At 70.4% G+C, this 57,023-nt stretch carries 54 protein-coding genes and 2 tRNA genes (1 of these 56 running past the window's edge); 18 read left to right on the forward strand and 38 right to left on the reverse strand.

Translation table 11 applies throughout. The features are described from left to right. Positions 1–372: 372 nt before the first annotated feature. Positions 373–445, reverse strand: a tRNA-Ala gene (locus JAP66_RS00005). A 34-nt stretch (positions 446–479) separates the two neighbouring features. Continuing rightward, positions 480–662 carry a DLW-39 family protein gene (locus tag JAP66_RS31885; protein WP_199428808.1) on the reverse strand — a complete coding sequence of 61 codons (183 nt, stop codon included), beginning with the start codon at positions 660–662 and terminating at the stop codon, positions 480–482. Positions 663–795: 133 nt separating this feature from the next. Between JAP66_RS31885 and mbp1 the strand changes: the two genes are divergently transcribed. Further along, positions 796–1,029, forward strand: coding sequence for a microaggregate-binding protein 1 (gene mbp1, locus JAP66_RS00015; RefSeq protein WP_199428809.1), 234 nt, complete (start codon positions 796–798; stop codon positions 1,027–1,029). A 78-nt stretch (positions 1,030–1,107) separates the two neighbouring features. On the opposite strand, the gene JAP66_RS00020 is transcribed toward mbp1, so the two are convergent. From JAP66_RS00020 to JAP66_RS00085, 14 genes are all read right to left on the reverse strand, one after another. Next, positions 1,108–1,506: a GvpU-like protein gene (locus tag JAP66_RS00020; protein ID WP_199428810.1), complete on the reverse strand. Its 399-nt coding sequence runs from the start codon at positions 1,504–1,506 to the stop codon at positions 1,108–1,110. Positions 1,507–1,575: 69 nt separating this feature from the next. Further along, positions 1,576–2,118 carry an NUDIX hydrolase gene (locus JAP66_RS00025; RefSeq protein WP_199428811.1) on the reverse strand — a complete coding sequence of 181 codons (543 nt, stop codon included), beginning with the start codon at positions 2,116–2,118 and terminating at the stop codon, positions 1,576–1,578. After that, positions 2,106–3,269: a putative hexosyltransferase gene (locus JAP66_RS00030; protein ID WP_199428812.1), complete on the reverse strand. Its 1,164-nt coding sequence runs from the start codon at positions 3,267–3,269 to the stop codon at positions 2,106–2,108. Before JAP66_RS00030 ends, JAP66_RS00025 begins: the two co-directional genes overlap by 13 nt. Positions 3,270–3,397: 128 nt before the next feature. After that, positions 3,398–3,697 carry a YrhK family protein gene (locus JAP66_RS00035; protein WP_199428813.1) on the reverse strand — a complete coding sequence of 100 codons (300 nt, stop codon included), beginning with the start codon at positions 3,695–3,697 and terminating at the stop codon, positions 3,398–3,400. A gap of 45 nt (positions 3,698–3,742) precedes the next feature. Continuing rightward, a complete protein-coding gene (locus JAP66_RS00040; RefSeq protein WP_199428814.1) occupies positions 3,743–3,901 on the reverse strand; it encodes a hypothetical protein in 159 nt (52 codons plus the stop codon). Positions 3,902–4,265: 364 nt separating this feature from the next. Then, positions 4,266–4,339: transfer RNA gene (locus JAP66_RS00045), tRNA-Ile, on the reverse strand. Between the two features lie 54 nt (positions 4,340–4,393). Then, on the reverse strand, positions 4,394–5,149 hold the full coding sequence (locus tag JAP66_RS00050) for a DUF3566 domain-containing protein (protein WP_199428815.1): 756 nt from the start codon (positions 5,147–5,149) through the stop codon (positions 4,394–4,396). 6 nt (positions 5,150–5,155) lie between these two features. Continuing rightward, positions 5,156–7,696 (reverse strand): DNA gyrase subunit A, encoded by a 2,541-nt coding sequence (gyrA, locus tag JAP66_RS00055; protein WP_199428816.1) that lies wholly within the window; start codon positions 7,694–7,696, stop codon positions 5,156–5,158. Between the two features lie 45 nt (positions 7,697–7,741). Next, entirely contained in the window at positions 7,742–9,706 is a 1,965-nt protein-coding gene (gene gyrB / locus JAP66_RS00060) for a DNA topoisomerase (ATP-hydrolyzing) subunit B (protein ID WP_199428817.1), read from the reverse strand. A gap of 182 nt (positions 9,707–9,888) precedes the next feature. Then, positions 9,889–10,575, reverse strand: a complete 687-nt coding sequence (locus JAP66_RS00065) for a DciA family protein (protein ID WP_372448920.1) — start codon at positions 10,573–10,575, stop codon at positions 9,889–9,891. Between the two features lie 100 nt (positions 10,576–10,675). Then, positions 10,676–11,836, reverse strand: a complete 1,161-nt coding sequence (gene recF / locus JAP66_RS00070; protein ID WP_199428818.1) for a DNA replication/repair protein RecF — start codon at positions 11,834–11,836, stop codon at positions 10,676–10,678. Positions 11,837–11,848: 12 nt separating this feature from the next. Continuing rightward, positions 11,849–12,739, reverse strand: coding sequence for a phosphogluconate dehydrogenase (NAD(+)-dependent, decarboxylating) (gene gnd, locus JAP66_RS00075; RefSeq protein ID WP_199428819.1), 891 nt, complete (start codon positions 12,737–12,739; stop codon positions 11,849–11,851). A gap of 46 nt (positions 12,740–12,785) precedes the next feature. Next, complete coding sequence (gene dnaN, locus JAP66_RS00080; protein ID WP_199428820.1) at positions 12,786–13,919, reverse strand: DNA polymerase III subunit beta; 1,134 nt, start codon at positions 13,917–13,919, stop codon at positions 12,786–12,788. A 464-nt stretch (positions 13,920–14,383) separates the two neighbouring features. Continuing rightward, positions 14,384–15,223 (reverse strand): EamA family transporter, encoded by an 840-nt coding sequence (locus JAP66_RS00085; protein WP_199428821.1) that lies wholly within the window; start codon positions 15,221–15,223, stop codon positions 14,384–14,386. Positions 15,224–15,296: 73 nt separating this feature from the next. Here JAP66_RS00085 and JAP66_RS00090 point away from each other — a divergent pair, with 73 nt between their 5' ends. Then, on the forward strand, positions 15,297–16,214 hold the full coding sequence (locus JAP66_RS00090; protein ID WP_199428822.1) for a LysR substrate-binding domain-containing protein: 918 nt from the start codon (positions 15,297–15,299) through the stop codon (positions 16,212–16,214). A 74-nt stretch (positions 16,215–16,288) separates the two neighbouring features. On the opposite strand, the gene dnaA is transcribed toward JAP66_RS00090, so the two are convergent. After that, positions 16,289–17,926, reverse strand: coding sequence for a chromosomal replication initiator protein DnaA (gene dnaA, locus JAP66_RS00095; protein WP_199428823.1), 1,638 nt, complete (start codon positions 17,924–17,926; stop codon positions 16,289–16,291). Positions 17,927–18,505: 579 nt separating this feature from the next. Between dnaA and rpmH the strand changes: the two genes are divergently transcribed. The 8 genes from rpmH (at position 18,506) to JAP66_RS00135 (ending at position 24,077) form a co-directional block, all read left to right on the forward strand. Further along, entirely contained in the window at positions 18,506–18,649 is a 144-nt protein-coding gene (gene rpmH / locus JAP66_RS00100) for a 50S ribosomal protein L34 (protein WP_112279700.1), read from the forward strand. Between the two features lie 22 nt (positions 18,650–18,671). Continuing rightward, positions 18,672–19,097: a ribonuclease P protein component gene (gene rnpA, locus JAP66_RS00105; RefSeq protein WP_199428824.1), complete on the forward strand. Its 426-nt coding sequence runs from the start codon at positions 18,672–18,674 to the stop codon at positions 19,095–19,097. 11 nt (positions 19,098–19,108) lie between these two features. Further along, positions 19,109–19,432: a membrane protein insertion efficiency factor YidD gene (gene yidD, locus JAP66_RS00110; RefSeq protein ID WP_199429985.1), complete on the forward strand. Its 324-nt coding sequence runs from the start codon at positions 19,109–19,111 to the stop codon at positions 19,430–19,432. 4 nt (positions 19,433–19,436) lie between these two features. Then, positions 19,437–20,558, forward strand: a complete 1,122-nt coding sequence (gene yidC, locus JAP66_RS00115) for a membrane protein insertase YidC (RefSeq protein WP_199428825.1) — start codon at positions 19,437–19,439, stop codon at positions 20,556–20,558. Positions 20,559–20,587: 29 nt separating this feature from the next. Further along, a complete protein-coding gene (locus JAP66_RS00120) occupies positions 20,588–21,145 on the forward strand; it encodes a Jag family protein (RefSeq protein ID WP_199428826.1) in 558 nt (185 codons plus the stop codon). 217 nt (positions 21,146–21,362) lie between these two features. Continuing rightward, entirely contained in the window at positions 21,363–22,082 is a 720-nt protein-coding gene (gene rsmG, locus JAP66_RS00125) for a 16S rRNA (guanine(527)-N(7))-methyltransferase RsmG (RefSeq protein WP_199428827.1), read from the forward strand. A gap of 79 nt (positions 22,083–22,161) precedes the next feature. Then, on the forward strand, positions 22,162–23,076 hold the full coding sequence (locus JAP66_RS00130) for a ParA family protein (RefSeq protein ID WP_199428828.1): 915 nt from the start codon (positions 22,162–22,164) through the stop codon (positions 23,074–23,076). Beyond that, entirely contained in the window at positions 23,073–24,077 is a 1,005-nt protein-coding gene (locus tag JAP66_RS00135; protein WP_199428829.1) for a ParB/RepB/Spo0J family partition protein, read from the forward strand. The genes JAP66_RS00130 and JAP66_RS00135 overlap by 4 nt, the downstream gene beginning before the upstream one ends. Before the next feature lie 72 nt (positions 24,078–24,149). On the opposite strand, the gene JAP66_RS00140 is transcribed toward JAP66_RS00135, so the two are convergent. Together JAP66_RS00140 and JAP66_RS00145 are read right to left on the reverse strand one after the other, a co-directional pair. Continuing rightward, the gene (locus JAP66_RS00140) at positions 24,150–25,100 is read right to left on the reverse strand and encodes a D-alanine--D-alanine ligase family protein (protein ID WP_199428830.1); all 951 of its coding nucleotides are present in this window, start codon (positions 25,098–25,100) and stop codon (positions 24,150–24,152) included. Positions 25,101–25,163: 63 nt separating this feature from the next. Continuing rightward, the gene (locus tag JAP66_RS00145; protein WP_199428831.1) at positions 25,164–26,495 is read right to left on the reverse strand and encodes an aminotransferase-like domain-containing protein; all 1,332 of its coding nucleotides are present in this window, start codon (positions 26,493–26,495) and stop codon (positions 25,164–25,166) included. 212 nt (positions 26,496–26,707) lie between these two features. Here JAP66_RS00145 and JAP66_RS00150 point away from each other — a divergent pair, with 212 nt between their 5' ends. Together JAP66_RS00150 and JAP66_RS00155 are read left to right on the forward strand one after the other, a co-directional pair. Then, positions 26,708–27,346 carry a GNAT family N-acetyltransferase gene (locus JAP66_RS00150; RefSeq protein ID WP_199428832.1) on the forward strand — a complete coding sequence of 213 codons (639 nt, stop codon included), beginning with the start codon at positions 26,708–26,710 and terminating at the stop codon, positions 27,344–27,346. A 148-nt stretch (positions 27,347–27,494) separates the two neighbouring features. Beyond that, a complete protein-coding gene (locus tag JAP66_RS00155) occupies positions 27,495–27,893 on the forward strand; it encodes a hypothetical protein (protein ID WP_199428833.1) in 399 nt (132 codons plus the stop codon). Positions 27,894–27,898: 5 nt separating this feature from the next. Here the strand turns inward: JAP66_RS00155 and JAP66_RS00160 are convergent, their stop codons facing one another. The 9 genes from JAP66_RS00160 to JAP66_RS00200 form a co-directional block, all read right to left on the reverse strand. After that, entirely contained in the window at positions 27,899–29,044 is a 1,146-nt protein-coding gene (locus JAP66_RS00160; protein ID WP_199428834.1) for an N-acetylmuramoyl-L-alanine amidase, read from the reverse strand. 219 nt (positions 29,045–29,263) lie between these two features. Beyond that, entirely contained in the window at positions 29,264–29,587 is a 324-nt protein-coding gene (trxA, locus tag JAP66_RS00165; protein WP_199428835.1) for a thioredoxin, read from the reverse strand. Positions 29,588–29,613: 26 nt separating this feature from the next. Next, positions 29,614–30,609: a thioredoxin-disulfide reductase gene (gene trxB, locus JAP66_RS00170; RefSeq protein WP_199428836.1), complete on the reverse strand. Its 996-nt coding sequence runs from the start codon at positions 30,607–30,609 to the stop codon at positions 29,614–29,616. Positions 30,610–30,713: 104 nt separating this feature from the next. After that, positions 30,714–31,463, reverse strand: coding sequence for an RsmA family anti-sigma factor (locus JAP66_RS00175; RefSeq protein ID WP_199428837.1), 750 nt, complete (start codon positions 31,461–31,463; stop codon positions 30,714–30,716). Continuing rightward, a complete protein-coding gene (gene sigM / locus JAP66_RS00180) occupies positions 31,460–32,062 on the reverse strand; it encodes an RNA polymerase sigma factor SigM (RefSeq protein WP_199428838.1) in 603 nt (200 codons plus the stop codon). Before sigM ends, JAP66_RS00175 begins: the two co-directional genes overlap by 4 nt. Before the next feature lie 31 nt (positions 32,063–32,093). Next, complete coding sequence (locus JAP66_RS00185; protein ID WP_199428839.1) at positions 32,094–33,647, reverse strand: protein kinase family protein; 1,554 nt, start codon at positions 33,645–33,647, stop codon at positions 32,094–32,096. Between the two features lie 103 nt (positions 33,648–33,750). Beyond that, on the reverse strand, positions 33,751–35,526 hold the full coding sequence (murJ, locus tag JAP66_RS00190; RefSeq protein ID WP_199429986.1) for a murein biosynthesis integral membrane protein MurJ: 1,776 nt from the start codon (positions 35,524–35,526) through the stop codon (positions 33,751–33,753). A gap of 540 nt (positions 35,527–36,066) precedes the next feature. Beyond that, the gene (locus JAP66_RS00195; protein WP_199428840.1) at positions 36,067–38,205 is read right to left on the reverse strand and encodes a DUF6049 family protein; all 2,139 of its coding nucleotides are present in this window, start codon (positions 38,203–38,205) and stop codon (positions 36,067–36,069) included. Then, the gene (locus JAP66_RS00200) at positions 38,202–38,705 is read right to left on the reverse strand and encodes an NUDIX hydrolase (RefSeq protein ID WP_199428841.1); all 504 of its coding nucleotides are present in this window, start codon (positions 38,703–38,705) and stop codon (positions 38,202–38,204) included. The genes JAP66_RS00195 and JAP66_RS00200 overlap by 4 nt, the downstream gene beginning before the upstream one ends. Positions 38,706–38,806: 101 nt before the next feature. On the opposite strand from JAP66_RS00200, the gene JAP66_RS00205 reads away from it, so the two are divergent. Both JAP66_RS00205 and JAP66_RS00210 read left to right on the forward strand, forming a co-directional pair. Further along, on the forward strand, positions 38,807–40,252 hold the full coding sequence (locus tag JAP66_RS00205; protein WP_199428843.1) for a CCA tRNA nucleotidyltransferase: 1,446 nt from the start codon (positions 38,807–38,809) through the stop codon (positions 40,250–40,252). Positions 40,253–40,301: 49 nt separating this feature from the next. Next, positions 40,302–41,579: a sensor histidine kinase gene (locus tag JAP66_RS00210; protein WP_199428844.1), complete on the forward strand. Its 1,278-nt coding sequence runs from the start codon at positions 40,302–40,304 to the stop codon at positions 41,577–41,579. 15 nt (positions 41,580–41,594) lie between these two features. Here JAP66_RS00210 and JAP66_RS00215 read toward each other — a convergent pair whose 3' ends face one another. Genes JAP66_RS00215 through JAP66_RS00225 form a run of 3 tightly spaced genes read right to left on the reverse strand, consistent with a single transcriptional unit; the run spans position 41,595 to position 45,126 of the window. Then, positions 41,595–43,520 carry a TNT domain-containing protein gene (locus JAP66_RS00215; protein ID WP_199428845.1) on the reverse strand — a complete coding sequence of 642 codons (1,926 nt, stop codon included), beginning with the start codon at positions 43,518–43,520 and terminating at the stop codon, positions 41,595–41,597. 45 nt (positions 43,521–43,565) lie between these two features. Further along, positions 43,566–43,835 (reverse strand): YbaB/EbfC family nucleoid-associated protein, encoded by a 270-nt coding sequence (locus tag JAP66_RS00220; RefSeq protein WP_199428846.1) that lies wholly within the window; start codon positions 43,833–43,835, stop codon positions 43,566–43,568. Positions 43,836–43,845: 10 nt separating this feature from the next. Continuing rightward, positions 43,846–45,126 (reverse strand): MFS transporter, encoded by a 1,281-nt coding sequence (locus tag JAP66_RS00225; protein WP_199428847.1) that lies wholly within the window; start codon positions 45,124–45,126, stop codon positions 43,846–43,848. Between the two features lie 238 nt (positions 45,127–45,364). On the opposite strand from JAP66_RS00225, the gene JAP66_RS00230 reads away from it, so the two are divergent. Then, on the forward strand, positions 45,365–45,937 hold the full coding sequence (locus JAP66_RS00230) for a YqgE/AlgH family protein (RefSeq protein WP_199428848.1): 573 nt from the start codon (positions 45,365–45,367) through the stop codon (positions 45,935–45,937). On the opposite strand, the gene JAP66_RS00235 is transcribed toward JAP66_RS00230, so the two are convergent. Next, complete coding sequence (locus tag JAP66_RS00235) at positions 45,906–46,331, reverse strand: SdpI family protein (protein WP_199428849.1); 426 nt, start codon at positions 46,329–46,331, stop codon at positions 45,906–45,908. The two genes, JAP66_RS00230 and JAP66_RS00235, sit on opposite strands and share 32 nt — an antisense overlap. Positions 46,332–46,579: 248 nt before the next feature. Between JAP66_RS00235 and JAP66_RS00240 the strand changes: the two genes are divergently transcribed. Beyond that, entirely contained in the window at positions 46,580–49,456 is a 2,877-nt protein-coding gene (locus JAP66_RS00240; RefSeq protein WP_199428860.1) for a leucine--tRNA ligase, read from the forward strand. Positions 49,457–49,492: 36 nt separating this feature from the next. On the opposite strand, the gene JAP66_RS00245 is transcribed toward JAP66_RS00240, so the two are convergent. Together JAP66_RS00245 and JAP66_RS00250 are read right to left on the reverse strand one after the other, a co-directional pair. Then, the gene (locus JAP66_RS00245) at positions 49,493–49,990 is read right to left on the reverse strand and encodes a DinB family protein (RefSeq protein ID WP_199428863.1); all 498 of its coding nucleotides are present in this window, start codon (positions 49,988–49,990) and stop codon (positions 49,493–49,495) included. A 48-nt stretch (positions 49,991–50,038) separates the two neighbouring features. Beyond that, positions 50,039–50,788: a TetR/AcrR family transcriptional regulator gene (locus JAP66_RS00250; protein WP_199428876.1), complete on the reverse strand. Its 750-nt coding sequence runs from the start codon at positions 50,786–50,788 to the stop codon at positions 50,039–50,041. 360 nt (positions 50,789–51,148) lie between these two features. Between JAP66_RS00250 and JAP66_RS00255 the strand changes: the two genes are divergently transcribed. Then, positions 51,149–52,024 (forward strand): ribokinase, encoded by an 876-nt coding sequence (locus JAP66_RS00255; RefSeq protein WP_199428878.1) that lies wholly within the window; start codon positions 51,149–51,151, stop codon positions 52,022–52,024. 72 nt (positions 52,025–52,096) lie between these two features. After that, positions 52,097–53,731 carry a phosphoenolpyruvate--protein phosphotransferase gene (gene ptsP, locus JAP66_RS00260; protein ID WP_199428886.1) on the forward strand — a complete coding sequence of 545 codons (1,635 nt, stop codon included), beginning with the start codon at positions 52,097–52,099 and terminating at the stop codon, positions 53,729–53,731. A 16-nt stretch (positions 53,732–53,747) separates the two neighbouring features. Here the strand turns inward: ptsP and JAP66_RS00265 are convergent, their stop codons facing one another. The 4 genes from JAP66_RS00265 to JAP66_RS00280 form a co-directional block, all read right to left on the reverse strand. Continuing rightward, complete coding sequence (locus JAP66_RS00265) at positions 53,748–54,410, reverse strand: DUF1707 SHOCT-like domain-containing protein (RefSeq protein ID WP_199428888.1); 663 nt, start codon at positions 54,408–54,410, stop codon at positions 53,748–53,750. A 64-nt stretch (positions 54,411–54,474) separates the two neighbouring features. Further along, positions 54,475–55,128: a response regulator gene (locus JAP66_RS00270; RefSeq protein WP_199428890.1), complete on the reverse strand. Its 654-nt coding sequence runs from the start codon at positions 55,126–55,128 to the stop codon at positions 54,475–54,477. Continuing rightward, positions 55,125–56,273: a MacS family sensor histidine kinase gene (macS, locus tag JAP66_RS00275; RefSeq protein WP_199428892.1), complete on the reverse strand. Its 1,149-nt coding sequence runs from the start codon at positions 56,271–56,273 to the stop codon at positions 55,125–55,127. The genes JAP66_RS00270 and macS overlap by 4 nt, the downstream gene beginning before the upstream one ends. Beyond that, positions 56,270–57,023, reverse strand: the 3' portion of a protein-coding gene (locus tag JAP66_RS00280) for an AI-2E family transporter (protein ID WP_307849376.1). The gene runs 395 nt beyond the window's last position; only the last 754 of its 1,149 coding nucleotides appear in the window; its start codon lies beyond the right edge, outside the window — the gene reads right to left on this strand; the stop codon is at positions 56,270–56,272. Before JAP66_RS00280 ends, macS begins: the two co-directional genes overlap by 4 nt.

A 57,023-nucleotide genomic window follows, 5' to 3' on the forward strand; every position in this document is an offset into this window, starting at 1 on the left:
TCGGATGCCACGCCGTGGTCAGTTTTCACGTGCCGCCGACAGGCGCAGCGCGTGCCAGTGGTTGTCGATGCCGAGGCTCGTGCACATGTGGCCGTAGCGGTGCCTGACCCCGCTCGGGTCAGCATGGTGAAGATGCGCTCGGCTTCTCTCGTCGGTCGTCGACTCGCGCAGGTGCATGCGCTGCCAGCGAGAGGGTCAAGCCTGGCGTAGACATCGACGCGCAGCGAGCTACCGCGCCGCTCGATGGTGCCCTCGGCGCGGCCCTGGCGTTCGGGACGCCTGGCCACGCGTGACAGACGCCCGCACCCATCGTGGGTCCCAGCGCGCTCACAACCAAACGTGGGATTCAGGGAAGTCCCTGATCGGACTATGTGGAGCTGAGGGGAATCGAACCCCTGACCTCCGCCTTGCAAAAGCGGCGCTCTACCAATTGAGCTACAGCCCCGGGCGTGGACACGGATGCGCGTCCACGACAGGTCTCAGTTGTTGCGAGCCGCGTCCGAGCTCGCCTTGGCCGGAGTGCTGCCGTTCGGGGACACCGCGGTCTCTGCCGGCGCGGTGGCCTCACGCCACAGGTCGGCCTCGGCCTTGGCGTCCTTGTTCCGCTTGATCACGAAGAACACGCCGCCCGCGACGGCCGCGAGTGCCAACAGCTTCTTCACGGTGAAGCCCTCCCTCAGAACTGCTAAGTCTGCTGCAGCGATGCTACTGCACCGAGCCGCTGCCGCGTTTACGCGGTGCCGCTCACGGGTATCTGCTGCGTAGGCGGACTCGACGAAATCAGGAGGGACCGCTATGGCGAATCGGGATGAACAGCAGGAAGGCATCAAGGGCGCGGTCGAGGACATGAAGGGCCGCGTAAAGGAGACCGCCGGCACGCTGTTCGGAAACGACTCGATGGAGCGCGAGGGCGAGGCGCAGCAGGAGAAGGCCGACGCCCAGCAGCGTGTTGCCGAGAAGGAAGACGAAGCCAAGCGCGCCGAGCAGGAGGCTGCGAACGCGGAGAACCGCGAGCGCACCCAGCAGTAAGCGTGCTCCCGCGAGGGCGTCGGCGGCCTGGTCCGCCCCCACCGGCGTCCTCGCGGTTCCACGTGGAACAGGGCCCGATCAAGCCGAGGCGCCCAGCAGCCCGAGTGACCAGCCCGCCACCTCGTTCAGCAGTCCCCGCCAGTAAAGGCCGGGCCCCACGCCTCCGTTACCGGTCACCCACCTGGCATCACGCAGGTGGATGTAGGAGACATCGCCGCGCAGCGGGTTCTGTTGGGCTCGTTGCGAGCCGTACAACGTCGCCTGCTCCCGGTACACGTCGGCCACCAGGGCGGCCGCGGCCGAATCGCCCGTGTCGACCGAGTTCGCGACCTCGTTCATCCACCGGCGCGCGGTGATCAGCTCTCCGGTGACGACGCCACCCGGCACGCTCAGCGTGACCGCGATCGTGAAGTCGTCCGCCTGGTTGACGGCGTCGACGAAAGCCTGCAGCAAGAAGTCGGCCTGATCGGATTCCATGTGCACTGGCTACCCCGACCTGAAACGGCCGAACCAGTTCGCCGGTATGCCCCCTCGGCCGGTGCCGTGCTATCCGAGCAGCCCACCGACGCGAGTCAGCGTCTCGCGGAGGTTCTCCTCCGCTGTGACCCCTTTCGCCTCCTCGACGGACAGCCACCGCAGCCGGGCCTCCGGGCTTTCCGGCTCGATCGCCTCGGGAGTTTCTGTGGCCAGCACGAACCGCACGTCCGCGTGCTCGTGTGCCGGTTCGCCCTTCGCGGCGGCGACGTCCACGATCACGACGTGCGCGATCGAGGCATCCGGCCAGGCAACGAGGTCGGTGAGCCCCGTCTCCTCCGCTCCCTCGCGTAGCGCGGTGGTCAGCGGATGCACTTCGCCCGGGTCGACATGGCCACCGATCTGCAGCCATGCCTGCTGGCGGGCGTGCCAGCGCAGCAGGACCCGCCGGGACGAGGGGTGCACGACCAGCGCCGACCCGGTGACGTGCAGCGGAGTAGACCGGCTCCAGGGGTCGGCAGCCGAGCGCAGCAGCGAACGGACACGTCCGACATCGGCGGCCTCCTCGCTGGTCCGGGGCTCGTACCGGCCGAGTTCCCGGATCAGGGCGACCATTGCCAGACCAGGAGCAGGTAGCCGCCGAAGTAGGCGGAGATCAGCGCGAGGGTGCTGATGGTGACGACGGCCCCGGCGGTACGGGTCCTGGCCAGCGCCGTCGCGACCGGCAGCAGAAGCGGGATGGCCACGAGGAGGAATCGGGCCTTGGCGTTGTACATGCCGGACCCGCCGATGGTCGTGACCAGGAGCAGGGCGGAGTAGAGCAGTAGCGGCCACGGCTGGCGTTGGAGGATGCTGTGCACCCACAGCGCCAGGGCCAGCACCAGGATGAAGGTGACGACGTAGAAGTCCAGGTGCGACTCCGTCGTCAGGACCCTGCGGGCGAAGTCCAGCGTGTACTGGCCACCGTCCCAGCCGGTGTTCCATCCCTCGTGCTCGATGTAGAACCAACCGTCGACACGGTCCATCCGATAGCCGACCCAGGCGATGTATCCGACCCAGCCGGCCGGCGCTATGGCGAGAGCCACCCAGGGACGCCAACCGGACGGCCGGCGAACAACGGCGACCAGAGCGGCGAGGCAGACGACCGCGATCAGTGCTGTGGCGGTCGGACGGCTCAAACCGCCGAGCAGGGCCAGAACACCCGCGACCAGCCAGCGCTCGGTGAGCACCGCGTACAGGGCCCAGACGGCCAGCGCGGTGAACAGGCTCTCGGTGTAGGCCATCGATTCGACGATCGCGTGCGGGAGCGCGCCCCACAGGATGGCCAGCACGATTCCGGTACGGCGGTCGTGCAGATGGGTGCCGAGGACGTACAAACCCCATGCGGCGGCAATACCGGCGGTCCAGGCGAGCACCAGCGCCGCGCCCATGGAACCGAGCGGAGTGACCACGGCCAGTGCGCGAGCCAGCATCGGGTACAGCGGGAAGAAGGCCATGTTGCTCTGCGCCGACTCGCCTTGGTCGTACCCGTGATCGATGATCTGCAGGTACCAGACGGAGTCGTACTTGCCGCCCAGAAGACCGAGCAGGCTCTGCTGCTCGGCATCCGCCCAGATCCAGAGGATGCCGATACCGATCAACCGGACCACGAGGTATCCGGCCACCGCGGGAGCCGCGGACCGCACGACCCGGTCCCACATGTTCCCCGGGCCGGCGGTGGGATTCGAACCGCGCAACGGTCGAGTCAGCCGCTCGACGATCGCCACAGGTCGCGCTCCTTCCCGGATGAGACCCGGCCGATCCAGGCGAGGTCCTCGCACGGCGTACAGCATTTCACAGCGGTGCACGGCCGAAAGGACCGTGCCGACACGGCAGCGAGCGATCGCGTCAGCCCTCAGAAGTCGCGCGCCGTCTCCGCAGGCGCACCGGGGCGCAGCCTACGCAGGTGGATTCGCCTGCGCAGGCGAATAGCGGGGCGGATGAGCAGCTGGATACTGCCCAGGAGGAAGAGCCACGTGCCCGCAGTGGCGGTTGACTCGGAGAAGAACAGCACGCTTCCCACCACGAACCACACCGCGATCAGCAGATCGTTGACGATGCTGATGACCTCGTAACGCTGCCGGACGACCAGCTCTTCGTGCCCGAACCTGAGGAGGACTGCTCCGGTCTCGTCGTGCGGATCTCCAGTCGGCATCGCCCTACATTGCCACCAGCCACGGAGATCCGCAGCCGAACCGGCCTACCACCACAGTGCGACCGCCATCGCCACCAGGACAGCGCTCAGGGCCGCCAAGGAAAGCCGGGCACACCACGGGCACGCGAACCGCCCGGCGCGCTGCCCGAACAGCCCGGCGAGCAGCAACCCGCTCGACACCACCAGGCCACAAACGATCATCATCGCCGGATTCGGCCCGGAACACGCGGTGGAACTGGGCAGACAACTGGCAAACGGGCCGCCGACGCCGCTGGAATCGTACCGTCCGGCACTGAACACGAAGGTGAGAGCGCCACCAAATGCACGGGCAGGTACAAGGCCGTCGTCAGCGCGGCCATCGCGACACCGCGTGCTGGGCGTGTCCCTGTCTCGATCGCATCGGTTCCGGCCTGGTCACCGTCCGGGCGCAATGGCCGACTCCCCGCCTCGTCGTACACGGTCCCCGTCACGACAAGCTACAAGCGCGTGACATCGCAGAGTGGCGCAGTCGCTCACCTGGACGCACAAAGGCCGGTTGACTCAGATGTCAACCGGCCTTTGTCTTGGGTGGGCCCAGGAGGACTTGAACCTCCGACCTCTTCGTTATCAGCGAAGCGCTCTAACCGCCTGAGCTATGGGCCCGGGAACGCATAAAAGGCTACAGGACGGCGGCCCGGCCGCCCGAAAGGGGGCGGGTCACTCCCGCTCGGACAGCGTCACCTCGAGACCACCGGCCAGGTCGGCCGAAACGTTGTAGATGAACGCACCGACCGTGGTGAGTGCCGAGATCAGCACGATGTTGATCGCTCCCACGATGGCCGCCACACCGAACACGCGGCCGGCGCTGATCAGCGGCTCGTCGGCGGTCTCGGCGGCATCACCCTGGACCAGCGAGGTGTAGGTGCCGTTGAGCTTGTCCCACACGCCCATGCCGTCGAGCACCGTGTAGAGCACCCCGACCGCGACCAACCACACGAAGAACATGGCGACGCCGAGCACGAGCGAGAGCTTCAGCACCGACCACGGATCGAAGCGTTTGACCTGCAGACTCGCCCGGCGCGGCCCGCGGCCGGGGCGGCGCAGGGCACTCACCGGCGCGCCACGTCCCTTCGCGCCACCGCCCTGACGGGCACCGGCCTGCGCGGCGTCGTAGGGCGGTCGCATCTGCGCGGTCTCGGCCTCCTGCCCGAACAGCCGGTTCGCCGCACTCCCCGAGACGATCTGGGTGTCCTCGGTTCCGTTCGGCGGGCGCTGCTCCTGCTGCGGCGAGCCGGTGGTCGGCAGCTGACCGGCCGACCACCGATCACCGAATCCCTCACCGTCCTGATCAGCCACTCCGTTACCGGCACCGCCGGCGTCCTTGGCCACGCGCTGCCATGGCGGTGGAGCCACGCCCTCCGCATCCTGATCCGTGGTCGAGCCGCGCCGTTCGGTGTTGTCAGGTGGAGTCACAAACGGTCAGTCCTTATCCACATCATCCGCACCGGCACTCTCCGGCGCTGCCGTGTCGTCTGCCTCGACGTTAGCCTCAGGGACGTCCGAAGGCCTGTCCGCGTTGCGTGCGACCGCGAGCAGAGTGGTTCCCTCATCGAGGTTGATCAAACGCACTCCCTTCGTCTGCCTGCCGGCCTTGCGGACCTGCGCGGCCTCCGTGCGGATGACCCCACCGCTCGAGGTGATGGCGTACAACTCGTCGTCGGCGTCCACGATGAGCGCCCCCACCAGCGTGCCACGTTTGCGGTCGTGCTGGATGGTGAGCACACCCTTGCCGCCGCGGCCCTGAACCGGATAGTCCTCGATAGGCGTGCGCTTGGCATAGCCGCCATCAGTGGCCACCAGCAGGTACTTGTCCTCCTTGACCACGCTGATGCTGAGCAGCTCGTCGCCCTCGTTGAACCGCATGCCGAGCACCCCGGAGGTGGCACGGCCCATCGGCCGCAGCGCCTCGTCGGTGGCGTGGAAGCGGATGGACTGCCCGTCGGAGGACACCAGCAGCAGGTCGTCCTCGGACGAGGCCAGCACCGCGCCGATCAGCTCGTCGCCCTCGCGCAGGTTGATGCCGATCAGGCCGCCCGAGCGCGGGGAGTCGAAGTCGGTCAGCTTCGACTTCTTGACCAGGCCCTTCTTGGTGGCGAGCACCAGGTAGGGGGCGACCTCGTAGTTCGGGATCTGGATGACACCCGCGATCTGCTCGTCGGGCTGGAACGCCAGCAGGTTCGCCACGTGCTGTCCGCGCGCGTTGCGGTTGGCCTCCGGCAGCTCGTAGGCCTTGGCCCGGTACACCCTGCCCTTGTTCGTGAAGAACAGGATCCAGTCGTGCGTGGAGCACACGAAGAAGTGCTGCACGATGTCGTCCTGCTTGAGCGTCGCACCCTGGACACCCTTGCCGCCGCGCTTCTGCGTGCGGTAGAGGTCGGTTTTGGTGCGCTTGGCATAACCCGTGCGGGTGATGGTGACGACAACGTCCTCGACGGCGATGAGGTCCTCGACCGACACGTCGCCGTCGAACGGGATGATCTGGGTCCGCCGCTCGTCGCCGTACTTGTCGACGATCTCGGTGAGCTCGTCGCGCACGATCGTGCGCTGCCGCTCCGGCCGGTCCAGGATGTCCTTGAGGTCGGCGATCTTGGCCTCGATCTCGGCCAGCTCGTCGACGATCTTCTGCCGTTCCAGGGCCGCCAGCCTGCGCAGCTGCATGTCGAGGATCGCGGTCGCCTGGATCTCGTCGATCTCCAGCAGCTCGATCAGGCCGGTACGCGCCTCGTCGACGGTCGGCGAGCGCCGGATCAGCGCGATCACGTCGTCGAGCATGTCCAGCGCCTTGACCAGGCCCCGCAGGATGTGCGCCCGCTCCTCGGCCTTGCGCAGGCGGTACCGCGTGCGCCGGACGATGACCTCGATCTGGTGCTTGACGTAGTGCCGCACGATCTGGTCGAGCCGCAGCGTGCGCGGCACGCCGTCGACCAGCGCGAGCATGTTGACGCCGAAGTTGTACTGCAGCTGGGTGTGCTTGTAGAGGTTGTTCAGCACCACCTTCGCCACCGCGTCCCGCTTGAGCGTGACCACGATGCGCATACCGCTGCGGCTGTTCGACTCGTCGGCGATGTCGGCGATCCCGGTGAGCTTGCCGTCCCGCACGAGCGTGGCGATGTTCTCCACCAGGTTGTCCGGGTTGACCTGGTACGGCAGCTCGGTGACGACGAGGATCGTGCGGCCCTTCGCGTCCTCCTCGGCCTCGACGACCGCCCGCATCCGTACCGAGCCACGGCCGGTGCGGTAGGCCTCCTCGATGCCCTGGGTGCCGAGGATCAGGCCGTTGGTCGGGAAGTCCGGCCCCTTGATCCGCTGCATCAGCGCGGCGAGCAGCTCGTCGTCGGTGGCCTCCCAGTTCTCGAGTGCCCACACGACGCCGCTGGCGACCTCCCGCAGGTTGTGCGGCGGGATGTTGGTCGCCATGCCGACCGCGATGCCCGAACCACCGTTGACCAGGAGGTTCGGGATGCGACTCGGCAGGACGTCCGGCTCCTGCGTACGCCCGTCGTAGTTGTCGGAGAAGTCGACGGTCTCCTCTTCGATGTCCCGCAGCATCTCCATCGCGAGCGGGGCGAGCCGCGACTCGGTGTACCGCATGGCGGCGGCGGGATCGTTGCCCGGCGAGCCGAAGTTGCCCTGCCCGTCGATCAGCGGGTACCGCATCGACCAGCGCTGGGCGAGCCGGACCAGCGCGTCGTAGATCGCCGAGTCACCGTGCGGGTGGTAGTTGCCCATCACGTCGCCGACGACACGCGAGCACTTGTTGTACCCACGGTCGGGCCGGAACCCGGAGTCGAACATCGAGTACAGAACCCGGCGGTGCACCGGCTTGAGCCCGTCGCGCACGTCCGGAAGTGCCCGCGACACGATGACGCTCATCGCGTAGTCGATGTAGGAGCGCTGCATCTCGTGCTGGATGTCGACCGGTTCGACGCGGTCGTGATCCGGCGGCAAGGTTTCCGTCATAGGGTCCTTCTCAGGTGGACAGTCCTCGATGGACAGAACTGGGGACTACACGTCCAGGAAACGAACGTCCTTGGCATTGCGGGTGATGAACGAGCGGCGGGCCTCGACGTCCTCGCCCATGAGCACGGAGAACAGCTCATCGGCGGTGGCTGCGTCGTCGAGGGTCACCTGCAGCAGCACGCGGTTGGCGGGGTCCATGGTGGTCTCCCACAGCTCCTCGGCGTTCATCTCGCCGAGCCCCTTGTACCGCTGGATCGCGTCGTCCTTCGGCAGCTTCTTCCCCGCCGCCGCGCCTGCCTCGAGCAGGCCGTCGCGCTCCTTGTCGGAGTAGGCGTACTCCGGCTCGGCCCGCGGCCACTTGATCTTGTAGAGCGGTGGCTGCGCGAGGTAGACATGCCCCTGCTCGACGAGCGGCCGCATGAACCGGAACAGCAGCGTCAGCAGAAGCGTCCGGATGTGCTGGCCGTCCACGTCCGCGTCGGCCATCAGCACGATCTTGTGGTAGCGCAGCTTGCTCACGTCGAAGTCGTCGTGGATGCCGGTGCCGAGCGCGGTGATCAGCGACTGGACCTCGTTGTTCTTCAGGACCCGGTCTATCCGCGCCTTCTCGACGTTGATGATCTTGCCGCGGATCGGCAGGATCGCCTGGAACATCGAGTCCCGGCCCTCCTTGGCCGAACCACCGGCCGAGTCACCCTCGACGATGTAGAGCTCGCACTCCTCGGGGTTGGTGGAGCGGCAGTCCTTGAGCTTGCCCGGCAGCCCGCCGATGTCCAGCGCGCCCTTGCGGCGTACCAGGTCCCGCGCCTTGCGGGCGGCCATCCGCGCGTGCGCACTCGAGACGGCCTTGTTGATGATAGTCCTGGCCTCGGTGGGGTTGCGCTCGAACCAGTCGGCCAGCCACTCGTTGCAGGTGGACTGCACGAACGTCTTGGCCTCGCTGTTGCCCAGCTTCGTCTTGGTCTGGCCCTCGAACTGCGGCTCGGCCAGCTTGATCGACACGATCGCGGCGAGTCCCTCGCGGACGTCGTCGCCGGTGAGGTTGCTGTCCTTCTCCTTGAGCAGCTTCTTCTCGCGCGCGTAGCTGTTGACCACCCGGGTCAGCGCGGCGCGGAAGCCCTCCTCATGGGTGCCGCCCTCGTGCGTGTTGATCGTGTTGGCGAAGGTGTAGACCGACGGCGTGAACCCGTTGTTCCACTGCATCGCGACCTCGACCTCGAGGCCCTCGCCCTTGGCCTCGAACGAGACCACCGTCGGGTGGATCGGGTCCTTGCTGCCGTTGATGTGCTTGACGAAGTCCTCGAGTCCGCCCGGGTAGTGGAAGGTGCGCTCCTTGATCTGCGCCCGCTCCCCCGAGGCGTCCTCACCGTTCTCGTCGGTGATCCGCTCGTCGCGCAGCACGATGGTCAGCCCCTTGTTGAGGAAGGCCATCTCCTGTAGCCGCCGCGCGACGGTCTCGGCGCTGTAGTGGGTGGTCTCGAAGATGTCGGGATCCGCCCAGAACGTCACGGTGGTGCCGGACCGGTCGGTGGAGCCGTGCTCGACCAGCTCCTGCGGCACCGACCGCTCGTAGTGCTGCGTCCAGATCTTGCCGCCGACGTGGATCTCCACGTCCAGCGCCCTGGACAGCGCGTTCACGACGGAGACACCGACACCGTGCAGGCCGCCGGACACCGCGTAGGACTCGCTGTCGAACTTGCCGCCCGCGTGCAGCTGGGTCAGGACGATCTCCAGCGTCGGCTTCTTGTGCACCGGGTGCATGTCGACCGGGATGCCGCGGCCGTCGTCCACCACGCGGACGCCGCCGTCGGCGAGCAGGGTCACGTCGACCGTGGTCGCGTAACCCGCCATCGCCTCGTCGACCGAGTTGTCCACGACCTCCCAGATGAGGTGGTGCAGGCCACGCTCGCCGGTGGAGCCGATGTACATGCCGGGGCGCTTACGGACCGCCTCGAGGCCCTCGAGCACGGTGATGGACGACGCGCTGTATTCGTTCTTGTTCGCTGCCACCGGCTTGTTTTCTCCTCGTCTCGCCCAGGGGGACGCTCGCTGCGCACAAGTCTACTTGGCCACTCGCGCTCACACGCACCAAGGACACCCCTGATTTCGTCACAGAGCGACGAACTCGAACGTGGCCGGGTCCGCGTGTACCTGGTGGAGCCAACGGGCATGTCGTGCCGTATCGAGCCGGTCTACCCGTAAGTGTCACGCGGCCCCCGGCCCGGCACATGCCGGGGACCCTTGCGCCAGCTGGGAGCCGTCGGCCCCTGGATCCGCATCCGCTTGACGACGCCGTGCCCGACACCGGCGGCGATCTTCTTGAGCAGCTGCCGCTGGAGCAGGCGCAACTGCGTCGCCCATGCGGTCGAGCTCGCCCGGACGGTCAGCTCGCCATCCTTCAGGGTGACGGGCTGGGCGTGTTCGGCCACCTCCTCGCCGACCAGCTCGTTCCACCGGCCGAACACCTGACCGTGCGCCAGCCGATCGCCCCACCCGAGCTGTCCGGCCATCCGCGACACGAGCCTGCCGAGCGGCTGCGGGTCCCGCTCGTCGACGCCGGCTCCGGACCAGCGGCGGCGGCGCTGGTCCTGGCCGGACCGGCCGGCCTGCCTGCCTGGCCTGCGCACGCCGGGCTCGGTACCCCTGGCGCCGGCGCGCGCCCTGGCCGCGTTCAGCGCGGCCCTGGCGAGGTCGCGTCCTGACGGCTGTCCGGATGATTCGGGTGGGGTCGCGTCCTCGCCGGACTCCAGCCCGATCGGCCCATCGCCGGTGTTACGCTCGGTGTCACGTTCGGGGGAACCACCGGTTGTGCCGCCCACCTGAGGGGTATTGACGTCCTCGTTCGGCTCGCTGGTTACCCGCGGCGATAACGCGTTCACGGTGTTATCCACACTATCCACAGACTTATCCCCAGATCGGTGCGTAAGTTCCGTGGTGCCGGTCACCCGCCGTCGCCGCCCCGGGTTCGCACCCTTCTGATCAGGCACGTTTCACCTCACCCTCCGACACCAAGAACCGGACACCGGTCAGCTCACCGGGGACGTCCTCATCCACAGCCGCGGTGACAAGCACCTGTTCGGCACTCGCGGCGACCTCCGCGAGCCGGGCGCGCCGCCTGCGGTCCAGCTCGGCGAACACGTCGTCGAGCAGCAGCACCGGCTCGCCGCCCGCCTCCCCCCGCAGCAGCTCGTACGAGCCGAGCCGCAGCGCCAGCGCGAACGACCACGACTCGCCGTGGCTGGCGTAGCCCTTCGCCGGCAGGTCGCCGAGCACGAGGTCGAGCTCGTCCCGATGCGGTCCGACCAGGCTTACCCCACGTTCGAGCTCGGCCGCGCGCGACTCGCCGAGCGCCTCGAAGAGGATGCCGGCGAGCTTTTCCTCGTCGGCCCGTTCGCCCCCGGGCAGCCCGTACTCCCCGGGCAGCGCCTCGCCCAGACTCGACCGGTAGGTGATCCGGGTCGGCCGGGAGTCCGGCGCGACACCCGCGTAGGCCGCCGCCGTGTGCGGAGCGAGGTCGGCCACCAGGTTGAGCCGGGCCGCGAGCAGCTGGGCACCGGCCGTGGCAAGGTGGTTGTCCCATACGTCCAGCGTGGACAGCGCGTACGGGTCGTCGCGGCTCCCCGACCGCCGCTTGCCCGCGGTCTTGAGCAGGGCGTTGCGCTGCCGCAGCACCTTGTCGTAGTCGCTGCGCACGCCGGCGAACCGGGGTGCCCGCAGCACCAGCAGCTCGTCCAGGAACCGCCTGCGCTCGCCGGGGTCACCGCGCACGAGCGTGAGATCCTCGGGGGAGAACAGCACGGTGCGCAGGATCCCGAGCACGTCGCGGGGCCTGCCGACGGCACCTCGGTTGACGCGCGCCCGGTTGGCCTTACCCGGCGTGATCTCCAGTTCGACGGTGAGTTCCCGGTCCTCGTTGACCACCGCCGTGCGCACAAGTGCGCGCTCGCAGCCGTGCCGGACCAGCGGTGTGTCCGTGGCGACCCGGTGTGAGCTCAGCGTGGCGACGTAGCCGATCGCTTCGAGCAGGTTCGTCTTGCCACGGCCGTTCGGCCCGACCAGCACGGTCGGGCCAGGCCCCAGTGGCAGGTCGACGTGCTCCCACGAGCGGAAGTCGGTCACCTGAAGGTGACGGAGGTACACGCGGACCCGGGCCTACTCGGCGACCTTCTTGACAGCGTGCCCACCGAACTGGTTGCGCAGCGCGGCCACGGCACGCATCGCCGCGGAGTCCTCCTGCCGCGAGGCGAACCGCGCGAACAGCGCCGCCGAGATCACCGGCGCGGGCACCGCGTTGTTGATCGCCTCTTCGAGCGTCCAGCGGCCCTCGCCGGAGTCCTCGACATATCCTTCGAGGTCGTCCAGCTCGGGGTCCTCCTGCAACGCCCGGACCAGGAGTTCGAGCAGCCAGGACCGCACCACCGTGCCCCGCTGCCATGCGGTGATCACCGCGGGCACGTCCTCGACGACCTTCGCCGCCTCCAGCAGCTCGAAGCCCTCGGCGTAGGCCTGCATCAACCCGTACTCGATGCCGTTGTGCACCATCTTCGCGTAGTGCCCGGCACCGACCGAGCCCGCGTGCGCGAAGCCCTCCTCGCGCGGACCGTCCGGACGCAGCGCGTCGAACACCGGCATCGCCCTATCGACGTCGGCCTTCGTGCCGCCGACCATCAGGCCGTAGCCGTTGTCCTTGCCCCACACGCCGCCGGAGACACCCGCGTCGATGAAACCGATCCCCTTCGTCGCCAGCTGGTCGGCGTGCAGCTTGTCGTCGGTGAACTTGGAGTTGCCCCCGTCGATCAGGACGTCGCCCTCGTCGAGCAGTTCGGCAAGCTCGTCGATCGTCTGCCGCGTGGGTTCACCGGCGGGCACCATGACCCAGACGAGGCGCGGGGCTTCGAGCGCGGCGACCAGCTTCTGGAGGGAGCCGGTGTCGCTGATCTCGGGGTCGCGGTCGTAACCGACCACCTCGTGACCGGCCGCGCGCACCCGCTCGCGCATGTTGAAACCCATCCTGCCCAGGCCGACGAGTCCGAGCTGAACCATGAAGTCCCCTTAGTGCTTGTCTTGCTCCACCGGTCGTGCTGGATGCTCAACCGGGCAGCCGCACCGGCATGAGCAGGTAGAGGTAGCCGGGCACGACCTCGCCGTTCTCGTCGGCCGGCTTGACCAGCGCGGGCCGGTTGGGCGTGGTGAACGTCAACTCGGCCCGGTCCGCGTGCAGCGCACCGAGCCCGTCGACGAGATAACCGGGGTTGAAGGCAATGGTCACCGGCTCACCCTCGTAGTCGACCGGCAGCTCTTCCTCGGCGCTGCCCTCGTCGTCCCCGCCCGCGGAAAGCCGCAGGGAGCCTTCCGCGAACTCCAGCCGGACCTGGGTACCCCGCTCGGCGACCAGCGACACACGCTTGATGGCCTCCGCGAGCGCCGACACGCCGAGGACGGCCCGGGAGGTGTGCTGCGCGGGCAGCAGCTGCCGGTAGGGCGGGAACTCCGCGTCGAGCAGGCGGGTGGTGGTGAAGCGGCCCGAACCGGCGAGCCCGAGCAGGCCGTCCCCGCCGGCGAGGCCGACCTGGACCGTTCCGCCGCTCGCGCCGAGCGACTTCGCGGCATCGGCGAGTGTGCGGGCAGGGACCAGCACCGACGCGTCGGTCAGCCCTTCTGCCGGCTGCCAGCTGAACTCGCGCATGGCGAGGCGGAAGCGGTCGGTGGCGACGAGCGTCAGCGTGCTGCCGGTGATCTCCAGGCGCATGCCGGTGAGCATCGGCAGCGTGTCGTCCTTGCCCGCGGCGACCGCGACCTGGCCGACCGCCTGCGCGAACGCGTCACCCGCGACCTCACCGGCGAGCGTGGGCTGAGCGGGGAGCTGGGGGTAGTCCTCGACCGGCATGGTCGGGAGGCTGAACCGCGCGTTACCGCAGGTGATGGAGGCGCGGGCACCGTCGACGGCGATCTCCACGGGCTGTGCCGGCAGTGCCTTGGTGATGTCGGCGAGCAGCCTGCCGGAGACGAGGGTCCGGCCGCCGTCGGCGATCGTCGCTGGGACCCCGACCGTCGCGGAGACCTCATAGTCGAACCCGGACACGGTCAGCGCGTCGGACCCACCGTCGCCACCGGCGTCGAGCAGGACCCCACCGAGCACGGGGACCGGCGGCCTGGAGGGCAGGCTGCGAGCCACCCAGGCGACGGCGTCGGCAAGCCCGTCGCGCTCGACGCGGATTTTCATGCGCCCATCCTTTCGACAGCCGAGCCGCTTCGGCTCGAAAGACCCGGCAGACCACCCGGTCGCGTTTCCCGTGAGCTTGGGGCGATCGAGGGCTGCCGGACGAACCAGGTGTGGTCACCCACGTTAGAGCGTGACGGGCGCCGGCGTCACCTCGGCCCGGCGGTCGATTTGTCGACCCGGAGCGAGGTGTCCCCAACTCGGAGCTTCGCTTGTTTTTGTTTTGTTCTCTCCAAGAGAAGCTCTTGTTCAGTGACAGTAGTAAGGGCTGTGGGTTGTGTGGACAGCGCTCGTCGTCGCTGGTCTTACGGCGCGGCGTGGTGTGGACAGCCGGGGTGCTCTTCCGGTGGACAGTTCGGGCGATCGGTGGAGGGATTCGGGCCGTCCGCAACCGGTCCACATCCATCCACAGTTGTCCACACCGCTGTCCCCAGTTGTGGGTCGGTCTGTGCCCAGGTTCTGCACTGTCAGCACACACCGAAACGTGGCCCGGATCGCCCCGAGTGAGTGATGACGGCGCCGGCGCTCGCGGCGCAGACACACGCGATCGCGATCCATTCCACGGGGCGGAGAAGCTCGGCGAGCACCACCGTCCCGGCGAGCCCGGCGGCCGCGGGCTCCAGACTCTCCAGCACGCCGACGACGCGCGGTGGCAGACGGCGCAATGCGGCGAGGTCGAGCGAGTACGGGATCACCGCGGACAGGACGGCGACCGCCGCGCCGGCGAGCAGTACCCCGGGATCGAGCAACGCCGCACCGCCTTCGGCGATGCCGAACGGCAGGTACAGCGCGGCAGCCCAGCAGACCGCGAACGTGAGTGGCGCGCTCGTTTCGCTGAGCCGCCCGGCTCGCTCGCTCAGCAACAGATAGATCGCCATCGCGGCCCCCGAGGCGAGGGCGAGCAGCACGCCCAAGGGTGTCCCGGCGCCCGTACCGTGGAACAGCCACACGCCAGAACCGGCCAGCGCCGCGAGCGCGGCATCCACCGGTCGCCGGGAACTCAGTAGTGCCAACGTGATCGGGCCGAGGAGTTGCAGGGTCGCCGCCATCCCGAGCGGGAGGTGCGCGAGCGCCGGGTAGATGAGGTTCATCCCGGCGATCGCCGTGCCGAGGCCGAGTATCGACCCGAGGCCGGATCGCGGCCGCGGCAACGCGGGCCGGTGCACGGCGAGGAGTACGAGCGCCGCGACGGTCAACCGGAGCGCGGCCACACCGAGCGGGCCCGCTTCACCGGAGAGCTGCTTGCCGAACGACTGTCCGAACTGGACGCTGATGACGCTGCCGAGCACGAAGGTCCACGGGGGCATGCGGCGAGTCTGCGGCGAAACGGCGGCAACCTGAAGCTGAAGTTTCCGCACGGAATCCTTTAGCGTGGACTACATGATCGACCTACGGCGGCTGCATGTGCTGCGTGTCCTCGCCGAGCAGGGCACGATCACGGCGACCGCCGCGACACTGCACCTGACGCCGTCCGCGGTCTCGCAGCAGTTGCGGTTGCTGAGCCGGGACGTGGGCGTGCGGCTGCTGCGCCGGGACGGCAGGCGGGTGCGGCTGACCCCCGCCGCGCTGGCGTTGCTCGAACACACCGAGACGCTTTACGCCCAGTGGGAGCGCGCGAGGGCGGAACTCGCCGAGCACGGCACGGCGCCTGCCGGACGGCTGGTGTTCTGTGGGGTGTCGTCGGCGATCGCGGCGCTGCTGGCGCCCGCCGCTACCCGGCTGCACCGCGAGTACCCACGGCTGACCGTGCACATCCGCGAGGACGAGAGCGGCGACTGCTACGGGTTGCTACACGGCGAGGACGCCGACATCGCCGTCGTCCTGCCCACGTCCGACGCGCCCCCGGAGGGCGACCCACGCTTCGATCGGCAGCCGCTGCTGGATGATCCGCAGGACCTGCTCGTGCCGGTCGGGCACCCGCTCGCCGACGCGGGCAGCGTGGCACTCGCCGACGCCGCCGGTGAACCGTGGATCGTGAAACCGCCGCACAACGACACCTATCCGTTGCTCGTCACCGCGTGCGCGGCGGCGGGTTTCACGCCGCGGATCTCGCACCACGTCAAGGAGTGGTTCGCCGTGTCGGCGCTCGTCGCGGAGGGGGCCGGGGTATGCCTGCTGCCGCGACTGGTCCCCGTTCCGGAGCGGCATGCCGTGCTCCGGATTCCGTTGCACGGCAAGCCGTGGCCGTCCCGCCGGTTCATCACCTGCGTGCGCCGGGGCAGCGCGAGCTCACCGGCGATTGCGGCGGGGCTGACCGCGGTGCGCGAGGTCGCCACCACTGCCTTGCGTGGTGTTTGATTTGCGACGCGTCGCAGGCTCCGCGTTGCGTGGTGGCGCGCGCGGCAGGCGGCCTTCGTTCGGTGCGGGTCTTGCTACTGCCGCGCGCGCTGTTTGATTCGCGACGTCAGCTCTTGCACCTGGTCGTAGATCCGCCGCCGTTCGGCCATCTCCTTGCGGATCTTCTTGTCGGCGTGCATCACCGTGGTGTGGTCGCGGCCGCCGAACGTCTGGCCGATGCGCGGCAGGGACATGTCGGTGAGCTCCCGGCACAGGTACATCGCGATCTGCCGTGCCGTCGCGAGCGCCTTCGTCTTCCCCGGCCCGCAGAGATCGTCCATCGTGACGTCGAAGAAGTCCGCCGTGACCCCCATGATGGTGGATGCGCTGATCTCCGGTGCCTGCGAGTCGGGGATCAGGTCCCGGAGCACGATCTCGGCGAGACCGACATCCACCGGCTGCTGGTTGAGCGAGGCGAACGCGGTCACGCGGATGAGCGCGCCCTCCAGCTCGCGGATGTTGGCCTCGATGCGGGCGGCGATGAACTCGAGGACGTCACCGGGCACGGCCAGCCGGTCCTGCGCCGCCTTCTTCCGCAGGATCGCGATGCGGGTCTCCAGCTCGGGCGGCTGGATATCGGTGATGAGACCCCACTCGAACCGGGTACGCAGCCGGTCCTCCAGCGTTTCCAGCCGCTTCGGTGGCCGGTCGGAGGAGACCACGATCTGCTTGTTGGCGTTGTGCAGGGTGTTGAAGGTGTGGAAGAACTCCTCCTGAGTTCCTTCCTTCCCCTCGAGGAACTGGATGTCGTCGACGAGCAGAATGTCGATGTCGCGGTAGCGCCGCTGGAACGCGACCTTGCGGTCGTCGCGCAGCGAGTTGATGAAGTCGTTGGTGAACTCTTCGGTCGATACGTAACGCACGCGCATACCGGGAAACAGCCGCTGCGCGTAGTGCCCGACTGCGTGCAGCAGGTGAGTCTTGCCCAGCCCCGACTCGCCCCAGATGAACAGCGGGTTGTAGGCCCGCGACGGCGCCTCGGCGACCGCGACGGCCGCCGCGTGGGCGAACCGGTTGGACGCGCCGATCACGAAGGTGTCGAACGTGTACTTCTCGTTCAGGCGCGTCTTGGAGGTCTGCGGCTGTGCCGGCGCGGTGTACGGCTGCCCGGCGATCGGCTGCCCGGAGAAGGTCGGCCAGATCTCGTGGACCGCGGCGAGCGCGTCGCCTTCCTCGTCGACCTCCTCGTCACCGTCGTCTCCCGGTTCCGCCTGCCTGGTCGGCGCGGACGCCGACTGCTGTGGAACGGGCAACTCGGTCGAGTCGGCCCTGGAGTGCCGGACGGCCGGGACGGTGACGGTGTCGTCCGTGGGCGGCATCGGCGGGGCTTCCGTGCGCGGACCGTTGCCGTTGTCCGCCCGTCCGGGTGAGCTCGTGTATCGACTGTGTGCCGTGGGGGTGGGCGGGGCATCGGCGGTGTCGACCTTCACCGCGAGCGAGACGTCGCGGCCCAGCCTGCGCGACAGCGCGTCGGTTATCGGCTCCCGCAGCGCACGCTCGATGGCCTCCTTGGCGAAGTCGCTCGGCGCCGCAAGGAGGGCGGTGCCGTCGAGCAGGCCGATGGGCCTGGTAACGCGCATCCAGGCACGCTGCTGGGGGGACAGGGTTCCGTCGGCGAGTTCTCTGACGACCTGCTCCCAGACGACTGTCAGGTTCAGCTGGTGTTCAGACACCCTGCTCCGCTCCCCTCCCCTCGTCGACCGCACCTGTCCGACCGCTCACCGGAGCCGTCACAGCAGGTTCACGTGGGTACCGCGCAGCAGGTATCCACATAGTTGTCCACAACTGTGCATTAACGTACGGCGACCCGCAGACACTCCACCCGCGGGGATCAAGGTACGCCCGGCCGGAGCCTCCCACACCTCCGGCAGTGGCACCGAGCCCCTCACTCGGTCAACCGAGAAGAGGCACGCTAACAAGCCCCGCGAGTTGCCACAAGACATCGTTAGGGGCAAGCATTTCATGGTGTACGGCGTGTTGCCATCCGGCGGCGCGCCGTGCTCATCGGGTAGCGTGCCGGGTGGTTGCTCTGCGCTACACAAGGGGCCGGTTTCGGTGTCACCGGAGCGAGTGCGTACCCTCGTAAGGTCTACCGCTGACAGCGGGCCCGTTTCGCGTGCCCACGTTCGACTCGCCCCGGCGAGGCGGAGCGCCCAGGTCGGTAGGAGACACCACAAGAAGACGTGTTGTACGCACGACACGCCCGAGTCAGCGGAAGTCGTGCGTGGAATCGAGACCAGGAGAACTGAGCCGTGAGCAAGGGCAAGCGCACCTTTCAGCCGAACAACCGCCGACGCGCGCGGACCCACGGGTTCCGGCTGCGGATGCGCACGCGGGCAGGCAGGGCCATCCTGGCGGACCGTCGGCGCAAGGGTCGGCAGCGGCTCTCCGCCTGATTCCGCCACTGCGAGGCGCGGCGTGCTTCCGGCCAACGCTCGCCTGCGGCGGAGTGAGGAATTCCGTGCGGTCATGCGCGGCGGCGCCCGAGCGGGGCGCCGCCGCCTCGTGCTGCACGCGCTCGCTTCTCCGGACGGCCCGGAGAGGGGGCGGAAGGCGGGTTTCGTGGTGAGCAAGGCCGTGGGCAACTCGGTGGTGCGCCACCGGGTCACCAGGCGCCTGCGGCACCTCGTCGCCGATCGTTTAGGAACCTTGCCGGATGGTTGCGCGTTGGTCGTACGGGCGCTACCTGCCTCGGCCGGCGCGAGCAGTGCCGAGCTCGGCTCCGACCTCGACGCCGCCCTGCGGCGACTGAACCTCCTGCCGGCCGGCCGGGTCGGCAAGCCGGACGGCTCCGGGCGGCGTGCTGCGCCGGGAGCCGGCCACGACAATGGACCAGCGGTGTGAGCGAAGCGCAGATGGCCGGCAACGCCTCCTCGGAGTCGGCCGAGTCCCAGGAATCCAGCGGTCCGGCGCGTCCGACGCCGGCGGCCTGGGTGCTGCTGCTCCCCATCCGCCTGTATCGCAGTATCTCGCAGTATCTCCCCCCGATGTGCCGGTTCTATCCGAGCTGCAGTGCGTACGCGGCCGAGGCGCTGACCCGCCACGGCGCCGCGCGCGGCTCGTACCTGGCGATGCGCCGGTTGTTGCGGTGCGGTCCCTGGACCCCGCCCGGCCGAGACCCTGTGCCGGAGAAGTTCACCTTCCGACGCCAAAGTCCTGGTATGTCTACCGAGGAGTAGCTCAGTGCTCGACTTCATCTACTACCCCGTGTCGTTCATCCTTTGGTGCTGGCACAAGGTATTCGGGTTCGTCTTCAGCGAGGACAACGCGATCTCCTGGGTCCTCGCGATCATCTTCCTGACCTTCACGGTCCGCGGCATCATGTTCAAGCCGTTCGTGAAGCAGGTCCGGTCGATGAAGAAGATGCAGGACTTCGCGCCGGAGATCAAGAAGGTCCAGAAGAAGTACGCGAACGACCGGCAGCGCCAGGCGCAGGAGATGCAGAAGCTCCAGCGCGAGCACGGGGTCAACCCGCTCGGCAGCTGCCTGCCGATGCTGCTGCAGATCCCGGTCTTCATCGGTCTGAACTGGGTGCTCCGCAACTTCCAGGCCGGCCGGGAGGGCAACTACTTCTTCGACGAGGCGGGCGTCAACTCCTACGTCAACGCGAAGATCTTCGGCGTCAACCTCGGCGACGCGATCAACCACGTTTCGATGATGGGTGGCGCGCCCGGTGGCGAGAGCGGTTGGAGCTGGGAGGTGGCTCCGGTCGCGGTGCCGCTGATGATCATCGCCAGCGTCGCGACCCACTTCACGGCGCGGCACTCGGTGGCCCGGCAGAACCCGGCCTCGGCGACTCAGCAGACCGCGATGATGAACAAGCTGACGCTGTGGATCTTCCCCGCCGGTGTGCTCATCTTCGGTGCGTTCTTCCCCATCGGTCTGCTGCTGTACTGGCTCGCCAACAACGGCTGGACGCTCATGCAGCAGCGGCTCGTCTACACGAAGATCGACAAGGAAGAAGAGGCGAAGAAGGCCGAGGTCGTCGAGAAGCGCACCAACCTCGCACCGAAGCCGGGCCAGAAGCCGCAGGTCGGACAGAAGCCGAAGCCGGCCCAGAAGCCGGCCCAGCAGGCGAAGTCCTCGGAGTCCGGCGAGGCCGCCGACTCCGAGCCGAAGGAGAGCACCGACTCGGGTCCGGCGAAGAACGGCACGGCCCCCAAGAACGGCAAGTCCCCGAGAAGCGGCAAGTCCCCGAAGAGCGGTAGCAGCGCCAAGGGCGGTGGCGCCTGGGCGAAGAACGGCGGGAACCAGCAACGCCCCGCCACTCAGGGCAAGAAGGCGCAAGGGCGTAAGCGACGTTGACGCTGTCGGGGCTGGAGAGGAGAAACCACATGTCGGAGACGGTCGAGGTGATCGGCGCCGATCAGGATGAGGCGGTTCCGGAGGAAACGGATACCGGCACCGAGGAGTCGTCACCGGATGCGGATGACGATCTCCTCGTGCAGGAGGGCGACATCGCGGGCGACTACCTGGAGCGGTTGCTGGACGTCCTGGACTACGACGGCGACATCGACCTCGATGTGGAGGCCAGCAGGGCGGTCGTCAGCATCGACGGCGGTGAGGACCTGGAGAAGCTGGTCGGTCCGCGGGGCACTGTCCTCGAGGCACTGCAGGAGCTGACCCGGCTGGCCGTGCAGCAGCAGACGGGTACGCGGAGTCGGCTGATGCTGGACGTCGCGGGTTGGCGCGCGGGACGCCGGGAAGAGTTGCGCGAGCTCGGCCGGACGACCGCGGAGTCGGTGTTGTCGTCGGGTGAGCGGGTGCGGCTGCAGCCGATGAGCCCGTTCGAGCGGAAGGTCGTACACGATGCGGTCGCCGCGGTGGACGGGGTGCGGAGTGAGAGCGAAGGCGAGGAGCCGAAGCGGCGCGTGGTCGTGCTCCCGGAGTGACACTCAGCGCAGAGCGCAGAAAGCGGCCTACCGGAACCCCGGTGGGCCGCTTTTCTTTGCGCGGTCCGTTTCACGTGAAACGGACCGCGCGGACGGTACGAAGCCGCAGTGGAGTTCTCCACACTTACGGACTGTCGCGCCGATCCGACGGCGGCATCGGGGACAATCGACCTACGCCCAGTTTCACGTGAAACGGCGACCAACCGAGGAGTGATCAGTGGGTCCGGACGACCTGACACCGGCTACCCCGGCCACCGCGACGGCCGTCTTCGGCGAGTTTCTGGACCGGGCCGAGCGGTTCGTCGAGATGCTGCGGCGACACGGTGTCGAGCGAGGGCTGATCGGGCCTCGCGAGCTGGACCGGTTGTGGGAGCGGCACATACTCAACTCCGCGATTCTCGGGGAACGTGTCCCTGTGGGTGCTCGGGTGATCGATGTGGGCTCCGGCGCGGGGTTGCCCGGTGTGCCGCTCGCGATATGCCGACCGGACCTCGATATCGTTCTCCTGGAGCCGATGGCGCGTCGGGTGGACTGGCTGACCGAGGTGGTCCAGAACCTGGAGCTTCCCGTGACGGTGGTTCGTGGCCGGGCGGAAGACAAGCAGATCAGAGAGCGGCTCGAACCGGCCGATGTCGTGACGGCCCGCGCGCTTGCTCCGCTGGCTCGGCTCGCGTCGTGGTGCCTACCGCTGGTGCGGCCTGCCGGGGTGCTACTTGCCCTGAAGGGCGCCAGCGCGACGGAAGAGGTGGCGCGTGACCGAGTCGCGGTCCGGAAAGCGGGCGGTGGCGAGCCGGTGGTGGAAGCGTGTGGTGCCGCCGTACTCGAGACGCCGAGCACGGTAGTGGTGATTGAACGTGTGGAGCCACGGAAGCCGGAGCGAATGCGGCGACAAGGAACTCGCACCCGGTCGCGGGTGAAAGGATCGACCAGCGAATGACGACCAGTACGGAGCGGCCCATGTTCCACGTGAAACCGGGTACCTACGAGCGCGCTGCGGCCGGGGGGTGCGACGACCGGTGAACCCGCCACAGGAAACAGGCACCCACCACGACATCGGCTGGACGCCGATCGCGGAGGAGGCCGAGCGTGCCGCCCGGGTCCTGCACCCGGAGGAGCATCAACTTCCACGTCCGACACATCGCCGCGTGCTGACTGTCGCCAATCAGAAGGGTGGCGTCGGCAAGACGACCAGTGCGGTGAACCTGGCCGCGGGGCTGGCCCTGCACGGGTTGCGGACACTCGTCATCGATCTCGACCCGCAGGGCAACGCGAGCACGGCGCTCAACGTGGATCATCACTCCGGGACGCCGTCCGTCTACGAGATCCTGCTCGGCGAGGTGTCGCTCGTGGAGGCGGCGCAAGTCAGCGAACAGTCCCCCAACCTTCTCTGCGTGCCGGCGACCATAGATCTGGCCGGCTCCGAGATCGAGCTTGTGTCGATGGCGTCGCGCGAGTCGCGTCTGAAGGAGTCGCTCTCGCAGGAGGCGCTACAGGAACTCGACGTCGACTACGTCTTCATCGACTGCCCTCCGTCGCTCGGGCTGCTGACGGTGAACGCGATGGTCGCCGCGCACGAGGTACTGATTCCGATCCAGTGTGAGTACTACGCACTCGAAGGACTCGGGCAACTCCTCAACAACATCGATCTCGTCCAGAAGCACCTGAACCGGACGCTGGTGGTCTCCACGATCCTGCTGACGATGTACGACGGCCGGACCAAGCTGGCTGATCAGGTGACGCAGGAGGTGCGCAACCACTTCGGAGACGTGGTGCTGAAGACGGTCATCCCCCGCAGCGTGAAGGTCTCCGAGGCACCCGGTTACGGACAGACCGTGCTGGCGTACGACCCCGGTTCACGTGGATCGATGAGTTATCTGGATGCCGCCCGGGAGGTCGCCGAGCGGGGAGCAGCGAGTAGGGAGCAACAATGACCGAGCGGAGAGGCGGCCTCGGCCGTGGTCTGGCGGCGCTGATCCCCACCGGACCGGTGGGTGAGGAGGGCACCGCTACCGGCGAGGTGAGCGCGGAGCAACTCAACGGCGACGGTGACAAGGGTTGGTTCGCCGCCAACGGCTCAATGCAGTCGCACGGTGGCGAGGTCGCGGGCGCTGTCTACCGCGAGGTTCCGGTCAGCGCGATCAAGCCCAACCCCAAGCAGCCGCGCCAGGTGTTCGACGAGGACGCGCTGGCCGAGCTGGAGCACTCGATCCGCGAGTTCGGGCTCATGCAGCCCATCGTCGTCCGGCAACTGCCCGATGACGAGTACGAGCTCGTCATGGGTGAGCGGCGGCTGCGGGCGGCCCAGCAGGCTGAGCTGGAACTCATCCCGGCGATCGTCCGGCAGACGGCCGACGAGGCGATGCTGCGGGACGCGCTCCTGGAGAACATCCATCGCGTCCAGCTCAACCCGCTGGAGGAGGCGGCGGCCTATCAGCAACTGCTCGACGAGTTCGAGGTGACGCACGAGGAACTCGCCGCGCGCATCGGCCGCAGTAGGCCCGTCATCACCAACACGATCCGGCTGCTGCGGCTGCCCCTCCCCGTGCAGCGGCGGGTGGCGGCCGGAGTGCTGTCAGCCGGGCACGCCCGCGCCCTGCTTTCCCTCGAAGAGGCCGACCGTCAGGAAGAGCTCGCCGCGCGCATCGTGTCCGAGGGACTCTCGGTCCGCGCGACCGAGGAGGCGGTGACTCTCTCCAAGAGCGAGTCCAAGCCGAAGCCGAAGCCGCCGGCACGCAAGCCGATGCAGGCGCCGGGTTTGCAGGACCTCGCGGAGCGGCTCTCCGACACCTTCGACACCCGGGTGAAGGTCGATCTCGGCCGGCGCAAGGGTCGCATCGTGGTCGAGTTCGGCTCGGTCGACGATCTTGAGCGGATCGTCGCTCTCATGGACCCGAACAAGACAAATCAGACAGCTAAAACCGATGAGCCATGACACCGGCCCGTTTCGTCACGGTGATGATTGCGTTCCGGTGACTCGATGTCACGACGGGTTACCGGGACCGTACTAGTCTCCGCGCTGGATCGCCCGGGTGACGAGCTCGGCGAACACCTCGCCGAGTGACGTCCCGGCGGCCTCCATCGCCATCGGGACGGTCGAGGTCTCGGTCAGTCCGGCGGACAGGTTCACTTCGAGGAACTGCACGGTGCCGTCCTTCGCCACCACCGCGTCGGTCCGGGAGATGTCGCGGAGCCCGAGCAGCCGGTGGGCGCCGACCGCCAATTCACCGACCGCCTTGGCTGCGGCGTCGGAGAGGCGGGCGGGTGCGAAGAAATCGGTGAGCCCGGCCGTGTAGCGCGCGGTGTAGTCGTAGACACCGCTCTCCGGCACGATCTCGACCGCGGGCAGTGCCTCCGGCCCGCCGTCGCGCTCGACAACGGTCACGGCCACCTCGATGCCGTCGACGAACTGCTCCGCCAGCACGGTGTCGCCGTAGGCGAAGCACCCGACCATCGCGGTGGGCAGTTCCGCGGCGTCCCGGACGACCTGGGTGCCGAGCGCCGAGCCGCCCTGGTCCGGCTTGAGGATCAACGGCAGGCCGAGCCGATCGACCATCGCGTCGAGCACGCCCTGCGCGCCCAGCTCGCGGAAGGTGCTGTGCGGCAGCACGACCCAGCCCGGTGTCGCGAAGTCGGCCTCGCGGACGAGTGCCTTCGCGGTCGGCTTGTCCCACGCACGGCGGCAGCCCTGCGAACTGGTACCGACGAAAGGCACGCCGAGCATCTCCAGCACGGTCTGCACCGAGCCGTTCTCGCCCTCTCCCCCGTGCAGTGCGACCACCGCCGCGTCCGGGCGCTCGTCGCGCAGCCTGCCCAGCAGGCCCGCGTCGGTGTCCCACTCCACGACCGTCAGGCCCGCGCCGCGCAGCGCGGCCGACAGCCGGCGACCGGACCGCAACGACACGTCACGTTCGTGCGAAAGGCCACCGGCGAGCACGGCGACAGTGCGATCGGCCACGCGAGAACTCCTCAATGCTCAGGTTCGTCCGGTGCGGACGGTTGCCACCCCAGAATGGTTGCCCTAGGCGGTGTCCGGGCCCGGGAACTGCGGCCCGGACACGGCACGCGTCGTGACGCTACCGAAGGTGCGCACGAGGTCCATTTCGGACTCCAGCACGCCGGCGAGCCTGCGCACGCCCTCGCGGATCCGTTCCGTTGTCGGGTAACAGTAGGAAAGGCGCATCTGCCTGCTGCCGAAGCCGTCGGCGTAGAACCCGGTGCCCGAGGCATAGGCCACCCGCGCGGTGACCGCACGGGGCAGCATGGCCTTGGTGTCGACGCCCTCCGGAACCGTTACCCACACGTAGAAACCGCCGTCCGGGTGAGTCCAGGTACAGCCGGGCGGCATGTGCTGCTCCAGCGCGGAGACGATCGCGTCCCGGCGTTCGCGGTAGTTCTCCCGGAACTTCTTGACCTGGCCCTTCCAGTCGTGCGTCGACAAGTAGCGCGACACGACCAGCTGGTTCAGCGTCGGCGGGCACAGCGTGGCCGACTCCGCGGCGAGCACCAGCTTCTCCCGCACGGCGTGCGGCGCCAGTACCCAGCCGACCCGCAGCCCGGAGGCGAAGGTCTTGGAGAAAGAGCCGAGGTACACGACGTTGTCCGGATCGTTCGACCGCAGTGCCGGGTAGGTCTGGCCGTCGAAGCCGAGCAGCCCGTACGGGTTGTCCTCCACCACCAGCACGTCGTGTGCGCGGCAGATCTCCAGGATCTCCGCCCGGCGCTCGACTGCCAGGGTGACGCCGGCGGGGTTGTGGAAGTTCGGGATCGTGTAGAGGAACTTGACGCGCTGCCCGTGCTTGTCCGCATGCGCCAGCGCCTCGCGCAGCGCCTCGGGCACCAGGCCGTCGTCGTCCATCGCGACGTGGACCACCTGCGCCTGGTAGGCGGCGAACGAGCCGAGTGCGCCGACGTAGGACGGACCCTCCGCCAGCACGATGTCACCCGGGTCGCAGAACAGCCTGGTCACCATGTCCAGGCCCATCTGCGAGCCGACGGTGACCACGACGTCGTCGGGATGGGCGGTGATGCCCTCCAGTGCCATGATCTCGCAGATCTGCTCGCGCAGCGCGGGCACGCCGTGCGCGGAGCCGTACTGCAGCGCCACGAGCCCGTCCTCCGCGATGAGCTCGGCCATCTGCGAGGAGAGGGAGTCCAGGGGCAGAGCGGAGAGGTTGGGCATGCCTCCCGCGAGCGAGACGACCTCGGGCCGGCTGGCTACCGCGAACAACGCTCGGATCTCGGACGCCGTCATACCCTCGGTGCGAGCGGCGTAACGGTCGAGATGCGGATCGAGGTTGTGGCGGCCGGGCTCGGAACCCGGTCGGTGCTCGGGCGGCTGGGAGGCAGTCATCGTCTACTTCTGTCTGCGTCATGCGGCGCGTCGGCGGGCGTGGGCTCTCTACCTGCGGGTAGACCTCGTCGAGTGTAACGTCCGGGGTTCGGCGGCTCCCCCGTTTCCGGCTCTCGTCACATCCGCCTATGCTCTGCTTGGGCCTCATGTCGCCGCGTCGTCGCGCGTGCACCGGCCTCCGATCGACTTCATGCACGTTCCGGGGAGGTTTCGTGTCGCGACGCGTCGTTGGCGTCACGCTGGACAACCTGGAGCAGTTGCCGCTGCGCTGCCGCCGCTGCGTGTACTGGGAGCTCGCTCCGCACCTGAAGGAGGAGGCCGAGCGCTACGGCGAGACCGAGGTCGAGAAGGAAGCCTGGGTGTCGGCGATCCTGCTGGAGTGGGGCTCGTGCGGCCGGATCGCCTACAGCGGCGACGTGCCGGTCGGGTTCGTGCTGTACGCGCCGCCGACCGCGGTGCCGAGGGCAGGCGCCTTTCCCACCGCGCCGCCCAGCGCCGATGCCGTCCTGCTGACGGCCTTTCACGTGCTGCCGGAGTTCCGCGGCGGCGGGCTGGGCCGGCTGCTGGTGCAGGCGGTCGCGAAGGACCTCACCCGGCGCGGGGTGCGTGCCATCGAGGCGTACGGGGACGCGGAGCCCGGCGAGGAGACCGAGGGGCACAACTGCGTCGTTCCCGCCGCCTTCCTGCGCAGCGTCGGGTTCAAGACGGTGCGCCCGCATCCCCGGTGGCCGCGGCTGCGGCTGGAGCTGAGGTCGGGGATCTCGTGGAAGGAAGACGTCGAGGCGGCACTGGAGAAGCTGCTCGGCGAGGTGAGCATCACGACCGCCGAGGCCAGCACCACCCGCGCGTAGCGAACGGTCCCGTGTGCGCTCCGGTCGACATGGGGGTAACTCGATGTGGTTATCCACAGCTTTGTGTACATATCGACAGGTTGTCCACAGGGTGATTGCGTATTCGTACGCTCGCGCCCGAGCCGGTGGGATGCCTAGCGTGACCGGTATGGACCGCGAGCCCGAACTGCCGAGAGCCCCCGAGGTTCCCTCCGCGCTGCTCGACTCCGGGGCGGCGGCCCGCCGCAAGGGGCAGTGGACCGGCTTCGGGGTCGCTCTCGCGGCGCTCACCGTGCTCGGTCTCGCGGTGTCGTTCGTCGCCGGGTTCGTTTTCGTGATGGCCAGCGACGGTTGCGGGGCCGACCGGAGCCGCTACATCTGTACACCCGGCGGACAGCAGACGGTGTTCTGGCTGCCCTGGGGTGGGCTGCTGGCCGGGTTCGTGCTCTCGCTGGTCGGGGCGGCGGTGGCGACCCGGCTGCGGCGCACGCCGTGGCTCGGCCTTGCTGCCGGCGTGCCGGCCTACCTGCTCGCGTTCGGCGTCGCGTACTCGATCGCGGTCGGCTGAGCGCGCTACTCGGCTTTGGCCAGCTCGTGGGCCAGCACGTCGGCGAAGGTGAAGGTGCCGGTCGGCTGGTCGTTCTCGCCGAGCAGGTACAGGCGCTTGACGGCGATCAGGATGCCCTCGGCGACGACGTCGCGGAAGGCGGGGTCGGAGAGCCTGCGCCGGTCGTCCGGGTTGGTCAGGTAGCCGATCTCGACCCGCACGGCGGGGCAGCGCGTGCGGGTGAAGATCTCCCACGTCTTCGGGTGGGTGCGGCAGTCCCGCATGCCGGTCCGCGCGGCCAGCTCACGCTGAATGTAGCCGGCCAGCAGCTCGCCGACGGTCGAGGTGGTGCCGTTGCCGGTGCCGAAGTGGAAGCTCGCGACACCCTGCGCGTAGGGCGAGCGGTTGCCGTCGCTGTGCAGCGAGAGGAACAGGTCGGCACCGGCGTTGTTGGCGAAGTTCGCCCGCTCGGTCTCCGACGGGCTGTGTCCCGGCCCGCGGGAGATCAGTGCCTCCATGCCGGTCGCCTTCATCCGGCCCTCGAGGCGGCGGGCCAGGTCCCAGGCGATGTCGGCCTCACGCAGGCCCTCGAGCGCCACGCCGGTGTCCGCGCCGCCGTGGCCCGGATCGATCACGATGCGCTTGCCGCGCAGCCGGGGGCCCGCCTGCCGGACCTGCTCCTGCTCCCGCAGGAAGACCGGGCGGCCACCCCTGGCACGCGGGGAGAGCTGCCGTAGCGCGCGGACCGTTCCCGCGCCACAGATGCCGTCGACGACCAGACCGTAGTCTCGCTGGAAGTTCCGCAGCGCGCGTTCGGTCTGCGGCCCGAAACCGCCGTCCGGACGCCCGGAGTCGTAGCCGAGCTCGGTGAGCCGCTCCTGCAGCGCGAACACGTCGTCCCCGTGCACGGGTGAGGACACCAGGTAGGCCAGCGGTCTGCTGCCGAGGTGATAGCTCGAACCGCGCAGTGCCCGGTAGGTGGCGGGGCCGACGATGCCGTCCGTGATGAGGCCCCGGCGCTGCTGGAAGGCGCGGACAGCGTGCTCCACCGTCGCGTCGAAGAATCCGTTGCCGTCGGAGGTGTCTCCGGTCGGGAGCAGGTCCAGTGCCGCGAGCATGGACCTGATCTCGGCGACCTCCGGTCCGGCGTCGCCGCGGCGGAGTACCCGCATGCACTCCTCGCTCTTCCTTGGGCACCGAAGTGCTCGATGCTGTGCGAACAAATCAGGGTCTCATGGGTTCCCTGCGGCCCCTATTGTGCCCTGTGAACTCTCTGTAAGCGCGCAGGGCCGCACCGTGCGTCACCGGATGCGGCGGAGGAGGCCAACGAGAAACCCGGGGTGCGCTCGATACACACGCGCACCCCGGGTTCGGCGTTGTCCTGCCAGGTGTCAGAGCACCTCGGAGAGGTCGGACAGCAGTGCTGCCTTGGGCTTGGCGCCCACGATCTGCTTCACCGGCTTGCCACCCTGGAACAGGATCAGTGTCGGGATCGACATCACCTGGTAGTCACGCGACGTGTTCGGGTTCTCGTCGACGTCCAGCTTGGCGACGGTCAGCTTGTCCTTGTGCTCGGCCGCGATCTCCTCGAGGACGGGGGCGACCATCTTGCACGGCCCGCACCAGGTGGCCCAGAAGTCGACGAGCACCGGCTTGTCGCTGGAGAGCACGTCGTCGGCGAAGCTCTTGTCGGTCACCTTCACGGTGTCGGTCATCTCTACTCCTGTCGTGGATTGCCGGGTCAGTTGGCGCGGGCCGCGTAGCCGCCGCCCACCAGTTCGGGTGCCTCATGTGCTTCGACCACGTCGGCGTGCTCGGCGAGCCAGCGCTCGGCGTCGATCGCCGCCGTGCAGCCCGAGCCGGCGGCCGTGATCGCCTGCCGGTAGGTGTGGTCGACCAGGTCGCCCGCCGCGAACACGCCGTCGAGGTTGGTGTACGAGCTGCGCCCCTTCGCGAGCACGTAGCCGCTCTCGTCGAGATCGACCTGGCCGCGTACGAGCTGGCTGCGCGGGTCGTGCCCGATGGCCACGAAGAAGCCGCTGACGTCGAGGGTGGACTCCTCCCCGGTCACCGTGTCCCGCAGCCGCAGGCCGGTGACCTTGCCCTCGCCGAGCACCTCGGTGACCGCCGAGTTGAGCTGCCAGCGGATCTTCTCGTTCGCCTGCGCGCGCTCCAACATGATCTTCGACGCGCGGAACTCCTCACGCCGGTGCACGATCGTCACGGTGCGGGCGAACTTGGTGAGGAAGGTGGCCTCCTCCATCGCGGAGTCGCCACCGCCGACCACGGCGATGTCCTGGTCGCGGAAGAAGAAGCCGTCACACGTCGCACACGAGGACACTCCGTGCCCGAGCAGCTCCTGCTCGCCGGGCACGTTCAGGTACCGTGCCGCGGCGCCCATCGCGAGGACGACCGCGCGCGCGGCGTAGCGCTGCCCGTTGGCCGTCACGTACTTGACCGGACCGGTGAGGTCGAGCTCCTCCACGTCCTCCGAGCGGAGGTCGGCGCCGAAGACCTTGGCCTGCTCGCGCATCTCCTCCATCAGCTCGGGCCCCTGGATCCCGGCCCGGAACCCTGGGTAGTTCTCGACCTCGGTGGTGGTCATCAACGCGCCACCGAACTGGGACCCCTCGAACACCAACGGTTCCAGCTGGGCGCGGGCCGCGTACACGGCAGCGGTGTACCCGGCGGGACCCGATCCCACGATGATCAGGTTCCGAACGTCCTCTGCAGCCACCCGTGACCTCCGCTTCGTCAACACCTGCGTACCAGGCTCAACACGATCGTAGGTGCGGGTGTTCCCGACGTGACGTGTGCCGCCGTCAGGTGGAAGACGGGTGGTCAGCCGCCCTCGCGGCCGACCACCTCGTCCCGGAGCAGGCCGGGGTTGTCCGGCCCGCAGTCCGGGGCGACGGCCACCAGCCGGAACTGCGCGAGCTCGCCCGTGGTGTAGAGCGCGACCACGGCCTCCCGGCCGTCGATGGTGACCGGCCGGACGCCGATGGGCCTGCGGTCGATGTCGACGCCGCTCGCCGTGAGGCACGCGTCGAGCCGGTCCTGATCGCCGAGCGGGCCGAAGTCGCGTACGCGGTCGACCGCGCCGATGGCGGCGTCCAGGTTGTCCCCGCTCAGCGCCAGCGGCGCCTCGCTCGGCACCGCCGCCGGCGGCTGTGCCACGCCGGGAACGCTGTCCTGGGCCGGTACGCCCAGCACGAGCCCGGCCACCACGGCCGCGGCCGCCGTGAGCAGGCCGGCTCCCCAGCCGAGGCGGCGATTGCGCCGCCTGCGCGCGGCGTCCAGGCTCACGACGTTTCCGCCGGAGGGCGCCTGCTCCTCGGCAAGGGCCGCGTCGATCCGCGCCGCCACGTCGGCAGGCACCGGCTCGGCGGGCTGCGTGCCGAGCAGGGAGAGGTCCGCGGTGGTCGCCTCCAGCGCGTCGATGATCGCGCGTGCCTCCGGGTCGGCGTTGACCCGCGGCCACAACTCGGCGGCCTCGCTCTCGTCGAGCACACCGGCGTGCAGATCGGCGAGCACGTCGACAGACCACGGGGGGCCGACGACCCCGCCGCGCCCCCTGCTTTCGTCCGTCATCGTCCCTCCCCGTGTTTGCTTTCGTGAGTTGGGACGCCGGCGTCGTTGTCCGGGTTCCGCAGATGACCGAGAACTTTGGCGAGTTTCGCGCGGCCCCTGGCGCATCTGCTCTTGACGGTGCCCTCGGCGATGCCCAGCAGTTTCGCGGTCTCCGCGACCGAGTAACCCTCCACGTCCACCAGCACGATGGGCATGCGCTGGTCGTCGGGCAGCTGCTCAAGCGCGCTCTGGACGACCAGCCGGGTCTCCCGCTCGGCCATCGAGTCCCGCGGCACGGCGGGCTCGTTGTGCCCGGTCTCGGGTAGCGGGACCGTGGGCCGCGCCTGCCGCCTGCGCATCCGGTCCAGGCAGGCGTTCACCACGATCCGGTGCAGCCACGTGGTCACCTGCGACTCGGCGCGGAAGTTCGCCGCCGCGCGGTACGCCGAGATGAAGGCGTCCTGCAGGGCGTCCGCGGCCTCCTCGGGATCTCGGACCGTGCGCAGCGCCACCGCCCACATCCGGTCCCGATGCCGGCGGACGAGTTCGCTGAAGGCGTGGGCATCGCCGGCTGCATGCGCAGCGATGAGGTCGGCATCCGTAGGCGCGGCTGCGGTCACCCGGAAGAGACTACTAAGCGGCCACCGCGGGTCACTGGGCAGGCAGGAAGGTCAGCTCGCCGATCTCCGACACGTGCTCGTCACCACCGCCGGAGAGCTGGGTGATCCAGATGATGACGTACTGCGTCGACGCGGGCTGCGGTAGCGCGATCTCGTTCTCCACGCCGTCCAGGCTTCCCGAGGCGGCCACGTTCGTCTCCTCGAGAGCCGGATCCTGCTCGCTCGCCGTCCTGATCTCGATGGTCGTGCCCGGGCTGTCCGCGGTCACCTTGACCTTCGAGAGGTCGATCGGCGCGTCGAAGGACGCGAGCAGGCCGACGCCGGACTTGAACGCCGGGAACTGCTGCCGGTACTCGTCGGTGCGCCAGATCGTGGTGGGGTCGCCGTCGATCGTGTTGGCCGCCCGGTCCGGGCTGTCTCCCTCGCCCTCCGGGTTGTAGACGGAGATGCTCGCGGGCGTCACCGGTTGGCCCGCGGTGCCGGGGTCGGCAGGCGGCTCCTCCTCGCCGGTCTGGTCCGGCGGCGGTTGCTGCTGCGATGTCGACGGGTCCGCCAGGTTCACCGCCGGGCCGCTGGCGTCGGGATCGTCCTGGAAGAAGCTGATCGCCATGATGCCGAGCCAGGCGAGTATGCCGACGGCGGCCACCACCAGCACCGTCACACCCAGCGCGAGCTTGCGTCGTCGCGCCGCGTCCTTCACCGGCTTCTTCGTGGTCCAGACACCGCCGTCCGGATCGACGTCGGGCTCGGTGCCCACCTGGTCGATGAGCTGGGTGCGTTCGGCGGCCTCGGCGACGTCCTCCAGCACGCGCAGGATCGCCGCGCTCGTCCGGATGCCGCCGTGTCCGCCGTCCTCGATCGTGCGCACGGCCAGCGCCGAGAGTTCCTGCGGCACGCGCGGTTCGAGCGAGCGCGCGGGCACGATCCGGCCGGTCGGCGAGCGTGGTGCGGCCGGGATCGCGGGTGGCCCGCCCGGCAGTGCCCAGCGGCCGGTGAGCAGCAGGTAGAGCACGGCGCCGAGCGCCTTCACATCGTCGCGCAGCGTCGCGTCCGGCAGCGGGCCGGGGAACGCGAGCCGCAGCCTGCCGTCGGGCGTGAGCCGCAGCCGCTGCGGGTGGTCGAGGCCGAGTACGAGACCGGACTGGTGGGCGACCTCGACCGACTCGGCGAGCGCCTGCACCATCCTGGCCGCGGCGCCCGGTTCGACCGGCCGCTCGGCGACCAGGTCGACGAGGTCACTGCCCTTCGTCCACTCCGAGACGACGATGCCGAGCAGGCCCTCGCTGGAGCTGATGCCGCTGCCGAGGGTGAGCACGTCGAGCACCCGCGCCACGCCCGGATGGCCGAACTTCGCCGCGTGCGCCGCCCGTTCCAGGGTGCGCCGGGCGAGCCGCGCGGCCTCGGCGTCGGCGGGGTCGCCGACCAGCATGGTCAGTGCGACGTCCCGGCGCAGCTGGCCGTCCCGCGCGCGCCACAGGTGCGCGCCGGCCCGCTCGTCGATGCCGAACTGCGCGAGCAGCCGGTACCGGCCGTCGCCGACGACGCTTCCGGGCGCCAGCGATCCACCCCGTGCACGAATGCCCACTCGGGTCGGACCCCCTGCCTGCTCGCTGTTTCTCCGCTGCCCTGCGTATCCGGCTCCGAGGGTACGTGAACCGGGCACGCCGAGGGCAGTTCGCCGCCCGCTTTCAGGCGCGCCGCAGCAGGCGGCCGACCCTGCGGGTGACCGGGTCCAGCTCGTCCACCTTCAGCGCGATCAGCACACCGAACGACACGCCGATACCAACGATGCCCTGCAGGAACAGCTTGATCCAGGCGTGCGCGACGGGACCGACCGAGTCCGGCACGAGCATCCCGACCAACGCGGCCGCGACCACGCCGAGTGCGCTGGCGACCACGGTGAACAGGATGACCCCCAGCACCCGCTTGCTGCGCAGGTTGCCGAGCTTCACCCACAGCCAGACCTGCCCGAGCACCGCGCCGACGACGAACACCAGCGAGTTCACCATCATCACGCCGAGCACGACGTTCAGCGGGTGCAGGAGCGCGGAGGCCAGATACAGCAGCGGGATCTTCACCGCGGTCATCACGACCATGATCAGCGTCGGGGTGCGCGAGTCCTTCATCGCGTAGAACACCCGCATCTGCAGCATGACCAGCGCATACGGCAGCAGCCCGAACGCCGACACCGCGAGGGCCTGGCCGAGCCGCTCCGCGTCGGCGACCGATCCCTTGCCCAGCGCGAACAGCGCGATGCCGATCGACGTGCCCGCCACCGCCATCACCGCCGAGACGGGCAGCAGCAGCAGCGTGGTCAGCCGTGAGCCGTAGGAGAGGTCCCCGACCAGCCGCTTGTGGTCGCCGTCGGCGGCCGACCGGCTCATCTTCGGCATCAGTGCCGTGAGCAGGGACACGCCGATCACGCCGTACGGCAGCTGGAACAGCAGCCAGGCATTCGAGTAGATCGAAGCGCCGCCCGCGGCGCCGCCGGTGAGCACCCTGGTGTTGACGATCATGCCGACCTGGCTCACCGCGACGTAGCCGAGAATCCACAGCGCGAGCCCGCCGAACTCCTTGAGCCGGTCGTCGATGCCCCAGCGCCACTTGAACCGGAAGCCGGAGCGGCGCAGTGCCGGAAGCAGGAACGTGGCCTGCGCGACCATCGCGGTCAGCACGCCGATGCCGAGCACGAGCACCTTCGGATCGCTCATCTGCGTGGGGATGATCGTCGGGTCACCCGGCACCAGCGCGAACGCGGCGATCGTCGCGAAGATGACCAGGTTGTTGATCACCGGAGCCCACTGCGCCGGGCCGAAGACCTGCTTGGCGTTCAGCACGGCCGACAGCACCGCGAACATCCCGTAGAACAGCAGCCCGGGCAGCAGGAGGTACGCGAACCACGTCGCGAGCTCCTGGTTCGCCGCGCCGCTCTCGTCCATCAGCAGGCCGGTCAGCCACGGGGCGAGCGCCGTGGAGAGCACCGTGCCGACGCCGAGCACGGTCAGCGCCATCGTGACCAGCCGCTGTGTGTAGGACTCCCCGCCGTCCTCGTCGTCCTGCGAGCGTACGAGCAGCGGCACGACGACGCTGGTCAGCACGCCGCCGAGGAGTAGTTCGTTGATGATCAGCGGCAGCGTGTTGGCGACCGTGAACGAGTCGTAGAGCACGCCGAGGGTGGCGACCCAGGCCAGCATCACCTTCCACGCGAAGCCGGTGATCCGGCTGGTCAGCGTGGCGATCGCCATCCGCCCGCTGGCCCGCGCCACCGACGGTGCCTTCTGCTCGTCCCTGGGTTCGAGCTGGACCGCGGGCAGCCGGTCGCCGATGGGCTCGGCCGGCCGCGGACCGTCCATGATCCGCGGCATCATCCGCGTGGCCAACTCGTCGTAGGGCCGGATCACGTCCGGGTCCGCGGTGGGCCAGCGCACGCCCGGCGGCACTCCCCGCTCGCGCGGGATGAACATCGTGGCGTCCGCCTCGCGGGGTGGCGGGCGCCGGGCGGGGCCCTTGGGGTTGCCCTGGTCCGCCTCCTGCCGCCACGGGCGTACCGGTTGCCTGTGGCGCGGGCGTTCCGGTGGCCTGCCCCGGCGCGGCGGTGGACCCGGGGCCCGCGGCGGTTGCTGGGGTGGCGGCTGCTGTGGTGGTGGCTGCTGTGGTGGTGGCTGCTGTGGTGGTGGCTGTGGCGGTGGCGGCTGCTGCCGGGTGGGCGGTGGCTGGCCCCGGTACCGGTTGGGCCTGCCCGGCTCCCCCGGCTCCCGGCGCGGCTGCCCGTCGGGACCGCGCTCCGGGGTTCGGCCCCGCTGCTGTTCCGGCGGCGGCCTGCGGTCGGAACGGCGCGGTGGCACGCGGTCGGGACGCGAAGGTCGCCCGGCACGCTCGGGCGGCCCACCCGGCTCTCTGTCCAACACGCGCCCAATCCTCGACGGGTCAGCTTGGTCGATTCAGGGTAATCCGAGGTCAGCGGAAACTCAGCGCCTCCCTGGAAACCCCGCGAGGCGTTCCGGTCAGCTCCGGTCGGCCTTCACCCGCCGGTAGATCCGCCTTCCGGCCAGTAGCACCAGCGCTGCGCCCGCGGTCGCGGTCAGCACCACGGTGAACGTGCCGAGCTCGGTGGAGGTCAGCTCCAGGTGTGCGGGGGAGCCGAGCTTCGTCCCGCCCGGAGTGGTCAACGACACGTCCACGTTGAACCGGCCCGACCGCAGCGCCTCGGCCGGGATGAGCCGGCCGACCCTGCTGTCGGCGGCGAGCGGAGTGTCCTGGATGTCCGCCGGGCGCAACCCGGCGCTGTTCTCCAGCTGGAGCCGGACCGTGATCGCGACCGGCAGCTCGTTGCGAAGGGTGACCGGCAGCGGGCTCGACCCGGACGCCAGCGACACCGGCTGGCTCGGCGTGGCCACGCTCACCTGCCCGCGCAGTGTGTCGACCTGCGCCTGTGCCGTGGCGGCCGCGGCGGAGCCCTGGTCGATCCGGTCGTGCCAGACGTTCGACGCCGCCCGCAGCACGGCGTTGTGCAACGGCCGGATGAGCCTGATGGGCTCCACCTGCCTGGTCGGGTCGACGGCCATCGCGCGCTGCAGGTCGGCGGCTGTCGACTCGACGGCGGAAAGGGTGCGCAGCACCGAGCCTGGCACGTTCGGGTCGGCGCCCGCGGCCTCCTGGCCCCCGTTCAGGGCCGCGCTGCCGTTCGCCGGGCCGGCGAGCAGGTCCTCCAGCGGCGCGGGGCTGACCATCCCGGCCGAGCGCAGTGTCTCGACCGAGCTCAGCAGCGTACCGAGCTCACCGGCGGTCGCATCCCACCGCTGCGGAGGCGCGACGAGCAGCGGGTCGCCGGTCTGCTGCGCATCGCCAAGTCCGGTCCGCAGCGCCAGTGCCGCGAGCCCGTTCTGCGTGGCCACCTCCGGTTCGTCGGCCGGGGTCACGCGGCCCGGTATCCGGCTCGGCTCACCGGTCAGTGCCGTGTTGACCAGGGCGTCGTAGGGCACGGCACGCACGCCCGTCCCGTCGATCTCGGTGGTTCGCGTGCCCGCCGGGTCCGCCTCGAGCTGGGCCGGGCCGGTGAGCACCGTGTTGACGCCCGCGGCGGAGGACATCCGCAGGGCCGGTCCGCTGAGCACACTGCCCGGCCACAGCACGCCCTGGCGCGGCTGCACGCCGAGCACACTGAGGATCGACGTCCCGTTCACCGCGTCCGCCACCAGCTCGGCGCCGGAGTGGAGTTCGGTCAGTGCGGTCAGGTCGGCGCCCGCGTAGGGAAGCTGAACCACGCAGTGGCTGGCGACGAGCTGCCGCAGCGATTCGAGCCAGCGCTCGGCGTCCGCGCGCCCCTTGCCGCTCACCTCGCCGGACGGTGTCCGCACCCGGTAACCGCGCGTCATCGCCTTGACCGTCTCCACCAGCTCCGGGTCGATCGCGAAGCACAGCGATCCGAACAGGTCCGGGTCGTCCCGGTGGGCGAGCGCCGCCGAGACGAGCGCGTCCAGCCGCCCGCCCGCCCGCAGCTCGCCGGCGAGGCCGTCGTCGGCGAGCACGACCGGGCGCTCGTAGCGGGCCTCGACCACCTTCGGCTCCGAGGCGGCGATCGGCCACAGCATCGACATGCTCGCCGGTTGGTCACCTTGCGGAGGAGCCTGTCCGGGAACGCCGAGCACCGGCAGCAGCAGGTGTAGTGCGGCCAGCCGCGCCGCACCGCCGTAGGACGGGGTACCGTTGACGTTGAGCAGCATCGGGTAGACCCCGGGATCGGTCACCGGCAGCGAGCCGTCCGCCAGCGGCACCGTGATCCGTACCTGGGCACTCTGCCCGGGCTCCAGCGTGTCGGCGATGTCGATCCAGTCCGAGACGGGCGAGTCCGTCGGGGGCGGCTCGTTCAGCGTCTCGGCGAGCTCGTCGCCGGAGTCCTGCCGCTCGCCGAGCTGCAGGCGGGCGACGATGTCGGAGATCCGGCGGTCGCTGACGTTGGTAACGGACCCGAGCACGCTGAGCGCGCCGCTGTCCGGCGTCACCATGCGCGGGCTCAGCTGCTCGACGTCGAGCTCCAGCATGGTCGGCTCAGCCGGCAGTGGCTGCGCACCGGCGGGTGCGCCCAGCAGTCCCTGCGCGAAGAGGAACGCCAGTGCCAGCGCGAACGCGCCGAACCTGGTCAACCGCCAGCTCCCTCGAACGATTCCCGCGCCTTGCGGACCAGCTTGCGCTCGTCGGCGTAGGCGAGTCTGCCCTCCAGCTCGGTCAGCGGCACCCAGGCGACCTCGGTCACCTCGACGTCCTCGTCGGAGAGCTCACCGCCGTCGGCTTCGAGCAGGAAGTGGTGCACGGTCTTGTGCACGCGGCGGCGTTCGGCGACGAACCAGTAGTCGATCGTGCCGAGTGGGTGCAGCACGTGCGCGGAAATACCGGTCTCCTCCTTCACCTCGCGCACCGCGGTCTGCTCGGTGGTCTCGCCGTCCTCGATGTGCCCCTTGGGGAGCGACCAGAGCAGTCTGCCCTGCCGGTCGAGCCGGCCGATCAGCACGGCGTGCCGCCGGTCGCCGTCGACCACCAGGCCGCCTGCGGAGGTCTCGTCGACGGTGGTCAGCCTCCTGCCACGGCGGCGCCGGGACCGGCGTCCCGGTTTGGCACCACCGGAGCGACCGGCCGATCCAGGCATGCTGCGATGCTAGAGCAAACGGCGCCGCCGGTACGCTGGCTTCTCGTGTCCGTGTTGATCCGCCGATGTAGTAAGTGCACCTTCTCGGGAGTGGGATTGCCGTGAACGAGCTGACCGCCAAGCGCAACGCGGTGGCCGAGCTCCTGCGGGTCTCGCCGGTCGCGGACGAGCTCGCCACCCGGTTCCAGAGCGCGGGCCATCGGCTGTACCTCGTGGGCGGGAGCGTCCGGGACGCGCTGCTCGGCAGGTTGTCCCCCGACCTCGACTTCACCACCGACGCCCGGCCCGACCGCGTGCAGCTGATCCTCGCCGGCTGGGCCGAGGCGGTGTGGGACACCGGCATCGCGTTCGGCACGGTCGGCGCGGCCAAGAACGGCATGACGCTGGAGATCACGACGTTCCGCGCGGACTCCTACGACCGGGTGACGCGCAATCCCGACGTTTCGTTCGGCGACAGCATCGAGGCCGATCTGCTGCGCCGCGACTTCACGGTCAACGCGATGGCGATCGAGTTGTCCACCAAGCGGTTCGTCGACCCGCACGGCGGGCTGGAGGCGCTGGCCCGCCGGGAGCTGGACACCCCGGCCACGCCCCAGGAGTCCTTCGCCGACGATCCGCTGCGGATGCTGCGGGCGGCGCGGTTCGTCGCGCAGCTCGGGTTCACGCCCGCGCCGCGGGTGGTCTCGGCGATGACCGACATGGCCGGCGAGATCGCGCGCATCACCGCCGAGCGGGTGCAGGCCGAGCTGACCAAGCTCATCACCGGCCCGGAGCCCCGCCGTGGCATCGAGCTGATGGTGGACAGCGGGATCGCCGAGCACGTGCTGCCCGAGGTGCCGGGAATGCGGCTCGCGATCGACGAGCACCACCAGCACAAGGACGTCTACCAGCACTCGCTGACCGTGCTGGAGCAGGCGATCGACCTGGAGTCCAGGCACGAGCCGACGTCCGGCCCCGACCTGGTGCTGCGGCTGGCGGCGCTGCTGCACGACATCGGCAAGCCGGCCACCCGCAAGTTCGAGCCGGGCGGCGGGGTGAGCTTCCACCACCACGAGGTGGTCGGCGCCAAGATGACCCGCAAGCGTTTGCGTGCCCTTCGGTTCTCGAAGGAGATCACCGAGGACGTCGCGCAACTGGTGTACCTGCACCTGCGGTTCCACGGCTACGGCAAGGGCGAGTGGACCGACTCGGCGGTGCGCCGTTACGTCACCGACGCCGGGCACCTGCTGCCGCGGCTGCACAAGCTCGTCCGCGCCGACTGCACGACGCGGAACAGGCGCAAGGCGGCCGCGTTGCAGCGCACCTACGACGATCTGGAGCAGCGGATCGCGCGCATCGCGGAGGAGGAGGACCTCGCGCGGGTGCGGCCCGACCTGGACGGTAACGAGATCATGCGGGTACTCGGGCTACCGCCGGGGCCGATGGTCGGCAGGGCCTGGAAGTACCTCAAGGAGCTGCGGCTCGACCGCGGCCCGCTGGACTACGACGAGGCGGTGGCCGAGCTCCGCAAGTGGGCCGCCGAGCAGGGTATCGAACCGTCGGAATGACCGATAATGGCTGTCCGGTCCCGTGCTCGGACGGCTGAGGGAGGCGGCGATGGCAGGACGGCCCAGCTTCCTGGTCACGCTCCTGCGGGGTGGGGCTCCGATGCTCTCCACCGCGACCAGTGAGCTCTCCGACGATGTCGCCGACCCGGCCCCGATGCGCGCGGTGCGGCGCATCCGGCAGATGGCCGGTCCGGTCGATCCCACGTCCCGCGACGGCCTGCTCCTGCGGGCCGCCCGGTTCGTGGCGCTGCTGCCGCTGGCCTACCGCGTCCTCGCGGTACCGGGCGCGTTCGTGGCTTTCGTGGGTGCCGACGTGGCCGGTGTGGTCCCGGTGGCGATGGTCGCGGCCTGCTCGCTGGGCCTGACCCTGTTCGGGGCGGGCTGGCTGCTGCGGGACGCCCCCTTCAACGGCCGCACGGCCGCGCGGCTGCTGGTGCTGGATGTCGTGTTCGCCGTGCTGGCGAGCCTGGTGGTCGCCGCCGCGGTGCCCGCGGAGTCCTTCGCGGCCGCGAGCCAGGTACCGGGCAAGCACCTGCTGGGCACGGTCACGCTCCTGACGCTCGCGGTCGGTGTGCTCTACGGCGGTGCGCTCGTGCTGGCGTCCGTCCCGGTGAACCTGGCGGCTTCATGGCTCGGTACCGGCCGGGCCGACGTCACCGGCGCGCTCAGCGAGGTCCGCACCATGCTCGGCGTGCTGATCACCGCCACGGGCGCGCTCGTGCTGCTCGGGCTCGGCATCCGGCTCGCGCTGGCCTACGGCATCCGCAACGGCAGGCTGGCCGAACGGGCGGTGCAGCACCGGTGGCTGCACGACACGGTGCTGCAGACCCTGGAGGCGATCGCGCTGCCCGGCAGCGGTGACGCGGACGAGCTGCGCCGGACGGCCAGGGCGGAGGCCGCCGCACTGCGCGGCTACCTGGAGTCCGACACGGGCCACGAGGGCGGCCCGCTCGGCGAGAAGCTGGCGGCGCTCGCCGCGGAGATGGCGCGCGACGGCCTGCGCGCCCAGCTCGTGCTCGCCGAGCCGGATGGCGAGACGCTGTCGGAGGTGCGCCAGCTCGCGGTGCGCGACGCGGTGCGGGAGGCGCTGCGGAACACCCTCAAGCACGCCAGCACGGACAAGGTCCTGGTGCGCACGGAGGAGCGCGAAGGCGGCATCGCGACGGTGATCCGTGATCACGGCGCCGGGTTCAGCCCGCAGGCCCGCCCGGCCGGGTTCGGGATCAGCGAGTCGATCGTCGCGCGGCTGGCCGAGGTCGGCGGCACCGCGACCGTCGACTCCAGCCCGGGCAGCGGCACCCGGGTCACCCTGTGGGTGCCGCGCTGAGGCGCCGCGGCCGGCTCAGGGCAGGCGTTCGAGGGCGCCGGTCTCCAGGTGGTGACCGATGGCGCGAGGCAGCAGGTAGGCGACCGCGCCGCCGGGCAGCCCGCCCCACGGCAGCGTGACACCGCTGAGCACGCGCACCGGCCGCCGCAACCGGTAGACCCGGCGCTCGTGCTCCCGCTCGAAGGCCAGCGACGTCTCCGCGAACGGTGTGTCCTCGGCGTGCACCAGGTTGCCCGCCTCGTTGCCGAAGCGCTGGACGGTCGTCCCGGCGGGGAGCGTGACCAGCCGCTTGCCCCGGTAGTAGTTCAGCGGCGGCTCGCCGCGCAGCGGCAGGACGGGCCAGTCGGTCGCGTTCGCCACGGGCTCGCGGGTCTCCGCGTCGGCGGGCACGCCGAGCCGTGCCCGCCCCGGGAACAGCAGCAGCGCGCCGAGCAGCGCCTCCGCAGCCTCCGCCACGCGGGAGAAGTGCCTCGGCTGCACCGGTGCGCCCGCCTCGTGCCGCGCGACCTCCCAGCCCTCCGGCACGCGGCGCAGGCACCACGCGCCGTCGGCGCCCTCGCCGATGCGGTAGGCACTTTCCGCGACCCCGTACTCCGCGAGCCGGGTCCGCAGCACCGTGAGCACCTCGGCCGCGCGCAGCGGCGGATTCGGCTCGTCGCCGCGCTCGACCCGGGTCAGCGGTCCCGGCTCGCCGAGATCGTCCGGCGTCTGCGGCGGGTACGGCCTGCCGAGGAGGTCGGCCTCCGCCGTCGCCCGCAGGAGTTCGCGCACGTACGGCGGCCGGTGGTTGTTCGCGCGGATGTGGTCCAGCAGCTCCGCCTCGGGCGGTACGCCGTACTTGCGCAGGTAGTGGGGCACCGCGGCGGGCCAGATCCAGGTGCCGTCGGTGTGGAAGGCGTCGGGCACATCCGGTGGCGCACCCGGCAGGAAGATGTCCGGCAGCGTGCCCGGCCTGCCCAGCGCGATCGGCGCGCGGTACAGGTAGCCGAGGACGCCGCGCACCTCGTCCGGTGGCACCGGGGGCCGGTTGACCACCGGCTTCTCGCCCTCGGCGTGGCTGTCGACGACCCGGGCGTGGCGGAACGTCACGTCCAGCGGCAGGCCCGCCTTCGCCGCGAGCCAGGTCGGCGCCTTCTTCCGCGGGAACCGTTCGAGCTCGGCCGGGTAGCTGCGCGCCGTGGTGCGGCCGTCCGGCGCCAGCCGCCAGGTTGGCTCGGCCTCCGTGTCGTAGTCGAAGTCGAAGTTGGACGTGGAGTCGAGCGTGAACGTGCCCTGGAACCACGTGCCGCCGTCCCGCTCGTACATCGCCGACCGCAGCTGGGTGAACAGCTGGCCCAGCTGCGGCGGCGAGGACAGCGAGACGGCCACGTCGTCGGCGACCGCCCGTACCTCGAGCTCCGAGTAGTCGCCGACCTGCCGGAACTGCGCGCCCACGCGCTGCCAGCCTGACGGCAGGAAGGCCAGCAGTGCCCGCCCGATGGCGCGCAGCAGCGCAGGCGTGTCCCCGCTGCCCGGTTCGGTGCGCGGTGTGCCCGGCTCGGTGAAGTCGTGCCGTTCCTGCCACAGGCCGGTCAGGCTTTCCGGATCGTCGGTGGTGGCGGTGAAGTCGGCGAGGCCGAGCTCCGCGGCGAGCCGTTCGTCCTGTCCGCTCCAGCGCAGCGTGAGCTCACCGTCGCGGCCGTTCGGCTCGATGCGGTAGACCTCGTCGTCGTAGAGGCCGTAGGTGTGGAGGGCGAACGTTGCGCCCGCCTCCGCCGCGGGCACCACCTTGGCGGGCGCGCCGTCGACCTCGGTGTCGAAGCCCTCCGGCGCCTCTTCGTCCGGCAACGTGCTGAGCAGCACCGTCCCGTCAGTTGTCGAGCGCCGGGCGCGGAAGATCCGGCCCTGCCACAGCGCGTACAGCCCGTCCGGGCGATCAGCCACCTCGACTCGGTAGCGCACGCCGTCCCCCCTTGATCGACAGATTCCCCAGTGACCTCACACTAATTAAACCTGCCGGGTGTGCCTCAGGCGCTTCGGCGTCGGTCTCGGCGGTACCGGCGGCGGAGTGGCCGCTTCGCCCCGGCGCGTGGCGCGCCTGCCGCCCTCGTGAACGAGGTCCAGGACGGTCCGGGCCAGCGTGGCCGGGTCGGTGCGCTCGAACGCGGTCGGCGCGAACTCGAGCCCGGTCAGGGTTCCGGTGAGGTCGACGGTGGCGTGGACGAGGCCGTCCGGGGAGCTGACGGTCGTCGGGGCCGGGCTACCTGCCGTGGTCACGGCCTTCACTCTAACGGGTGGCCGCGAGATATCCGGCGATACCGGCGAGGTAGAGGCCGATCGCCGTGAACAGCAGCCCGAGTGACTGCCCGTCGAGCGGCGCGAGCAGTGCGGCGAACGACACCGCCGCCACCTGCACGACGTTGAACAACGTGTCGTACAGCGCGAACACCCGCCCGCGTGCCTCGTCACCGACGTCCCGCTGGATCGACGCGTCGACGCACAGCTTGAGCAGCTGCCCCGCCGAGGTGATGACGAAGGCGGCGAGCAGCACGGTGGGCAGCGTCATCGGCAGTCCCAGGCCGGCCTGCGCCAGCGCGGCGACGAGCAGGCCGCCGACCACCGCCCGGCGGCGGCCGAACCGGGCGACCAGCCGGGGCGTCAGCACCCCGGCGACGACGATGCCCGCGCCACCCATGAGTGCGAGCTGACCGAGACCGGGCAAGCCGGCCTTGAGCGGGCCGATGTCGGTGAACGAGTAGCGCAGCAGCAGCACGGACAGCAGCAGTGAGATGCCGAACGCCGCCCGGTGCGCGAGCAGCGCGACCAGCCCGGAGAGCACGCTCGGCACCCGGATCGCCGCGTGGGCCCCTGCCGCGAGGCCCGTTGCCACCGCGGCGAGTGTGCGGGCCGGTTCGTCAACTTGGTCCGGGCCGAGGCTGCCGCGGGCGAACCTGGCCGCGATCGCGGCACCGAGCACGGCGCCCACGGCGGCGACGGACGTGGTCCACGCGGAACCCGTGTCGCCCGCGCCGAGCAGCGCACGCAGGCCGATCGCGCAGCCACCGCCGAACACGGCGATCACGGCACCGATGGTGATGGCCAGCGCGTTGGCGGTGACGAGCCGCTCGTGTGGCACGACGTGCGGCAGGGCCGCCGACACCCCGGCGCCCGCGAACCTGGCTATCCCCATCACGAGCAGCGCGAGGGTGAACAGCGGCGGGCCGTCGGCGCCGAGCCCGACGGCCGCGGCCGCCGCCACGACGGCGAGGCTCTTGAGCAGGTTGGCGACGACCAGCACCCGCCTGCGGTCCCAGCGGTCGAGCAGGGCGCCGGCGAACGGGCCGACCAGGGAGTACGGCAGCAGCAGCGCGGCGAACCCGCCCGCGATGGTCAGCGCGTCGGCGGCGCGCTCGGGGTTGAACAGCACGGCGCCCGCGAGACCCGCCTGGAACACGCCGTCGCCCCACTGGGTCGCGAAACGCTGGTAGAGCAGCCTGCGGAAACCGGGAAGGGCGAGGACGGTACGCGGGCCCGCGCGATCGGGGAGGGTGCCCGTGCTTGCCGCCACAGTCTCCCAGCCTAGGCGCCGGAAATGGGTTGCGGTGAAGAGAAGGGGCCGGCGCACTCGGTCGCCTCTCGGCGAAACGGCGCAGTGTGGCTCCAGCCGGACGGTATTCCACAGTGGCACTTCTTGAGTGGGCCCGGGGGACACGGAGTGCGCCGGCCACCCCTTACAACGGCCCCACCTCCCGAGTTGTTCCCGGACGGTGACTCCGCGCGTTCGATGCAAGTGGGATCATGGACGCGTGCGAGTGGACGCCGAGGTTGAGCCGGGAACCCTGCTGGTCGCTGCCCCCACCATGTTCGACCCCAACTTTCGCCGGACCGTGGTGTTCGTGATCGACCACCGCGACGAGGGCACCCTCGGTGTCGTGCTGAACCGGCCGAGCGAGGTGCCGGTCGACGAGGTGCTGCCGAGCTGGGGCGAGCACGTGGTCGAGCCGCAGGCGGTGTTCGTGGGCGGCCCGGTGGAGAAGAAGACGGCGCTGTGCCTTGCCGCGCTGCGCACCGGCGAGAACGCGGCCAGCGTGCCGGGCGTGATCGCGGTGCGTGGCCCGGTGGCGCTCGTCGACCTGGACGCCGACCCGGACACGCTCGTGCCGAAGGTGCGGGGCCTGCGGGTGTTCGCCGGTTACGCGGGCTGGGACTCGGGGCAGCTGGCCGGGGAGATCGATCGCGGTGACTGGCTGATCGTGCCCGCGCTGCCGAGTGACGTGCTGGCCACGCCCGCCGGGGACCTGTGGGGCCAGGTGCTGCGCAGGCAGGGCCTGCCGACCGCGCTATTGGCTACGCATCCTGGGGACCTGCAGCGGAACTAGCGGTCAGGGCCGAGCAGCCGCCGCACGCGCATCCCGAGCAGCCTGCCGGTTCGCTGGGCGCGGGCACCGCACTCGCGGCCCGGTGCCCGAGCACGCCGCCGCCCGCGACGAGCAGCACCATGCCGATCAGCCCGACCACCACGGCGGCGAACGTTCCCCAGACTCCCGGCATCAGCAGGGCGGCGGCTCCGCTGAGCAGGCCGACCGCACCGGCGACGAGTGTCGGCAGCCCGGCCACCCGGTTGGCCACGCGGAACGCCTCGTCGCTGCGAAGGGTGGCCGCGGTGCGGACGCCGGTCCCGCGATCCCTCGGCAGTCTCTCCCGCCAGCCGAGAAAGCCACCCCAGCCGACCAGGACACCGAGAACTGCGGGAATCAGCGCGACCACGATCACGGGCTCCAGAATAGGCGCCCCCGGCTCGTGAGTGGCCACCCGCACCCGGCCGGGTACGCGCGCCCGAACCGGGCTGCACGGGAACGCGGTGGTCGCGGCGGTTACCATGATGCCGATGCGTACAGCCGGCCTGCTTCTTATCCGGCCGCGCTGACCGGGACGACCCGGCCGGCGCGGCGAACCCCTCACGCTCTCGGGCGGAGGGGTTGTCTTCTTTCTGGGCAGGCAGGTACACGGGAGGATCGGCGATGACAGAAGGTGCAGCGGGCACCGAGACGGCTCCGGCCCACCGCTATACGGCGGCGGTGGCCGGGCAGATCGAGCGGCGCTGGCAGGACTACTGGGCCGACCACGGCAGCTACCGGGCGCCCAACCCCGCCGGCACGCTCGCCGAGGAGGGCGCGCCGCTGCCCTCGGACAAGCTGTTCGTGCAGGACATGTTTCCCTACCCGTCGGGTACGGGGCTGCACGTCGGCCACCCGCTCGGCTTCATCGGTACCGACGTCTACGCCCGTTACCACCGGATGACCGGCCGCAACGTGCTGCACACGATGGGCTTCGACGCGTTCGGCCTGCCCGCCGAGCAGTACGCGGCGCAGACCGGCACCCATCCGCGGACCACCACCGAGGCGAACATCGAGCGGTACCTGCAGCAGATCCGCAGGCTGGGCCTCGGTCACGACGAGCGGCGCCGGATCGCCACCACTGACGTCGAGTACTACCGCTGGACGCAGTGGATCTTCCTGCAGATCTTCAACTCGTACTACGACGAGGAGCAGGACAGGGCGCGGCCGATCGGCGAGCTGGAGAAGGAGTACGCCGAGGGCGTGCGCGCCACGCCGGACGGCCGGGCATGGTCCGAGCTGTCCCGCGTCGAGCAGCGCGAGATCATCGATGAGCACCGCCTGGTCTACATCTCCGAGGCGCCGGTCAACTGGGCACCGGGGCTGGGGACCGTGGTGGCCAACGAGGAGGTCACGGCGGACGGCCGCAGTGATCGCGGCAACTTCCCCGTGTTCCGCAAGAACCTGCGGCAGTGGATGATGCGCATCACCTCCTACGCCGACCGGCTGCTCGACGACCTGGACCGGCTGGACTGGCCGGAGAAGGTCAAGACCATGCAGCGCAACTGGATCGGTCGCTCCCGCGGCGCGAACGTGCGCTTCCCGGTGGACGGGAAGACCATCGAGGTCTTCACCACCCGGCCGGACACTCTCTTCGGCGCCACCTACATGGTGCTGGCGCCCGAGCACCCGCTGGTCGACGAGCTGACGGCCGAGGAGTGGCCGGCGAGCGCCGACGGCCAGACCGCTGTGGACGAGCGCTGGACCGGCGGTGCGACCACCCCTGCCGAAGCCGTCGCCGACTACCGCAGGCAGGCGTCCCGCAAGTCCGAGCTGGACCGGCAGGAGAGCAAGGAGAAGACCGGCGTGTTCATCGGCGCCTACGCGGTGAACCCGGTCAACGACGCGCGGATCCCGGTGTTCATCGCCGACTACGTGCTGATGGGCTACGGCACCGGCGCGATCATGGCGGTACCCGGGCAGGACCAGCGCGACTGGGACTTCGCGACCAAGTACGGCCTCGACATCATCCGCACGGTGCAGCCGGCCGAGGGCTTCGAGGGCGAGGCGTACACCGGGGACGGCCCCGCGATCAACTCCACCAACGCGGACCTGAGCCTGGACGGGCTGGGTATCGAGGACGCCAAGAAGGCCATCGTCGCGTGGCTGGAAGAGCACCGGCACGGCGAGGGCACCGTGCAGTACAAGCTGCGCGACTGGCTCTTCGCCCGGCAGCGGTACTGGGGCGAGCCGTTCCCGATCGTCTACGACGAGAACGGCCTGCCGATCGCGCTGCCGGAGGAGCACCTGCCGGTGGAGCTGCCCGACGTGGCCGACTACGCGCCGACGACGTTCGATCCGGACGACGCCGACTCGGAGCCGCAGCCGCCGCTGGCCAAGGCGACCGACTGGGTCGAGGTGACGCTCGACCTCGGTGACGGCCCGAAGAAGTACCGCCGCGACACCAACGTCATGCCGCAGTGGGCGGGCTCGTGCTGGTACCAGCTGCGCTACATCGACCCGGACAACCACGAGCGGTTCGTCGACCCGGAGAACGAGCGGTACTGGCTGGGCCCGCGACCCGCGGAGCACGGGGTGAACGACCCGGGCGGACTGGATCTCTACGTCGGCGGTGTCGAGCACGCCGTGCTGCACCTGCTCTACTCCCGGTTCTGGCACAAGGTGCTGTACGACCTGGGACACGTCTCCTCGGAGGAGCCGTACCGCAGGCTCTACAACCAGGGCTACATCCAGGCTTTCGCCTACACCGACTCGCGCGGTTTCTACGTGCCCGCCGAGGAGGTCGAGGAGAAGGACGGCAGGTTCTTCCACAACGGCGAAGAGGTCAAGCAGGAATACGGCAAGATGGGCAAGAGCCTGAAGAACGTCGTCACGCCGGACGAGATGTCCCGCAACTACGGCGCGGACACCTTCCGGTTCTACGAGATGTCGATGGGCCCGCTGGACGACTCCCGGCCATGGGCGACCAAGGACGTCGTCGGCTCCCACCGCTTCCTGCAACGGTTGTGGCGCCTGGTGGTCGACGAGGAGACCGGTGAGGTGCGGGTCGCCGACACGGAGCTGACCGACGACGACCGCAGGCAGCTGCACCGGACGATCGCGGGTGTCCGGGAGGACTACGCCGAGCTGCGGTTCAACACCGCAGGCGCGAAGCTGATCGAGCTGAACAACTACGTCACCAAGGTCTACGGCGCGGCCGCGGCGACACCGCGCGAGCTGGCCGAACCGCTGGTCCTGATGCTCGCGCCGATGTGCCCGCACGTCGCGGAGGAGCTGTGGAACCGGCTGGGACACCCGGACTCGCTGGTGCACGGCCCGTTCCCGGTGCCGGACGAGCAGTACCTCGTGGACGAGACCGTGGAGTACCCGATCCAGGTCAACGGCAAGGTGCGCTCGCGGGTCACCGTCGCCGCCGAAGCCGGCAAGGACGAGGTGCGGGCGGCCGCGCTGGCGGACGAGAAGATCGCCGCACTCCTCGACGGCGCCGAGCCACGCAAGGTGATCGTGGTCCCCGGCCGGCTGGTGAACGTGGTCCGCTAGCCACCAGGGCCGGTCGTGCCGCGTACGCCGCGTGGGCTACTCGCTGAGGAGCTGCTCGCGCAGGATGTCCGCGTGCCCGCAGTGCTGAGCGAGCTCACGCAACACGTGCAGGTACACCCAGCGCAGCGGGAGGGGGCCGCGCCGGTTGCCGTGCAGCAGGTCGTCCAGTCCGAGCGATGACGTCGCGCGGCGGGCCGCCTCGCATGCCTCGCGGTGCGCTCGCCGGACGGTGGCGATGGTGTCGCCTTCGTCGAGGACGAAAGACTCGTCCGGCGTCGCGGGGATGCCGATCTCGGCGCGCGGCCGGCACGTGACGGCTTCGTCGAACCAGACCTGCTCGACGAAGGTCGCGTGCTTCACCAGCCCCAGCAGCGTGGTCCGGGAGGGCACCAGGGACCGGCGCACCTGTTCCTCGGTCAGCTCGTCCAGGCAGGCGTTGAGCGCGGCGCGGTGCTCGTCGAGGAAGGCCTCGAACTGGTCGCGGGGCGCTCCGGCGATGGCATCCTCGGCGGACTTCGCCGGCAGGGAGGACATGCGCGAAGCATTCCAAGATCGTCGCCAGGGAGCAACGGGTATGTACGGTTACCGGGGTTCGGCGTCGAGGCCGATCTCCCTCGCCAGGTCGGCCAGCATCGCGTCGAAGAGGACGTCGGGCTTCGACACCGGAATCGGGTAGTTGCCGAAGACCTCGAGCGTGACGTGGCCGTACAGCCGCGCCCAGAACTGCATCATCAGGTAGGTCGTGCCCAGGGTGAGCCTGCCCTCGGGCACCCGCAGCCCCGCCTCCGTGGCGGCGGAGAGCAGGTCGTCGCGGTACGCGGCCAGGTCGTCGTGCAGCTCGGGCGGGACGATGTCGTCCGCCGGGGTGGCCAGCTCGTGCGCCACCAGCACGTGGCCCGCCGCCCTGAGGAAGGCCCGGCCGAACGGTTCGGTCACCTGCTTGAGCGTCGCCACGCTGCCCGCCGCGGACCCGACCCCGCCGGTCGGCGAGGCGAACACGAGCGTGAACTCCTTCGTGTGGGTCAGTGCCCACCGCCGGAAGCCCCTGCAGATCGCGAAGAGCTGTAGTGCGGCGTCGTCGGGCAGCTCGCCCACCTCCGCGGCGAGCTGGTCGCCGAGGTCGGCGATCACGTCCCGCCGCAGGTGTTCCACGAGGTCGTCGCGCGAGCCGTAGTACCGGTACAGCGCGGGCGCGGTGATGCCGAGCTCGCGGGCGATCGCGCGCAGCGTCACCGACTCCGGACCGTGCTCGACGAGCAGCGTGCGCGCGGTCTGCCTGATGTCGTGGTCGGTCGCCGCGCGCTCGCGGACCCGCCGTGCCGGCCTGTTCATGACGGGCCCCGCCTACGCTGCCGGTTCTCCCGATCCATGGGAACGAGTCTAGAGGTTCGGGCGCCGCCGGCACCGATCACTCGGGGGGCTACGTGACCGGTGCCGGCGACCCGATGTCCGGCCGGCAGTCCTGGGGACCGGGGCCGAACAACACCCCGCGCGAACGCGGTGGTGCAGTGGAGAGCCCACCGAGACCGCGACCATGACGTCCCGGCTCGGAACTCACCCGAAAGGGTGAGTCTCGGCGAGCACCTCGCCTGATTGTCGCATCGCGAGGGCCAAAAGTTACAAAAATCTTCACGTACGGCTCGGGCCGGCGGCTGAACAGGTCCGGCCGGGTGTTCTGGCACGCTCGACCCCATGACCGCTCGCGTTCTCGTCGTCGGATCGGCCAATGCGGACCTCGTCGTCGCGGCTGACCGCCGCCCCGGCGGCGGCGAGACCGTGCTGGGCGGGGACACCCGTGTGCTGCCCGGCGGCAAGGGTGCCAACACCGCGGTCGCGGCGGCTCGGCTGGGCGCCGACGTGGCGCTGCTCGGCGCGGTCGGCGACGACGGCCACGGCCGTATCCTGCTCGACTCGCTGCGCGGCTCGGGGGTGCGGACGGACCTGGTGCGGGTGGTCGACCGGCCGACCGGCGTCGCGTACATCACCGTGACCCCGGACGGGGAGAACTCGATCCTCGTCTCGCCGGGTGCGAACCACGAGCTGGAGCCCGGCGACGTCGACGGCGCGCTCGCGAGCGCCAGGGTCCTGGCGGCCTCGATGGAGATCCCGCTGCCGACCGTCGAGCACGCGGTGGCCGCCGCGGCCGGAGCGGGCGTGCGCACGGTGCTGAACCTCTCCCCGGTGGCGGAGGTGTCCGCCAGCACGCTGGCCGCACTCGACGTCCTGCTGGTGAACGAGCACGAGGCGGCCTGGCTGCTGGGGTCGCGGTCGGCCGGGCCGGAGCGGTTGCTCGACCTCGGTCCCCGCTCGGCCGTGGTAACCCGCGGTGGCAGGGGTGCCCTCGTGGTCACCGCAGCCGGGGTGGCCGAGGTGGAGCCGCCCGCCGTCGACCCGGTCGACACCACCGGCGCCGGGGACGCCTTCGCCGGAGCGCTGGCCCGCGCGCTCGCCGACGGCGCCGGGCTCGCCGACGCCGCCCGCAGCGCGGTCCGGGTGGCCGCGGTCTCGGTGACCCGGCACGGAGCGCAGCCCTCCTACCCGACGGCGGCCGAATTCGAACGCCGATAGCAGAGACTAAGGTGTCTCCGGGGCGGCAAGCGACGGTCCCTTGGAGGAACATGTACCGCTATGGTCTAGACCATGTCTGATGCACAGCTCTCCGGAGTAGCCGTGAGCCCGGGCCGGGCGAGTGGCCCGGTCGTCCGGGTCACCGAACCGCTCGGTGAGCCGGCCAGCACCCCCGCCCCGGACGATCTGCACGCCGAGGCAGCGCGCATCGCGCCCGCGGCGCAGGCCGTGGTGTCCCGCCTCGAGGCAAAGGCCGAGGCGGCGACCGGTGACGCGGCGACCATTCTCAGCACCACGGCCGCGATGGCGGGCGACCCGGCGCTGGTCAGCCAGGCCGAGCAGCTGGTGACCGCGCAGAACATCCCCGCGGCCAGGGCCGTCTACGAGGCGGCGGGCAGCTTCACGCACGCGCTCGCGACCGCAGGCGGCTACATGGCCGAGCGTGTTCGTGACATCGAGGACGTCCGGGACCGGATCATCGCCGAACTGCTGGGCGTCGAGCCGCCCGGTGTCCCCGAGCTCGAACGGCCGAGCGTGCTGGTCGCCCGCGACCTCGCGCCCGCCGACACGGCGGGCCTCGACCCGGCCCTCGTGCTGGCGCTCGCCACCGAGGAGGGCGGGCCGACCAGCCACACGGCCATCCTCGCCCGCTCACTCGGCATCCCCGCGGTCGTCGCGGTGCGCGGCCTGCTTTCCTTCGGCGCCAAGGCGCTGGCCGTCGACGGCGACACCGGCGCGATCGAGGAGGTCGACCCTGGCGCCCCCGCGGTGGCCGCAGTGTCGGCCGGCGCCTTCGACTGGGACGGCGCAGGGCGGACCTCCGACGGGCACCTGGTCAAGGTGCTCGGCAACGTCGGGGCGCCGCCGGACGCGCACGCCGCGGCCGAAGCCGGTGCCGAGGGGGTCGGCCTGTTCCGCACCGAGTTCTGCTACCTGGACGCGGCCGACGAGCCGTCGGTGGAGGAGCAGCGGGCCGCCTACGCCGCCGTGCTCGAACCGTTCCGCGGCAAGCCGGTCATCGTGCGCACGCTCGACGCCGGTGCCGACAAGCCCCTCGCCTTCCTCTCCCCGGAGGCGGAGCCGAACCCGGCCCTCGGTGTCCGGGGCGTGCGCGTGGCCTTCGACCGGCCGGACGTGCTCGACCGCCAGCTCGAGGCCATCGCAGGCGCGGCGGCCGACTCCGGCGCGGACGTGTCGGTGATGGCTCCGATGGTGGCGACGGCCGAGGAGGCGTCCTGGTTCGCCGACCGGGTGCGGGCCGCGGGAGTGGCGCGCGCGGGCGTGATGATCGAGATACCCGCGGCGGCGCTCACCGCGACGGAGGTCCTCGATGCCGTCGACTTCGTGTCGGTCGGCACCAACGACCTCGCCCAGTACACGTTCGCGGCCGACCGCCAGCTCGGTGCCGTCGCCAAGCTCAACGACCCGTGGCAGCCGGGCCTGCTCCGGTTGATCGCACTCATCGGCGACGCGGCCCGCGAGACGGGCAAGCCGGCGGGCGTGTGCGGCGAGGCGGCGGCCGACCCGCTGCTCGCCAGGGTGCTCACGGGGGTCGGTGTGACGAGCCTTTCGATGAACGCGGCGTCCGTGCGCGCGGTCGGCGCGACCCTGGCCGGTGCCTCCCTCGCCGACTGCGAGCGGGCGGCGCAGGCGGCACTCGGCGCACCGACCGCGGCGGCGGCTCGCACGGCGGCGAAGGACGCCTGAGCGACCGCTACGAGAGCTACGAGAACAGCCCCCGGCGGGGGTAGCGCAGGGTCAGCGAGCCGCCGTGCACGCGGCCGCTGAAGACGAACCGGGGTGTGCCCGGCTTGCCGTTCGAGTTGGTCTTGTCGTCCAGCGAGCCCCACTTCACCTCGGTGATCCCGTTGGTGTCGACCACCGCGTTATCGGGAACCGTCACCGCCACCGAGTTCCACTTGGTGTCCAGCTCGACGTGGATCACCGGTGCGCTCAGCTCGGCCTCGCTGAAGTCGAGCTTGGTCTCGCCGTACTTGTTGCGCACCAGCACCTGAGGCGGGACGTACCAGCGGCCCTTGCGGACCAGCGAGGAGCCGTGCGCCTTGAGCTCCAGCCGTTCGCCCGCGGGTACCGGGATCCCTGGCGCCGGTGCGGCGGAAGGCAGCGGCGGCGCCGGTGCCACGGCATCCCGGTGCACGAGTCCCGGCAGGTCGGCGAGCACGGCGTTCAGCTCACCACGGGTCCGTGCCGCCAGTGCGATGTCGGTGCGCTCGGTGAACTCGTCCAGGTCGAGCATCCCCCGCCCGATCGCCTTCTGCAGCAGCCCGACCACGTGCTCCCGCTCCCGGTCGGAGACCCGCAGGTTCCGCGCCCGCTGCAGCTCGTCCGGTACCTCGGTGCCGCTCGCCTCTTCGCTCTCACCCACGGCGATGATGCTAGGGCGCGGCGGCCAAGGGCGGATCCGGGAAAAACCCGGAGAAGCTCCGGGGTCAGTCCTCTTCGGCGTCGAGCCCGTGCTCGATCGCGTAGCGGGCCAGCTCCACCCGGTTGTGCAGGTGCAGCTTGCGCAGCGTCGACTGCACGTGGTTCTCCACGGTGCGGTGCGAGATCACCAGCCGGTCGGCGATCTGCCGGGCGGTCAGCCCCTTGGCGACCTGCCGCAGCACCTCGGTCTCCCGCTCGGTGAGCCGCGGCGGCGGTTCGCCCTCTGCCGGGGCGTCGGCCATCCGCCGGTACTCGCCCAGCACCAGCCCCGCCAGCCCCGCGGTGAACACGGTGTCGCCCGCGGCGGTGCGGCGCACGGCGTCCACGAGCTCAGGGACGGAGGCCGACTTCACCAGGTAGCCGGACGCGCCTGCCTTGACCGCTTCCAGTACGTCACTGTGCTCGCCGCTGGCCGAGAGCACGAGCACCCGTGTGCCCGGCAGTTCGCCGGTGATCGACCGGGTCGCCTGCACGCCCGACGTGTTGCCCAGGTTGAGGTCCATCAGCACGACGTCGGGCCGCACGGTGCGGGCGATCCGGACCGCGGCGTCGCCGTCCGGGGCGGTGGCACGGACCTCGAAGCCGTGCTCGCCGAGGTCCCTGGCCACGCCGTCACGCCAGATCGGGTGGTCGTCGACCACCATCACCGAGACCGTCATCGGCCGCTCCCCGCGCGTCTGCTCCGCTCCGGCCGGCGTGGCACCCGGATCTCCCACTCGGTCCCGGCGCCGGGTGCGGTCTCCAGCGTGCTGGTGCCGCCGAGTTCGGCCACCCGGCCGCGGATCGACTGCGCGACACCGAGCCTGCCGTGTGACTGCGCGAGCTCCAGCCTGCCCGGCGCGATGCCGGGGCCGTCGTCCCTGATCGTCACCACGATCTCCTCTCCGAGATCCTCCAGCAGCACCCAGGCCCTCGCCGTGGGCCCGGCGTGCTCGTCCACGTTGGACAGCGCCTCCCTTGCGACGGCGACGAGCTCGGTGACGGTTCCCTCCGGCAGCGGCACTTCACCCGCCGGTGCGGACACCTGCACCCGCGACGTGGCGAGCAGCTGCAGCGCGGAGCGCAGATCGGTGCTGCCGCCGCCGCTCGACCGGCCGGACCCTGTCGTCACGAGCGCCCGCAGCGCGATCTCCTGCTCTCCGGCGAGCCGGGCCAGCTCGGCGGCCTCCCCGCCGAGCTCGCCGCCGCGGCGCCGGACCCTGGCCAGCACCTGCAACACGCTGTCGTGGATGGAGCGGGCGAGCCGCTCCCGCTCCGCGTTCGCCGCCTCGGTGCGCATGGCCTGCGCGAGTGCCGTCTGCGAGCGCCGCGCCGTCGTCGCGGTGACCCCGATGAGCAGCCCGCTCGCGGTGAGCAGCACTCCGTCCCGCGCGACGTCGAGGTCCACGCCCAGCCGGGCCACCCCGGTCGAGACGGCAACCACGAGCCCGGCCAGCACGCCGCCGGTGGCACCGAACCTCGCTCCCGCGACCAGTGGCGGCACGGCCGCCCAGACCGTCGTGATCAGCGGCGCGGTCTCGGCGTACTGCGCGTCCGAGAGCACGAGCGGCGAGGTCAGCATGATCGCGCAGGTCACGGCCACGTCCGCCAGCACGAGGCTGCGCAGGCGCAGTGCCTCCCGGGAGAAGGACAGGCTGGTGCACACGGTCCAGGCCGTCATCGCGGCCAGCGCGGTCCACGCCAACCATTCGCGCTCGTACTCGGTGCGGTGCACGAGCACCACCCCGGCGGCGAAGACGAGCGTGACCACCCGGAGCGCGATCGTGCCCCACCACAGCGGCGTCGCAGGATCGCGCCCGGTCATCGCTGTTCGGTGGGCGTCTCGTCGGTCTCCTCGGTCGTCTCGGTACCCGTGGCCTCCGGCTGGGCCCCGTCGGCACGGAGCACGTCCACGGCGTTCGGATCGGGGTCGCGCTCGTTCACCAGCGACTTGATCCCGGCGTTGAGCACGGCCAGCAGGGGCACCGCCAGCAGCGCGCCCGGAATGCCGGCGGTGACCAGACCGGCCGCGATGGCGAGGATGACGGCCAGTGGGTGCAGTTTGACGGCCCGGCCGAGCAGCAGCGGCTGGAGCACGTGGCTCTCCAGTTGCATCACGCCGATGACGATGGCCAGCACCACCAGTGCGGTGACGATGCCGTTGGTCACCAGCGCGACCAGCACGGCGACGGCGCCCGCCACCACGGCACCGACGATCGGCACGAAAGCGCTGAGGAACACCAGCGTCGCCAGCGGGATCACCAACGGCACACCGACGATCCACAGCCCGACACCGATGCCGACCGCGTCCACCACCGCGACGGCGGCCGTGGCCCGCACATAACTGACGAGTGAGGCGAACCCGCGCCGTCCCGCCGTGTCGACGCGCACCCGCACGGGCGCGGGAACGCCGCGGGTCAGGAACGTCCAGATCCGCTCGCCGCTGACCAGGAAGAAGATGAGGATGAACAGGGTGAGCAGGAAGCCGGTGAGGATCTCGCCGACCGTGCTCGCCGTCGTGAGCGCGCCCGCGGTGAGCGATGCCTGGTTCTGCTGGATCAGCCCGATGGCCTGG

It is taken from the genome of Qaidamihabitans albus (genome assembly GCF_016464705.1).
Taxonomy (GTDB): Bacteria; Actinomycetota; Actinomycetes; order Mycobacteriales; family Pseudonocardiaceae; genus Qaidamihabitans; species Qaidamihabitans albus.

Excerpts from the sequence above, each read along its gene's own strand:
- JAP66_RS00250 (WP_199428876.1), bottom strand. The coding sequence starts at position 50,788 with ATGAACAGGCCGGCACGGCGGGTCCGCGAGCGCGCGGCGACCGACCAC.
- JAP66_RS00020 (WP_199428810.1), bottom strand. The coding sequence starts at position 1,506 with ATGGAATCCGATCAGGCCGACTTCTTGCTGCAGGCTTTCGTCGACGCC.
- mbp1 (WP_199428809.1), top strand. The coding sequence starts at position 796 with ATGGCGAATCGGGATGAACAGCAGGAAGGCATCAAGGGCGCGGTCGAG.
- JAP66_RS00025 (WP_199428811.1), bottom strand. The coding sequence starts at position 2,118 with ATGGTCGCCCTGATCCGGGAACTCGGCCGGTACGAGCCCCGGACCAGC.
- trxA (WP_199428835.1), bottom strand. The coding sequence starts at position 29,587 with ATGACCGACACCGTGAAGGTGACCGACAAGAGCTTCGCCGACGACGTG.
- murJ (WP_199429986.1), bottom strand. The coding sequence starts at position 35,526 with ATGTTCATCCCGCGCGAGCGGGGAGTGCCGCCGGGCGTGCGCTGGCCC.
- yidD (WP_199429985.1), top strand. The coding sequence starts at position 19,109 with ATGGCCGGCAACGCCTCCTCGGAGTCGGCCGAGTCCCAGGAATCCAGC.
- JAP66_RS00120 (WP_199428826.1), top strand. The coding sequence starts at position 20,588 with ATGTCGGAGACGGTCGAGGTGATCGGCGCCGATCAGGATGAGGCGGTT.
- JAP66_RS00255 (WP_199428878.1), top strand. The coding sequence starts at position 51,149 with ATGACCGCTCGCGTTCTCGTCGTCGGATCGGCCAATGCGGACCTCGTC.
- JAP66_RS00085 (WP_199428821.1), bottom strand. The coding sequence starts at position 15,223 with ATGCCCCCGTGGACCTTCGTGCTCGGCAGCGTCATCAGCGTCCAGTTC.
- gnd (WP_199428819.1), bottom strand. The coding sequence starts at position 12,739 with ATGGTTCAGCTCGGACTCGTCGGCCTGGGCAGGATGGGTTTCAACATG.
- macS (WP_199428892.1), bottom strand. The coding sequence starts at position 56,273 with ATGACCGGGCGCGATCCTGCGACGCCGCTGTGGTGGGGCACGATCGCG.
- JAP66_RS00270 (WP_199428890.1), bottom strand. The coding sequence starts at position 55,128 with ATGACGGTCTCGGTGATGGTGGTCGACGACCACCCGATCTGGCGTGAC.
- JAP66_RS00175 (WP_199428837.1), bottom strand. The coding sequence starts at position 31,463 with ATGACGGACGAAAGCAGGGGGCGCGGCGGGGTCGTCGGCCCCCCGTGG.
- dnaN (WP_199428820.1), bottom strand. The coding sequence starts at position 13,919 with ATGAAAATCCGCGTCGAGCGCGACGGGCTTGCCGACGCCGTCGCCTGG.
- JAP66_RS00155 (WP_199428833.1), top strand. The coding sequence starts at position 27,495 with ATGGACCGCGAGCCCGAACTGCCGAGAGCCCCCGAGGTTCCCTCCGCG.
- gyrA (WP_199428816.1), bottom strand. The coding sequence starts at position 7,696 with ATGACGGAAACCTTGCCGCCGGATCACGACCGCGTCGAACCGGTCGAC.
- JAP66_RS00160 (WP_199428834.1), bottom strand. The coding sequence starts at position 29,044 with ATGCGGGTACTCCGCCGCGGCGACGCCGGACCGGAGGTCGCCGAGATC.
- JAP66_RS00245 (WP_199428863.1), bottom strand. The coding sequence starts at position 49,990 with ATGTCCTCCCTGCCGGCGAAGTCCGCCGAGGATGCCATCGCCGGAGCG.
- JAP66_RS00145 (WP_199428831.1), bottom strand. The coding sequence starts at position 26,495 with ATGACTGCCTCCCAGCCGCCCGAGCACCGACCGGGTTCCGAGCCCGGC.
- JAP66_RS00040 (WP_199428814.1), bottom strand. The coding sequence starts at position 3,901 with ATGATGATCGTTTGTGGCCTGGTGGTGTCGAGCGGGTTGCTGCTCGCC.
- JAP66_RS00135 (WP_199428829.1), top strand. The coding sequence starts at position 23,073 with ATGACCGAGCGGAGAGGCGGCCTCGGCCGTGGTCTGGCGGCGCTGATC.
- JAP66_RS00200 (WP_199428841.1), bottom strand. The coding sequence starts at position 38,705 with ATGCCTGGATCGGCCGGTCGCTCCGGTGGTGCCAAACCGGGACGCCGG.
- ptsP (WP_199428886.1), top strand. The coding sequence starts at position 52,097 with ATGTCTGATGCACAGCTCTCCGGAGTAGCCGTGAGCCCGGGCCGGGCG.
- JAP66_RS00210 (WP_199428844.1), top strand. The coding sequence starts at position 40,302 with ATGGCAGGACGGCCCAGCTTCCTGGTCACGCTCCTGCGGGGTGGGGCT.
- JAP66_RS00240 (WP_199428860.1), top strand. The coding sequence starts at position 46,580 with ATGACAGAAGGTGCAGCGGGCACCGAGACGGCTCCGGCCCACCGCTAT.
- JAP66_RS00090 (WP_199428822.1), top strand. The coding sequence starts at position 15,297 with ATGATCGACCTACGGCGGCTGCATGTGCTGCGTGTCCTCGCCGAGCAG.
- JAP66_RS00035 (WP_199428813.1), bottom strand. The coding sequence starts at position 3,697 with ATGCCGACTGGAGATCCGCACGACGAGACCGGAGCAGTCCTCCTCAGG.